49 protein-coding genes and 1 tRNA gene are annotated in these 49,202 nt (G+C 63.8%); 15 read left to right on the top strand and 35 right to left on the bottom strand.

Annotated elements, in window-relative coordinates; genetic code table 11:
* Positions 1-176: 176 nt before the first annotated feature.
* From L5014_RS32005 to L5014_RS31890, 24 genes are all read right to left on the bottom strand, one after another.
* Positions 177-641: a DUF1178 family protein gene (locus L5014_RS32005; RefSeq protein ID WP_238467803.1), complete on the bottom strand. Its 465-nt coding sequence runs from the start codon at positions 639-641 to the stop codon at positions 177-179.
* 264 nt (positions 642-905) lie between these two features.
* On the bottom strand, positions 906-1,499 hold the full coding sequence (locus L5014_RS32000) for an NUDIX domain-containing protein (RefSeq protein WP_238467802.1): 594 nt from the start codon (positions 1,497-1,499) through the stop codon (positions 906-908).
* Between the two features lie 93 nt (positions 1,500-1,592).
* Positions 1,593-1,895, bottom strand: a complete 303-nt coding sequence (locus L5014_RS31995) for a DUF2818 family protein (protein WP_238467801.1) — start codon at positions 1,893-1,895, stop codon at positions 1,593-1,595.
* Between the two features lies 1 nt (position 1,896).
* Positions 1,897-3,369, bottom strand: coding sequence for an NADH-quinone oxidoreductase subunit NuoN (nuoN, locus tag L5014_RS31990; protein ID WP_238467800.1), 1,473 nt, complete (start codon positions 3,367-3,369; stop codon positions 1,897-1,899).
* A gap of 24 nt (positions 3,370-3,393) precedes the next feature.
* The gene (locus L5014_RS31985; protein ID WP_238467799.1) at positions 3,394-4,893 is read right to left on the bottom strand and encodes an NADH-quinone oxidoreductase subunit M; all 1,500 of its coding nucleotides are present in this window, start codon (positions 4,891-4,893) and stop codon (positions 3,394-3,396) included.
* Between the two features lie 20 nt (positions 4,894-4,913).
* Positions 4,914-6,965, bottom strand: coding sequence for an NADH-quinone oxidoreductase subunit L (nuoL, locus tag L5014_RS31980; RefSeq protein WP_238467798.1), 2,052 nt, complete (start codon positions 6,963-6,965; stop codon positions 4,914-4,916).
* Positions 6,966-6,977: 12 nt separating this feature from the next.
* Complete coding sequence (gene nuoK, locus L5014_RS31975; protein WP_238467797.1) at positions 6,978-7,283, bottom strand: NADH-quinone oxidoreductase subunit NuoK; 306 nt, start codon at positions 7,281-7,283, stop codon at positions 6,978-6,980.
* A 17-nt stretch (positions 7,284-7,300) separates the two neighbouring features.
* On the bottom strand, positions 7,301-7,996 hold the full coding sequence (locus L5014_RS31970; protein WP_238467796.1) for an NADH-quinone oxidoreductase subunit J: 696 nt from the start codon (positions 7,994-7,996) through the stop codon (positions 7,301-7,303).
* Positions 7,997-8,170: 174 nt separating this feature from the next.
* Complete coding sequence (nuoI, locus tag L5014_RS31965) at positions 8,171-8,659, bottom strand: NADH-quinone oxidoreductase subunit NuoI (RefSeq protein WP_238467795.1); 489 nt, start codon at positions 8,657-8,659, stop codon at positions 8,171-8,173.
* Positions 8,660-8,671: 12 nt separating this feature from the next.
* The gene (gene nuoH, locus L5014_RS31960) at positions 8,672-9,736 is read right to left on the bottom strand and encodes an NADH-quinone oxidoreductase subunit NuoH (RefSeq protein ID WP_238467794.1); all 1,065 of its coding nucleotides are present in this window, start codon (positions 9,734-9,736) and stop codon (positions 8,672-8,674) included.
* A complete protein-coding gene (gene nuoG, locus L5014_RS31955; RefSeq protein ID WP_238467793.1) occupies positions 9,737-12,070 on the bottom strand; it encodes an NADH-quinone oxidoreductase subunit NuoG in 2,334 nt (777 codons plus the stop codon). It lies immediately after the preceding gene.
* Positions 12,071-12,176: 106 nt separating this feature from the next.
* Positions 12,177-13,505 (bottom strand): NADH-quinone oxidoreductase subunit NuoF, encoded by a 1,329-nt coding sequence (gene nuoF / locus L5014_RS31950; protein WP_238467792.1) that lies wholly within the window; start codon positions 13,503-13,505, stop codon positions 12,177-12,179.
* Entirely contained in the window at positions 13,502-13,987 is a 486-nt protein-coding gene (gene nuoE, locus L5014_RS31945; RefSeq protein ID WP_238467791.1) for an NADH-quinone oxidoreductase subunit NuoE, read from the bottom strand. The genes nuoF and nuoE overlap by 4 nt, the downstream gene beginning before the upstream one ends.
* A 153-nt stretch (positions 13,988-14,140) precedes the next feature.
* Positions 14,141-15,394 carry an NADH-quinone oxidoreductase subunit D gene (locus tag L5014_RS31940; protein ID WP_238467790.1) on the bottom strand — a complete coding sequence of 418 codons (1,254 nt, stop codon included), beginning with the start codon at positions 15,392-15,394 and terminating at the stop codon, positions 14,141-14,143.
* A 9-nt stretch (positions 15,395-15,403) separates the two neighbouring features.
* Positions 15,404-16,009 carry an NADH-quinone oxidoreductase subunit C gene (locus L5014_RS31935; protein ID WP_238467789.1) on the bottom strand — a complete coding sequence of 202 codons (606 nt, stop codon included), beginning with the start codon at positions 16,007-16,009 and terminating at the stop codon, positions 15,404-15,406.
* A 22-nt stretch (positions 16,010-16,031) separates the two neighbouring features.
* A complete protein-coding gene (locus tag L5014_RS31930) occupies positions 16,032-16,511 on the bottom strand; it encodes a NuoB/complex I 20 kDa subunit family protein (protein ID WP_027819582.1) in 480 nt (159 codons plus the stop codon).
* A gap of 72 nt (positions 16,512-16,583) precedes the next feature.
* A complete protein-coding gene (locus tag L5014_RS31925; RefSeq protein WP_238467788.1) occupies positions 16,584-16,943 on the bottom strand; it encodes an NADH-quinone oxidoreductase subunit A in 360 nt (119 codons plus the stop codon).
* 167 nt (positions 16,944-17,110) lie between these two features.
* A tRNA-Leu gene (locus L5014_RS31920) sits at positions 17,111-17,195 on the bottom strand.
* Between the two features lie 110 nt (positions 17,196-17,305).
* Complete coding sequence (secG, locus tag L5014_RS31915; RefSeq protein WP_238467787.1) at positions 17,306-17,707, bottom strand: preprotein translocase subunit SecG; 402 nt, start codon at positions 17,705-17,707, stop codon at positions 17,306-17,308.
* A 100-nt stretch (positions 17,708-17,807) separates the two neighbouring features.
* Positions 17,808-18,590, bottom strand: coding sequence for a triose-phosphate isomerase (gene tpiA, locus L5014_RS31910; RefSeq protein ID WP_238467786.1), 783 nt, complete (start codon positions 18,588-18,590; stop codon positions 17,808-17,810).
* Positions 18,591-18,768: 178 nt separating this feature from the next.
* Entirely contained in the window at positions 18,769-19,785 is a 1,017-nt protein-coding gene (locus L5014_RS31905; RefSeq protein WP_238467785.1) for an NAD(P)H-quinone oxidoreductase, read from the bottom strand.
* A gap of 159 nt (positions 19,786-19,944) precedes the next feature.
* Positions 19,945-22,089 (bottom strand): polyribonucleotide nucleotidyltransferase, encoded by a 2,145-nt coding sequence (gene pnp / locus L5014_RS31900; RefSeq protein WP_238467784.1) that lies wholly within the window; start codon positions 22,087-22,089, stop codon positions 19,945-19,947.
* A 344-nt stretch (positions 22,090-22,433) separates the two neighbouring features.
* Positions 22,434-22,703, bottom strand: a complete 270-nt coding sequence (gene rpsO, locus L5014_RS31895; protein WP_238467783.1) for a 30S ribosomal protein S15 — start codon at positions 22,701-22,703, stop codon at positions 22,434-22,436.
* A gap of 186 nt (positions 22,704-22,889) precedes the next feature.
* Complete coding sequence (locus tag L5014_RS31890; protein ID WP_420800176.1) at positions 22,890-24,206, bottom strand: branched-chain amino acid ABC transporter substrate-binding protein; 1,317 nt, start codon at positions 24,204-24,206, stop codon at positions 22,890-22,892.
* A 260-nt stretch (positions 24,207-24,466) separates the two neighbouring features.
* On the opposite strand from L5014_RS31890, the gene L5014_RS31885 reads away from it, so the two are divergent.
* Positions 24,467-24,937, top strand: coding sequence for a hypothetical protein (locus L5014_RS31885; RefSeq protein ID WP_238467806.1), 471 nt, complete (start codon positions 24,467-24,469; stop codon positions 24,935-24,937).
* A 140-nt stretch (positions 24,938-25,077) separates the two neighbouring features.
* On the opposite strand, the gene L5014_RS31880 is transcribed toward L5014_RS31885, so the two are convergent.
* From L5014_RS31880 to L5014_RS31855, 6 genes are all read right to left on the bottom strand, one after another.
* Positions 25,078-26,622 (bottom strand): 2-isopropylmalate synthase, encoded by a 1,545-nt coding sequence (locus L5014_RS31880; protein WP_238467782.1) that lies wholly within the window; start codon positions 26,620-26,622, stop codon positions 25,078-25,080.
* 344 nt (positions 26,623-26,966) lie between these two features.
* Positions 26,967-27,842: a CDP-diacylglycerol--serine O-phosphatidyltransferase gene (pssA, locus tag L5014_RS31875; RefSeq protein ID WP_238467781.1), complete on the bottom strand. Its 876-nt coding sequence runs from the start codon at positions 27,840-27,842 to the stop codon at positions 26,967-26,969.
* 11 nt (positions 27,843-27,853) lie between these two features.
* On the bottom strand, positions 27,854-28,507 hold the full coding sequence (locus tag L5014_RS31870) for a phosphatidylserine decarboxylase (RefSeq protein WP_238467780.1): 654 nt from the start codon (positions 28,505-28,507) through the stop codon (positions 27,854-27,856).
* A 137-nt stretch (positions 28,508-28,644) separates the two neighbouring features.
* Positions 28,645-29,748, bottom strand: coding sequence for a ketol-acid reductoisomerase (gene ilvC, locus L5014_RS31865; RefSeq protein WP_338019361.1), 1,104 nt, complete (start codon positions 29,746-29,748; stop codon positions 28,645-28,647).
* Positions 29,749-29,797: 49 nt separating this feature from the next.
* On the bottom strand, positions 29,798-30,289 hold the full coding sequence (gene ilvN / locus L5014_RS31860; RefSeq protein ID WP_238467778.1) for an acetolactate synthase small subunit: 492 nt from the start codon (positions 30,287-30,289) through the stop codon (positions 29,798-29,800).
* A 127-nt stretch (positions 30,290-30,416) separates the two neighbouring features.
* Positions 30,417-32,192, bottom strand: coding sequence for an acetolactate synthase 3 catalytic subunit (locus L5014_RS31855; RefSeq protein WP_238467805.1), 1,776 nt, complete (start codon positions 32,190-32,192; stop codon positions 30,417-30,419).
* Between the two features lie 428 nt (positions 32,193-32,620).
* On the opposite strand from L5014_RS31855, the gene L5014_RS31850 reads away from it, so the two are divergent.
* The 10 genes from L5014_RS31850 (at position 32,621) to L5014_RS31805 (ending at position 40,292) form a co-directional block, all read left to right on the top strand.
* Positions 32,621-33,184, top strand: a complete 564-nt coding sequence (locus L5014_RS31850) for an RNA polymerase sigma factor (RefSeq protein WP_238467777.1) — start codon at positions 32,621-32,623, stop codon at positions 33,182-33,184.
* A complete protein-coding gene (locus L5014_RS31845) occupies positions 33,181-33,618 on the top strand; it encodes a DUF3619 family protein (protein WP_238467776.1) in 438 nt (145 codons plus the stop codon). The genes L5014_RS31850 and L5014_RS31845 overlap by 4 nt, the downstream gene beginning before the upstream one ends.
* 18 nt (positions 33,619-33,636) lie before the next feature.
* Complete coding sequence (locus tag L5014_RS31840; protein WP_238467775.1) at positions 33,637-34,449, top strand: DUF3106 domain-containing protein; 813 nt, start codon at positions 33,637-33,639, stop codon at positions 34,447-34,449.
* A 12-nt stretch (positions 34,450-34,461) separates the two neighbouring features.
* On the top strand, positions 34,462-34,989 hold the full coding sequence (locus L5014_RS31835) for an RDD family protein (protein ID WP_238467774.1): 528 nt from the start codon (positions 34,462-34,464) through the stop codon (positions 34,987-34,989).
* A 222-nt stretch (positions 34,990-35,211) separates the two neighbouring features.
* Positions 35,212-36,165 carry a UDP-2,3-diacylglucosamine diphosphatase gene (locus L5014_RS31830; RefSeq protein ID WP_238467773.1) on the top strand — a complete coding sequence of 318 codons (954 nt, stop codon included), beginning with the start codon at positions 35,212-35,214 and terminating at the stop codon, positions 36,163-36,165.
* Positions 36,166-36,205: 40 nt separating this feature from the next.
* Positions 36,206-37,237: a glycosyltransferase family 4 protein gene (locus L5014_RS31825; RefSeq protein ID WP_238467772.1), complete on the top strand. Its 1,032-nt coding sequence runs from the start codon at positions 36,206-36,208 to the stop codon at positions 37,235-37,237.
* A gap of 154 nt (positions 37,238-37,391) precedes the next feature.
* Positions 37,392-37,985 (top strand): diacylglycerol kinase, encoded by a 594-nt coding sequence (locus L5014_RS31820; RefSeq protein ID WP_338019362.1) that lies wholly within the window; start codon positions 37,392-37,394, stop codon positions 37,983-37,985.
* A gap of 172 nt (positions 37,986-38,157) precedes the next feature.
* Positions 38,158-38,898: a TetR/AcrR family transcriptional regulator gene (locus L5014_RS31815; protein WP_238467770.1), complete on the top strand. Its 741-nt coding sequence runs from the start codon at positions 38,158-38,160 to the stop codon at positions 38,896-38,898.
* A gap of 5 nt (positions 38,899-38,903) precedes the next feature.
* On the top strand, positions 38,904-39,488 hold the full coding sequence (locus tag L5014_RS31810; protein WP_238467769.1) for an LOG family protein: 585 nt from the start codon (positions 38,904-38,906) through the stop codon (positions 39,486-39,488).
* A gap of 57 nt (positions 39,489-39,545) precedes the next feature.
* Positions 39,546-40,292 (top strand): SDR family oxidoreductase, encoded by a 747-nt coding sequence (locus L5014_RS31805; RefSeq protein WP_238467768.1) that lies wholly within the window; start codon positions 39,546-39,548, stop codon positions 40,290-40,292.
* 54 nt (positions 40,293-40,346) lie between these two features.
* Here L5014_RS31805 and L5014_RS31800 read toward each other — a convergent pair whose 3' ends face one another.
* The 5 genes from L5014_RS31800 to L5014_RS31780 form a co-directional block, all read right to left on the bottom strand.
* On the bottom strand, positions 40,347-40,967 hold the full coding sequence (locus L5014_RS31800; protein WP_238467767.1) for a DUF924 family protein: 621 nt from the start codon (positions 40,965-40,967) through the stop codon (positions 40,347-40,349).
* Complete coding sequence (locus tag L5014_RS31795) at positions 40,964-41,707, bottom strand: alanyl-tRNA editing protein (RefSeq protein WP_238467766.1); 744 nt, start codon at positions 41,705-41,707, stop codon at positions 40,964-40,966. The genes L5014_RS31800 and L5014_RS31795 overlap by 4 nt, the downstream gene beginning before the upstream one ends.
* 149 nt (positions 41,708-41,856) lie before the next feature.
* On the bottom strand, positions 41,857-42,267 hold the full coding sequence (locus L5014_RS31790; RefSeq protein WP_028218543.1) for a group II truncated hemoglobin: 411 nt from the start codon (positions 42,265-42,267) through the stop codon (positions 41,857-41,859).
* Between the two features lie 183 nt (positions 42,268-42,450).
* Positions 42,451-42,768, bottom strand: a complete 318-nt coding sequence (locus tag L5014_RS31785; RefSeq protein ID WP_238467765.1) for a zinc ribbon domain-containing protein — start codon at positions 42,766-42,768, stop codon at positions 42,451-42,453.
* Complete coding sequence (locus tag L5014_RS31780) at positions 42,765-43,934, bottom strand: thiolase family protein (RefSeq protein WP_238467764.1); 1,170 nt, start codon at positions 43,932-43,934, stop codon at positions 42,765-42,767. The genes L5014_RS31785 and L5014_RS31780 overlap by 4 nt, the downstream gene beginning before the upstream one ends.
* A gap of 402 nt (positions 43,935-44,336) precedes the next feature.
* Here L5014_RS31780 and L5014_RS31775 point away from each other — a divergent pair, with 402 nt between their 5' ends.
* The 4 genes from L5014_RS31775 (at position 44,337) to L5014_RS31760 (ending at position 48,971) form a co-directional block, all read left to right on the top strand.
* Positions 44,337-45,347 carry a PDR/VanB family oxidoreductase gene (locus L5014_RS31775; protein WP_238467763.1) on the top strand — a complete coding sequence of 337 codons (1,011 nt, stop codon included), beginning with the start codon at positions 44,337-44,339 and terminating at the stop codon, positions 45,345-45,347.
* A gap of 89 nt (positions 45,348-45,436) precedes the next feature.
* On the top strand, positions 45,437-46,756 hold the full coding sequence (locus L5014_RS31770; RefSeq protein ID WP_238467762.1) for an aromatic ring-hydroxylating dioxygenase subunit alpha: 1,320 nt from the start codon (positions 45,437-45,439) through the stop codon (positions 46,754-46,756).
* A 17-nt stretch (positions 46,757-46,773) separates the two neighbouring features.
* Positions 46,774-47,286, top strand: coding sequence for an aromatic-ring-hydroxylating dioxygenase subunit beta (locus L5014_RS31765; protein ID WP_238467761.1), 513 nt, complete (start codon positions 46,774-46,776; stop codon positions 47,284-47,286).
* Between the two features lie 38 nt (positions 47,287-47,324).
* On the top strand, positions 47,325-48,971 hold the full coding sequence (locus L5014_RS31760) for an AMP-binding protein (RefSeq protein WP_238467804.1): 1,647 nt from the start codon (positions 47,325-47,327) through the stop codon (positions 48,969-48,971).
* Positions 48,972-49,202 lie beyond the last annotated feature (231 nt).

The following is a 49,202-nucleotide window of genomic DNA, read 5'->3' as shown; positions in this document are numbered from 1 at the left end:
AACTGACCACCCGCGTCACTGCTTAAGTGCTCGCTTCCGTGTGGAACGAGCGCTCGCGTGTTCGTGGAAAACCTGCTCGGCTACGCGTGGAATCCGCGCTCGGGTGTCGTGGAATACGCATCCTGGCCGCGGCCGGTGGGGAGCAAACCCCAAGCCGCGGAGAAGCCCGCATGACGTTATTGCAGCGGACCCTTCAGCGCGGCCGGAACCGGCAGCGGCATCACATCGATGCCTTCTTCGACGAGAGCTTGCGCATCTTCCGCGGATGCAACCCCGCGAATGTTGCGCGCCGGCGCTTCGTTGTAGTGAATGCGCCGCGCCTCCTCGGCGAAACGGTCGCCTACGTTCTCCGTTTTCTCCAGGACCTCGCGTATCACGCGCATGGCATGCGCCTGCCATTGCGCCGCTGCCTGTCCCACCCGAGCTGCGTGTGACGCCTGGCCAGCGGCGGATGCGGACTGTGCCTCGCTCGCCCCCGACAGATTCAGGCGGGGTGCGGACGGCACGCGGCTCACGTTGGTGGCGCCGCACATCGGACATTCGACCAGATTGCGCGAAAGCTGCGACTCGAAGTCGTCAGCGGAAGCGAACCAGCCTTCAAACCGATGGCCGTCTGGGCACTGTAAATCGAGGACCTTCATGGGAATCGTGGCTTGCGTTGAGTGTAGCGCAAAACGGAAATTTGTGAACGACCGTTCGTAAAATTTTCGATGGGGTGTTTCCTACCCTCATCGGTACCGGACGCCCGGTTCGCCGGTGATTGTAGCGCCGTCCGGCACGGTCCGCTCAGCGCAAAAATGTCCGGTTAACGTGAATACGGCGGCCTTCGAAATCGAAGAGCCGCCGTATTCAAAGGTTTGGCGCAGTGACAGCAGCCGGGTCGCCAAGGCCCCCGGCAACGGCATTCAGCCCTGCTCGGCTTGCCCGAGCGGCCAGGCGCCCGACAGCGCCTTTTCGAGCCAGAACGTGCCGATGATCGTCTTCACGTCGGTAATCTTGCCAGTACGCACCCATTCGAGCAGTTCGGGCAGCGTCGCTGTAAACGTCTCGAGGAATTCGCCTTCGTCGAGCTTGGCCTCGCCCGCAGTCAAGCCGCGCGCCAGGTAGATGTCGATGAATTCCGTCGAGTACGAGATCACCGGATGAATCTTCGCGAGATAGACATACTCGCGCGCCGCATAGCCCGTCTCTTCCTTGAGCTCGCGAATCGCACAGGCAAGCGCACCTTCCTGCGGATCGAGCTTGCCCGCGGGAAACTCGGTCATCACGCGCGAGAGCGGGTAGCGATATTGGCGCTCCATCAGCACGCGGCCGTCGTCGAAGAGCGGGATCACCATGACGGCGCCCGGATGCTGGACGTATTCGCGCGTCGCGTGCTTGCCGTCCGGCAAGGCAACCGTGTCGCACTTGAGCGTAAGGAATTTGCCCGCGTGGAGCGTCGTGCTTTCCACGCACGTCTCGGCGAGCGCCGGGTCGTGCTTTTGATGATCAGCAGCCATGTTCAACCTCTGGGAAGCGCCTGTACGGAGGAGTCGCGAAAAACCGCGATGCGATCGAATGGCGTACACCTCGTCGAGGACGAGGTGTACGCATCACGCCGGACGGCGTTTGAAGAGATATTGCCAGGTGAAGCCGGGAAACGCGAACACGACAAAGAGACTGAACGTGATAGCGTAGAACTGCCAGCCCTGGTCAAAGCGGTTGCCGGCGCGCGCCTCCAGCATGAAGCCGAACGCGCCAACCACAAAATACAACACGATCATTTCGGCAATGCGAATCCACACGCTCTTCTTCTGCGCACGCAGCGGCACGATGCCTAACAACCGTTGATTGAGAAACGGCAGGTTGGCGCCCGCGAGCGCCAACAACACGATAAACCACCCTGCTGCCGACATATTACAGGGGCAGCGTATGCGAGACGGCCTGCAGGCAGAGTGACATCAGCGGTCCGGGGATAATGCCGAGCACCAGCACAGCCACGCCATTGACCGTCAGCAGCGCGCGGTTGAATGCGTGGCTCTCGATCGGCGCGGTATCGGTGGGCGCGTCGAAGTACATCAGCTTGACGATACGCAGGTAATAGAACGCGCCGAACAGCGACGTAATGACGGCGAGAACAGCAAGCCACGTGAGACCGGCGTTCATGGTCGCTTCGAGCACGGCGAGCTTCGCGTAGAAGCCGACCGTCGGCGGGATGCCTGCAAGCGAGAACATCATGAGCATCATGACGAACGCGAACACCGGGCTGCGCTGGTTCAGGCCCTTGAAGTCGTCGAGCGTTTCCGCCTCGAAGTCGCGGCGAGCAAGCAGCATGACGATGCCAAACGCGCCGAGCGTCGTGATCAGATAGATGATGCTGTAGAACATCGCCGAGCTGTACGCGCTGGCCGCGCCGGTCGCCTTGTTGTCGACGATGCCGGCCAGCAGGCCGAGCAGCACGAAGCCCATGTTCGAGATGGCCGAGTAAGCCAGCATGCGCTTGACGTTGCGCTGAACGATACCCGTGATGTTGCCGACGATCATCGAGAGCGCCGCGAGGATGATCAGCATTTCCTGCCAGTCCACGGCCAGCGGCAGCAGACCCATGACGAGGAAGCGCACGGCCCACGCAAACGCCGCGACCTTCGGGCCGCCGCCGGTGAGCAGCGTCATGGCCGTAGGCGCGCCTTGATAGACGTCGGGCACCCACATGTGGAAAGGCACCGCGCCCATCTTGAACGCCACGCCCGCGACGATGAACACCACGCCGAACAGCAGGACGATGTCGTTGATATGGCCAGAGGCAACGGCCTTGAACACATCGCCGAGTTCGAGCGAACCCGTCGCGCCGTACAGCATCGAGATGCCATAGAGCAGGAAGCCCGAAGCGAGCGCGCCCAGCACGTAGTACTTCATGGCCGCTTCGTTCGACTGCGTCGCGTTGCGGCGCAGCGCGATGACGGCGTAGAGCGAGAGCGACATCAGCTCGAGGCCGAGGTACAGCGTGAGGAAGTTGTTGCCCGAGATCATCACGATCTGGCCGAGCAGCGAGAACATCCCGAGCAGGAAAAACTCGCCCCGGAACATGTCGCGGTCTTCAAGGTACTTGCGCGAATACACGATCGTGACCGCGTAGCCTAGCGTGACCACCGACTTCATCGCGCTTGCGAACGCGTCGACCACGTACATCCGCGTGAAGTAGTAGTACACGTGCGGATCGAACGCGATCACCGCGAACCAGATACCGGCTACGACCGTGGTCAGCAGCGAGATGAGATAGGTCGTGCGCCGGCCCTCGGGGCCGGTGAACGTGTCGTTAAGCCACGCGACGACGACACCGGCCATAACCAGCGCGTCGGGTAGCAGAGCGTTCATAGGGGCGTTTGGCATGATCTTTTAGTCCTCCGCTCGGTATTACTGTGACAGCGGCAGCTTCGACACTGCGACGTGGGAGAGGAGGTTTTCCACGGAAACGTGCATCACATCGGTAAAGGGCTTCGGGTAGACGCCCATGAAAAGCGTGAGCAGCGCGAGTACCCCAAGGATGAAGTATTCGCGGCAGCTGATGTCCTTCAACTCGCGAACGTGGTCGTTCGCGACAGCGCCGAAGTACACCCGCTTGTACAACCACAACGTATAGGCCGCGCCCAGGATCAGCGTGAACGCCGCCCCGAAAGCGATCCAGAAGTTGAACTTCACCGCCGCCAGAATCACCATGAATTCGCCGACGAATCCCGAGGTGCCCGGCAGGCCGCAGTTGGCCATCGCGAACAGCATGGCCAGCGCCGCGAACTTCGGCATCGTGTTGACGACGCCGCCGTAATCGGCGATGTCGCGCGTGTGCATGCGGTCATACAGCACGCCGATGCAAAGGAACATGGCGCCCGAGACGAAGCCGTGCGAGATCATTTGGACGATCGCGCCTTCCACCGCCAACTGGCTGGACGGACCGAACATAAAGAAGCCCAGCGTGACGAAGCCCATGTGAGCAATCGACGAGTACGCGACCAGCTTCTTCATGTCCGACTGCACGATCGCCACAAGACCGATGTAGATCACGGCGATCAGCGACAGCGTAATGATGACCGGCGCCAGATAGTGACTCGCGTCCGGCGTGACCGGCAGCGAGAAACGCAGGAAACCGTACGCGCCGAGCTTGAGCATGATGGCCGCCAGCACCACCGAGCCGCCCGTGGGCGCTTCGACGTGGGCATCCGGCAACCACGTGTGGACCGGCCACATCGGCACCTTGACCGCGAACGCGAAGAAGAACGCGATAAACAGCAAAATCTGCGGCGTCATCGCCAGCTTGGCGTCCTGCCAGGTGGCGAGGTCGAAAGTACCCGTCACGCGGTAGAGGTACAGCAACGCGATCAGCATCAGCAGCGAGCCGGCCAGCGTATAGAGAAAGAACTTGAATGCCGCGTACACGCGGTTCGGGCCGCCCCACACGCCGATGATGATGTACATCGGGATGAGCGTGGCCTCGAAGAACACGTAGAACAGCAGGCCGTCGGCGGCGCAAAAGACGCCTACCATCAGGCCCGACAGGATAAGGAACGCCGCGTAATACTGCGCAACGTTCTTCTGGATCACCTGCCAGCCCGCGATCACGACGATTACCGTGATGAGCGCAGTGAGCACCACGAGCCACAACGAAATGCCGTCGACGCCCAGGTGATACGCAATATTGAACCGCTCGATCCAGACCGACTTCTCCTCGAACTGGAGCGCAGCCGTGGTCGTGTCGAAACCCGAAACGAGCGGAAGGGTGACGAGGAAACTAAGCACCGAACCGATGAGCGCGATCCAGCGGTCCGCGCTCGAGCTCCGAAAGGAACCCACTACAAGAACGATGATGCCGAAAACGATCGGCATCCAGATCGCAATACTGAGAATCGGAGTTGCGTGCATGCGTTTTTTTCCTCGCCTTCTTATTTGCCGCTGAGCGTTACAAACAGGGTAAGGAGGCCAAGCATGCCAATGATCATGGCAAATGCGTAGTGGTAGATATAGCCGGATTGCAGGAAACGAATCACAGTTGCAAACCAGCCGATAAACTTGGCGCTCCCGTTGACGACGCCGTCGATCACGACGACATCACCCTCCTTCCAAAGACCACGACCGATAGCGACCGCTCCGCGAGCGAAGACGATTTCGTTGATCTTGTCGAGGTAATACGCATTGGCCAGCAGCTTGTAGACCGGTGAGAACGTGCGCGACACGACGGCCGGCAGGTCCGGGCGCTTCATGTAGAAGAACCACGCCACGATCACACCTGCGAGTGCAAGCCACACCGGCACACCCGAGAACGCATGGGTGGCCATCGCGGCCCAGCCATGGAACTCTTCGCCGATCTCGGCAAGCGCCGGATGGTTCTGGCCAATAAAGATGACATTCTGGAACGCCACGCCGTGCGAGAAGAAACCACCGTACAGCAACGGCTGGATCGCGTAGGCACCAGCGATCACCGAAGGAATCGCGAGCAGGACGAGCGGCACCCAGATCACCCACGGCGACTCATGCGGCACGTGGACATGGTGTTCGTCGTGGCCGTGACCGTTGCCGTGACCATGCGCTGCGGCTTCTGCGCCCATCGGCGAATCCGGATGCTTCGGATCGCGGAAGCGCTCTTCACCATGGAACACGAGGAAGTACATGCGGAACGAGTACAGCGCCGTCACGAACACGCTCGCGACCACGGCGAAATAGGCGAAGCCCGAACCCGCGAGATGCGAGGCCTTCACCGCCTCGATGATCGAGTCCTTCGAGTAGAAGCCCGAGAAGAACGGCGTACCGATCAGCGCGAGCGAGCCGATCAGCGAAGTGATCCACGTGATGGGCATGTACTTGCGCAGGCCGCCCATGTTGCGCATGTCCTGGTCGTGGTGCATGCCGATGATGACCGAGCCCGCGCCGAGGAACAGCAGCGCCTTGAAGAACGCGTGCGTCATCAGGTGGAACATCGCGACCGGATACGCCGAGACGCCGAGCGCCACGGTCATATAGCCGAGTTGCGAGAGCGTGGAGTACGCGACCACACGCTTGATGTCGTTCTGCACGACACCGAGGAAACCCATGAAGAGCGCGGTGATAGCCCCGATCACGACGATGAACGACAGCGCTGCATCCGAAAGCTCGAACAGCGGCGACATGCGCGCGACCATGAAGATGCCGGCCGTCACCATGGTGGCGGCGTGGATCAGTGCCGAGATCGGCGTCGGGCCTTCCATCGAATCCGGCAGCCAGACGTGCAGCGGGAACTGGGCCGACTTGCCCATTGCGCCGACGAACAGGCAGATGCACGCGACGGTGAGCAGGTTCCACGAGGTGCCCGGGAACGTCAGCGCGGCGATTTCGTGGCCCTTCGCGAACACGTCGTTGTAGTTGAGCGAGCCGCCGTATGCGAGCAGCAGGCCAATACCCAGCAGGAAGCCGAAGTCGCCCACGCGGTTCACGAGGAACGCCTTCATGTTCGCGTAGATGGCGCTTTCACGCTTGAAGTAGAAGCCGATCAGCAGGTACGAGACGAGACCCACCGCTTCCCAGCCGAAGAACAGCTGCAGGAAGTTGTTGCTCATCACGAGCATCAGCATCGAGAACGTGAACAGCGCGATGTACGAGAAGAAGCGCTGGTAGCCCTCTTCTTCCGCCATATAGCCGATCGTGTAGATGTGCACCATCAGCGACACGAAAGTCACGACGATCATCATGAGCGCCGTCAACGAGTCGATCAGGAAGCCGACTTCGAACTTCAGGCCTCCCACCGACATCCATTCGTAGACTGTCGTGTTGAAGCTCGCGCCGTTCACCACGTCGAAGAACGTGATGCACGAGAGCACGAACGCAATCGCGACGCCGAGAATGGTGACCGTATGCGCGCCCGCGCGCCCCACCGTTTTGCCGAATAAACCGGCAATCAGAGAACCGGCGAGAGGCGCCAGCGGGATCGCCAGCAATAGGGTTTCGTTGAGTGTCGTTGCCATATACAGCCTGCCTTAGCCTTTGAGCTGATCGAGGTCCTCGACATTGATCGTGTCGAGGCTGCGGAACAAGGTCACAAGAATAGCCAGACCAATCGCGGCTTCCGCGGCCGCTACAGTTAGCACGAAGAACACGAAAATCTGTCCGTGAACGTCACCGAGATAATGCGAGAACGCGACGAAATTCGTGTTCACCGCCAACAACATCAGCTCGATCGCCATCAAGATGATGATGACGTTGCGCCGATTGAGAAAAATGCCAACGATCGAGATCGCAAAGAGGATCGCGCCGAGGACGAGGTAATGGGCCAGAGTTATCAAGTTGCTCTCCTCTACGCTTAGCTCTTGGTGCCGGAGCCAGACGGCACTGGTGCCGCCACGCCAGTCGCAACCGCAGCAGCCTGGTCGGTTTCGGCCACTTCGGGCAGTTCCTTGACGGCCGGCATCTTCACCAGGCGCACGCGGTCCTGGCGACGCACGCTGACCTGCTTCGAAATGTTCTGGCGCTTGGCGTTCTTGGGCTCGCGCACCGTCAGCGAAACGGCCGCGACGATCGCCACGAGCAGCACGAGGCCGGCAATTTCGAATGCGAAGATGTAGTCGGTATAGATGATCTTGCCGATCAGGTGCGTATTCGACACCGACGCGGCGGCCGCAGCCGAGGTATCCGGCACCGGCGAGGTGGTCGCGCCGTAGCCGTGCCACAGGATCAGCGCGGTCTCGATCACAATGATCGCGCCCACGATGGTCGCTACCGGCACGAAGCGCTTGAAGTCGCGGCTCAGCACGTCGATGTTGATGTCCAGCATCATCACCACGAACAGGAACAGCACCATCACCGCGCCCACGTAGACGAGCACCAGCAGGATCGCGAGGAATTCGGCCTCGAGCAGCATCCACACCGCAGCCGCGTTGAAGAACGCGAGCACGAGGAAGAGCGCGGACGAGACAGGATTGCGCGAGGTGATCACCTTCAGCCCTGATAGCGTGAGCAGCAGCGCGAAGATGTAGAACAGGACGGTCGTGAATTCCATGATTACTGGTTCATCGTTGAGGCCATCGTGAGGCGGATTGCGCGGCGCAGACTGGCGGCCAGACCAGGGAGCGTCGCGCCGCGGTTCCCGGACTGCGGCTTCGCGGCGTTTTCAGGCACACGCGTTCCCCGCAGCCAGCCCGAACCGCGGGCCGATACAGCGTCAAACTGAAGATCAACGGTACGGTGCATCTGCTGCCTTGTTCGCCGCGATTTGCGCTTCGTAGCGGTCGCCGACTGCCAGCAGCATGTCCTTCGTGAAATACAGATCGCCGCGCTTCTCGCCGTGATACTCGAGAATGTGCGTCTCGACGATCGAGTCGACCGGGCAGCTCTCTTCGCAGAAACCGCAGAAGATGCACTTGGTCAGGTCGATGTCGTAGCGCGTCGTGCGGCGCGTATTGTCTTCGCGCACTTCCGACTCGATCGTGATTGCGAGCGCGGGACACACGGCCTCGCACAGCTTGCACGCGATGCAGCGCTCTTCGCCATTTTCATAGCGGCGCAGCGCGTGCAGGCCACGAAAGCGCGGCGAGATCGGCGTTTTCTCTTCCGGGAACTGCACCGTGAACTTGCGCTTGAAGGTGTAACGCCCCGTCAGCGCGAGCCCCTTGAGCAGCTCAGTCAGGAAAAACGTCTTGAAGAAGTTTTGGATAGCGGTCATTTCGTCGCCCCCTTATTTCCAGATGCTCAGCGGCGACATATACCAGAAGCCGATCACAATCAGCCACACCACGCACACCGGAATGAACACCTTCCAGCCAAGACGCATGATCTGGTCATAGCGGTAGCGCGGGAACGTCGCGCGCGCCCAGATGAACACCGACAGGAGGAAGAAAACCTTCAGCACCAGCCAGAACACACCCGGGATGAAATCGAGGAAGCCGAACGGCGCGCTCCAGCCACCGAGAAACAGCACCGAACAGAGCGCCGAAATCGCGATCATGTTGATGTACTCGGCGAGGAAGAAGAGCGCGAAGCCCATGCCCGAGTACTCGATCATGTGACCGGCGACGATTTCCGACTCCCCTTCCACCACGTCGAACGGGTGACGGTTCGTTTCCGCAATGCCCGAGATGAAGTAGACGACGAACATCGGCAGGAGCGGCAGCCAGTTCCACGAGAGGAACGTGATGCCCCAGCTCGCGAACATGCCGCGCATCTGGCCCTGGACGATCTCCGAGAGATTCAGGCTGCCCGACACCATCAGCACCACGACAAGCGCGAAGCCCATCGCGATTTCATACGAGACCATCTGCGCCGCGGCGCGCATCGCGCCGAGGAACGCGTACTTCGAGTTCGAGGCCCAGCCCGCGAGAATCACACCGTAGACGCCGAACGACGAGATCGCCATCACGTAGAGCAGACCCGCGTTGATGTCGCCCAGCACTGCGCCCGCCTGGAACGGAATCACCGCCCAGACCGCGAAGGCTGGCACCACCACCATGATCGGCGCGACCATATAGGTCCAGCGGCTCGCCTGCGCCGGCTGAATGACTTCCTTGAGCAGCAGCTTCAGCACGTCGGCGATCGGCTGCAACAGGCCTGCCGGGCCCACGCGGTTCGGGCCGAGACGCACGTGCATCCAGCCGATCAGCTTGCGCTCCCACAGAATCAGGTATGCCACGCACAGCAGAATCACCACCGCGACGACGAGAATGCGCACCAGTGCCCAGACAGTGGGCCATGCCACGCCGAGCAGCTGGCTGCCGCCTGCATTGATCGTATCGAACAAGCTCATTTACGCCTTCTCCACCAGCAGTTCACCGAACAGGCTGCCGAGCTGCGCGGCGGCCGGCGTTGCCGCCGACACGCGCACCGCCGTCGGCGCAAGATTCGCATCGCACGTCGCTGGCGCGGTCACCGAGAGCTCGCCCTGGCGCACGCGCACGGCATCGCCTTCCTTCAAGCCAAGCTGGTCGAAGAGCGCAGCCGGCAGGCCGATGGTGTTCGCCACGCGGGCCGCCATCGTGAGCTGCAGCGCTTCGCCGCGACGCACGAGTTGATCGGCGCGATAGATGGGCACATCGGAGATGCGCTCGAAGCGGCCAGTGGCAGCCTTCGCGAGGCTGCCGCGCGCCACCTGAGCCGCGGCCTTGTTCGACAGACGCGCTTCGAAGCTGCCGTCGCCGAGCGCCTTGCGGCGCACGTCTTCCGACGTCTCGTATTCGAAGCCTTGCGCGCCGAGCAGCGTGCCGAGCACGCGCAGCACCTTCCAGGCCGGACGCGTATCGCCGAGCGGGCGCACGACGCCGTTGAATACCTGAACCGTGCCTTCGGCGTTGACGAACGTACCCGAGGTCTCCGTGAACGGCGCGATGGGCAGCAGCACATCGGCGTAGTCGAGACCCGTCTTGAACGGCGAGAACACGGCGACCATCTCGGCCTGCGCGAGCGCGGCGCGCGCGGCGGCCGGGTTGGCCGTGTCGAACTCGGGTTCGAAATTGAACAGCAGATAGCCCTTGCGCGGCTGCTCGAACACTTCGCGAGCATTCAGGCCGCCTTGCCCCGGCAGCGCGCCAACGAGGTGCGCGCCAACCGTGTTGGTGGCTTCGGTGAGGAAGCCGAGCGTTGCGCCCGTCGTTTCGGCGATGAACTGCGCGGCGGCGTGCAGGCGCGAGAATTCCGGATGCTGGACGGCGGCGTTGCCGAGCAGCACGAAGCGGCGCTCACCATTCGCGAGCGACGCGGCAACCAGCTTCGCGGCGTCGTTGGCCTGCGCACCGGCAAAACCTTCGGGCAGCGCGACACCCTTCGCCTCGGCCGCAGCGGCGGCAATCGAAGCAAGCTCGTCGAGCCATGCCGAAGGCGCTGCGACGATGCGCTGCGCGCCCGGAATCAGCGAGCCGTCGGCCGAGGCCTGCAGGAACGAGACTTTCGCGCCACCCTTCGCTGCCTGGCGCAGACGCGCGGCGAACAGCGCATGGTCGCGGCGCAGGAACGAGCCGATCACGAACGCCGAGTCGGCATACGAAAGATCGGCAATCTTGGCACCGAGCCAAGGCGTGCCTTCGAGCGGCGCCGAGAAGTCGCTCTGGCGCAGGCGGAAGTCGACGTTCGGCGTGCCGATCGCGTCCGCGAACTGCTTCGCGAGATAGAGTTCCTCGGTCGTGCTGTGCGGGCTCGCGAGCAGCGCGAGCTGGTTCTCGCCGTGCTCGTCGCTGATGCCCTTGATGCCCTTCACCACGTATTCGAGCGCGGTCTGCCAGTCGGTCTCGACCCACTGGCCACCCTGCTTGATCATCGGACGCGTGAGGCGGTCTTCGGCGTTCAGGCCTTCATACGAGAAGCGGTCCTTGTCCGAGATCCAGCACTCGTTGACGGCTTCGTTCTCGAACGGCAGCACGCGCATCACGCGGTTGTTCTTCACCTGCACGACGAGGTTGGCACCCGTCGAGTCGTGCGGGCTCACCGACTTGCGGCGCGACAGCTCCCACGTCCGCGCGGAGAAGCGGAACGGCTTGCTCGTGAGCGCGCCGACCGGGCACAGGTCGATCATGTTGCCCGAGAGCTCCGAGTCCACCGTCTTGCCGACGAAGGTGCTGATTTCGGCATGCATGCTACGCCCCAGCATGCCGAGCTCCATCACACCGGCGATTTCCTCGCCAAAGCGCACACAGCGCGTGCAGTGGATGCAACGCGTCATCTCTTCCATCGAGATGAGCGGACCGACGTTCTTGTGGAACACGACGCGCTTTTCTTCGCTGTAGCGCGAAGCGGACTTGCCATAGCCGACCGCCAGATCCTGAAGCTGGCATTCGCCACCCTGATCACAGATCGGGCAATCGAGCGGGTGGTTGATCAGCAGGAATTCCATCACGGCTTGCTGACCCTGCACGGCCTTGTCCGACATCGTGCGCACGATCATGCCTTGCGACACCGGCGTCGCGCATGCGGGCACCGCCTTCGGCATCTTCTCGACATCGACGAGACACATCCGGCAGTTGGCCGCGATGGAGAGCTTCTTGTGATAGCAGAAGTGCGGAATGTACGTGTCGACCCGTTGCGCAGCCTGGATCACCATGCTGCCCTCGGGCACCTGCACCTTCTTGCCGTCTATTTCAAGTTCAACCATGATGGTTAATCGTCCCTAACCTGTTACCGCTCACTCACAGCGGTCTACCCCGTTGCGTTCCGCCACGCGGTTCGCGCCCAACACGCCGTTACCCTCAACTCGCCCTTCAGGCGGCCACGGTCTCCGAGGCCGCGCGCGAGCCGGCATGTCCGCCGACGAGGCAACGCTTGTTGTGCACGTGATATTCGAATTCGTCCCAGTAGTGCTTGAGCATGCCGCGCACCGGCATGGCCGCTGCATCGCCGAGCGCGCAGATCGTACGGCCCATGATGTTGCCCGCGACCGAGTTCAGCAGGTCCAGATCTTCCTGGCGGCCCTGGCCGTGCTCGATGCGGTTCACAACGCGATACAGCCAGCCCGTGCCCTCGCGGCACGGCGTGCACTGGCCGCACGACTCTTCATAGTAGAAGTACGACAGACGCAGCAGCGAGCGCACCATGCAGCGCGTCTCGTCCATGACGATGACCGCGCCCGAGCCGAGCATCGAGCCCTGCTTGGCGATGGAGTCATAGTCCATGTCCGTCTGCATCATCAGATCGCCCGGAATAACCGGCGCCGACGAACCGCCCGGAATCACGGCCTTGAGCTTCTTGCCGCCGCGCACGCCGCCGGCGAGCTCCATGAGTGTCGCGAACGGCGTACCGAGCGGAATCTCATAGTTGCCCGGACGCTCCACGTCGCCTGCGATCGAGAAGATCTTGGTGCCGCCGTTGTTCGGCTTGCCAAGCTCCATGTATGCCTGCGGACCGACGGTCAGCAAGAAAGGCACGGCTGCGAACGTCTCGGTGTTGTTGATCGTGGTGGGCTTGCCGTACACGCCGAAGCTCGCCGGGAACGGCGGCTTGAAACGCGGCTGGCCCTTCTTGCCCTCGAGCGACTCGAGCAGCGCCGTTTCTTCGCCGCAGATGTACGCGCCATAACCGTGGTGTGCGTGCAGCTGGAACGAGAAGTCCGTGCCGAGGATGTTGTCACCGAGATAGCCCGCCTGGCGCGCTTCTTCAAGCGCAGCCTCGAAGCGGCGGTAGACCTCGAAGATCTCGCCGTGGATGTAGTTGTAGCCCACGGTGATGCCCATCGCGTACGCGCCGATGGCCATGCCTTCGATCACGGAATGCGGATTCCAGCGCAGGATGTCGCGGTCCTTGAACGTACCCGGCTCGCCTTCGTCGGAGTTGCAGACGAGGTACTTCTGCCCCGGGAACTGACGCGGCATGAAGCTCCACTTCAGACCCGTCGGGAAGCCAGCGCCCCCACGGCCACGCAGACCGCTTGCCTTCACGTCGGCAATGACCTGCTCGGGCGGAATTTTCTCTTCGAGGATGCGGCGCAGTTGCTTGTAGCCACCACGCGCAACGTAGTCTTCAAGATGCCAGTTCTCGCCGTTCAGACCCGCGAGAATCAAAGGTTTGATGTGACGGTCGTGCAAGGAAGTCATTTCGAAAGCTCCTCGAGCAGCTGGTCGACCTTCTCGCGGCTCATGAAGCTGCACATGCGGTGGTTGTTCACGAGCAGCACCGGCGCATCGCCGCACGCGCCCATGCACTCACCTTCTTTCAAGGTGAACTTGCCATCGGGCGTGGTTTCGCCGAAGTCGATTCCGAGCTTCTGCTTCAGATAGTCGGCCGTGCTTTCCGCACCGCCATCCGGGCCGAGCTGGCACGGCAGATTCGTGCAGAGCGTGATCTTGTGCTTGCCGACCGGCCTGGTCTCGAACATCGTGTAGAAGGTGGCGACTTCCTGGACCGCGACAGGCGGCATGCCGAGGTAGTCGGCCACGAACTGCATGAGTTCGGGCGACAGCCAACGATGCTCTTCTTGAGCAACGGCCAAAGCCGCCATCACGGCGGACTGCTTCTGATCGGCGGGATACTTCGTCAACGCGCGATCGATTTCTTTCAGGCCTTCAGCTGAGATCATTTTCAGACACGACTCTTTCAATTCCTACCGTTTCAATTCCCGCCAGACAAACACCTGCCGCGCGTGAAGCGTACCTGCTCGCTGCGACAGACGTGGCGTTCCCGGTATTTCGCCATGCGCCCTTCTTGACAGGGCGTACTGGCAGTTTGCTGCTTAGCGGTCGATTTCACCGAACACGATGTCCTGCGTACCGATGATCGTGACCGCGTCGGCAATCATGTGACCGCGCGCCATTTCGTCCAGCGCGGACAGGTGGGCATAACCCGGCGCACGGATCTTCAGACGATACGGCTTGTTTGCGCCATCCGACACCAGGTAGATGCCGAATTCACCCTTCGGATGCTCCACGGCTGCGTAGGCCTCGCCTTCCGGTACGTGGAAGCCTTCGGTGAAGAGCTTGAAGTGGTGAATCAGCTCTTCCATGTTCGACTTCATGTTGACTCGCGACGGCGGCGCAACCTTGTGATTGTCGACCATCACGGGGCCGGGATTCTTGCGCAGCCACTCAATGCACTGTTTCGCGATACGAGTCGATTGACGCATTTCCTCGACACGCACGAGATAGCGGTCGTAGCAGTCGCCATTCACGCCCACGGGGATGTCGAAATCCAGCTGGTCGTAAACCTCATAGGGCTGCTTCTTGCGCAGATCCCACTCGATGCCCGAGCCACGCAGCATCGCGCCGGTCAGGCCCAATTGCATCGCGCGCTCGGGGCTCACCACGCCAATGCCCACGAGACGCTGCTTCCAGATGCGGTTGTCGGTGAGGAGCGTTTCATACTCGTCGACACAACCGGGGAAGCGCGTGAAGAAGTCGTCGATGAAGTCCAGCACCGAACCCTGGCGCGCCTCGTTCATGCGGGCGAGCGCCTTTTCGTTGTGGATCTTCGAAGCCTTGAATTGCGGCATCGCGTCGGGCAGATCACGGTACACGCCGCCCGGACGATAGTACGCCGCGTGCATGCGCGCGCCCGAGACCGCCTCATAGACGTCCATCAGGTCTTCACGCTCGCGGAACGCGTAGAGGAACACCGCCATCGCGCCCACGTCGAGCCCGTGCGAACCAATCCACATCAGGTGATTGAGGACGCGCGTGATTTCATCGAACAGCACGCGGATGTACTTCGCGCGAATCGGCACCTCGATGCCGAGCAGCTTTTCGATCGCGAGCACATAGCCGTGCTCGTTGACCATCATCGACACGTAGTCGAGACGGTCCATGTACGGGACCGACTGGATGAAGGTCTTGCTCTCGGCGAGTTTTTCCGTCGCACGATGCAGCAGACCGATGTGCGGATCGGCGCGCTGGATCACTTCGCCGTCGAGCTCGAGCACGAGGCGCAGCACACCGTGCGCTGCCGGGTGCTGCGGGCCGAAGTTGAGCGTGTAGTTCTTGATCTCTGACATGCGACCCTCTTAGTGTTTCCTCAGACCACCGTAGCGATCCTCGCGGATCACGCGCGGCGTGATTTCGCGCGGTTCGATCGTGACCGGCTGGTAGACCACGCGCTTCTGATCCGGGTCGTAACGCATTTCGACATAGCCGGAGACCGGGAAGTCCTTGCGGAACGGGTGGCCGATGAAACCGTAGTCGGTCAGGATGCGGCGCAAGTCGGGGTGACCTTCGAAGACGATGCCGTACAGGTCGAACGCCTCGCGCTCATACCAGTTGGCCGAACTCCAGATCTCGACGAGCGAGGAGACGATGGGCACCTCGTCGTCCGGCGCGAATACGCGCAGGCGCAGACGCCAGTTGTTCGTGATGGAGAGCAGATGCGACACCGCCGCAAAGCGCTGACCTTCCCACGCGCCGTCGCCGTATGTCTGATAGTCGACGCCACACAGGTCAACCAACTGCTCGAAGCGAAGCGACGGATTGTCGCGAAGCTCCTGCGCCACGCTGAGGTAATCTGCTGATTTGATGACCAAGGTCAACTCACCGAGCGCTTCGGTGAGGCTGACGACGCGCGCACCAAGGGCCGCTTCGAGGTTCGCTTTCAGGGTCTCGAGTTTGCTTGCCATATTCCGGGGAGGCGCTTGGCCTTTATTGACGGGCGATGGTACTGGTACGTCGGATCTTCGCCTGTAGCTGGATCACCCCGTACACGAGGGCTTCCGCTGTCGGCGGGCAACCCGGCACATAGACGTCGACCGGCACGATGCGATCGCACCCGCGCACAACCGAATACGAATAGTGGTAGTAGCCGCCGCCGTTGGCGCAAGATCCCATCGAGATCACCCAGCGCGGCTCGGCCATCTGGTCGTAGACCTTGCGCAGCGCAGGCGCCATCTTGTTGCACAGCGTGCCGGCAACGATCATCACGTCGGACTGACGCGGGCTCGGACGGAACACCACGCCGAAGCGGTCGAGGTCGTAACGGGCCGCGCCCGCGTGCATCATCTCGACCGCGCAACACGCAAGACCGAACGTCATCGGCCACAGCGAGCCAGTGCGCGTCCAGTTGATCAGTTTGTCAGCCGTGGTGGTGACAAACCCTTCCTTCAAGACCCCTTCGATACTCATGTGCTTTCCACTCCAGACGGACGGCCCGCGGCGTATCCGCAGCACCGCCCATGCTATCCGGCGATTAACCCCTTACTCCCAATCGAGACCACCCTTCTTCCAGATGTAGGCAAAGCCCAGCAGGAATTCGAGCAGAAACAGCATCATCGACAGAAAGCCCGGCCAGCCGATGTCGCGCAGAGCAACACCCCACGGAAACAGGAACGCCGTTTCAAGGTCGAAGATGATGAAGAGAATGGCCACGAGGTAATACCGTACATCGAACTTCATGCGCGCGTCTTCGAACGCTTCGAAGCCACACTCGTACGGTGAGATTTTTTCGCTGTCGGGCCGGTTGGGACCGAGGATCTTGCCGATACTCACCAACGCCACGCCCAGACCAATACCTACGAGAAGGAACAACAGGACGGGGTAATAGGGAGCGAGATTCAAGGCAATCCTCTATCGGTTGGTTCTGAGGTTCCGCAGGAACTTCAAGTCGCTCTGCGGGAATCACTTTTTACGTACTTCGCGCTGCACTCGAAACAAACACGACGTATAAAGCAAAAAAAAATGCCAGCCGAAGCTGAAGCAAGCGGCTGGCATTTTTTAGATAACATTGGTGCCGACGGCGAGACTCGAACTCGCACAGCTTTCGCCACTACCCCCTCAAGATAGCGTGTCTACCAATTTCACCACGTCGGCACTACATGCAATCCGGGACAACAATTTATGCAACCCGCGAATCGCTTCAAGACTTAAATTCTAACTTGTTCCCGCCGTTTGTTCAATGCACAAAAACAAGTTTTTCAGAATTATTTCGGAACGTCGTTGCCCGCGTTCGATGCCGCTGCTGCCGGCGACGCCGCAGCCGGAGCGCTCGCAGCCGACACAGCAGAACCACTTGCAGCAACCGGGGCTGAAGCAACAACCGGAGCCGTTGCAGCAGCGCCAAGCAAGCCCGCCGAAGGCTTCGAATGATACGACCCCAAGTAGGTTAATGCAAGCGTCGAGACGAAAAAGACCGTTGCGAGAATAGCCGTCGTGCGTGACAGAAAGTTCGCTGCGCCAGTCGCGCCGAACAGGCTGCCCGACGCCCCGCTGCCGAACGCGGCGCCCATGTCGGCGCCCTTGCCGTGTTGCAGCAGAACGAGGCCGATCACCCCGAGCGCCGACAGAATCTGGACGACGATAATCAACGTTTTCAAATACAGCATCACACTCACCTGAGTCCTTGTTGAGCGCAGCCTCCCGAGAGGCATGCGCATGTGCAGCCGGCACGGACCTCACTGGAGGCACCGCGCCCAGGCCTTATTTTTATCCCGCGACGTTCGCGCCCGCCGCAGCGGCCGCGCAAATCGCGAGGAAATCCCCCGCCTTCAGCGCCGCACCGCCGATCAGGCCACCATCGATATCGGCCTGACGGAAGAGCTCCGCCGCATTCTCCGGCTTCACGCTGCCGCCGTACAGGAGCGGCACGTCCGCCACCTGCGCGCCCTTCGCGGCAAGCCGCGCGCGCAGAAAGGCGTGCACCTGCTGCGCCTGCTCCGAAGTCGCGCTCTTGCCGGTGCCGATGGCCCAGACCGGCTCGTACGCGACGACGATGCGCGCCGCCTCTTCAACCGACAACGCTCCCAGCACCGCGTCGAGCTGCGCGCCGACCACTTGCTCGGTCGTGCCGCCTTCGCGCTCTTCCAGCGTTTCGCCCACGCAGACGATCGGCGTGAGACCTGCCGCGAGTGCGCGCTGCGCCTTCTGCGCGACGAGTTCGGAGCTTTCGCCGTGGTAAGCGCGGCGCTCCGAGTGACCAACGATCGCAAATCCTGCCTCGAAGTCGGCGACCATGCCCGCAGCGACTTCGCCCGTAAAGGCGCCCTGCTCGTGTGCGGACACATCCTGTGCACCCCAGACTACGCGGCTACCGCCGAGCAGCGCCTGAGCCTGCGCAAGATAGGGAAACGGCACGCACACGCCGACGCGCACATCCGAGGCCAGCGACTGCGCGCCCTGCGCGACGCCTTCGAGCAATGCCGCATTGGCCGCGAGGCGGCCATGCATCTTCCAGTTACCGACTACGAGCTTCGATCGTTGATTCGTCATTGTTCCGGTTGCTGTTAAAAGCGGACGCAAAACGCAGAATTTTACTGCGTGAAATCGAGGCCGGTCAAACCGGCCTGCTCCGGACACGCGAAAAAAGCGTCAAAAAAAGCCCGAAAAATCAAGCATGAACCCGCCAGCGAGCCGTGCAGAGGGCGCGCAGCGGTCCCTGGCCGCGCAATCAGGCCGTCCGCGTCCAATCGAGCATGATCTTGCCGATATGTTCGCTGCTCTCCATGAGCGCGTGGGCCTCGCCCGCCTGCGCGGCGGAAAAGACGCGAAATACGACGGGCTTGATCCTGCCCTCTTCGAGCAGCGGCCATACATTCGCCTTCAATTCCTGCGCGATCTGCGCCTTGAATTCGACCGAACGCGCACGCAGCGTCGAGCCGGTAATCGTCAGGCGGCGACGCAGGATCTCGCCCATATTGACTTCGGCCTTCGAGCCGCCGAGCGTCGCGATCAGCACGATGCGGCCGCCATTGGCGAGCGCGGAAAGCTCGCGCGACACGTAGCCGCCCGCCACCATGTCGAGGACCACGTCCACGCCGCGGTCGTTCGTGAGTGCCTTCACGACCTCGACGAAGTCTTCGTTGCGATAGTTGATCGCGCGCTCGGCGCCCAGTTGCTCACAGGCCCGGCACTTGTCGTCCGACCCCGCGGTCGCGAAGACGCGAAAACCGAGGGCATGCGCGATCTGGATCGCGGTGACGCCGATCCCGCTCGAGCCGCCCTGCACCAGCAGCGTCTCGTTCTCGCCGCCCTCGCCCTTGCCGAGCAAGGCGCGCTGGAACACGTTGCTCCACACCGTGAAATAGGTCTCGGGCAACGAAGCCGCTTCAATATCCGTGAGCCCCTTCGGCACCGGCAGACACTGGCCGAGCGGCGCGACGACGTACTCGGCGTAGCCGCCGCCCGCGATCAGCGCGCACACGCGGTCGCCGAGTTTGAGGCCAAACGGATTGTTCTTTTCGTCGATCGTCCCGCCGACGATCTCGCCCGCAACCTCGAGCCCAGGCAGGTCGGAAATGCCCGGCGGCGGCGCGTACGAGCCCTTGCGCTGAAACACGTCGGGACGATTCACGCCCGACGCGCTCACCTTGATCAGCACCTCGCCGGCCTTTGGCTCGGGCGTCGGGCGCTCGGTCAGCTTGAGCACGTCCGGCGCACCGAATTCGGTAATCTCAACAGCCTTCATCTCGCGTCTCCGTAGGGCTCCGCGCCCTCTCTGGATGGCATTGAACACGCGGCGCGAACACAATGCGATCCGGCCTCGATCAGATACAGCCCAACTTCACATTCTCATAAAAAAACGGCCGGCGCGCTCATCGCGTGCCGGCCGTTTTTGTGAACCGCCTTACTGCTGCGGCTCGCCCTGCGGTGCGTTAGCTGCTGCTTCGTTGAGCAGCGCCTTGGCGGACAGGCGCACGCGGCCCTTCTCGTCCGTCTGGATAACCTTGACCTTCACGACCTGGCCTTCCTTCAGGTAATCGTTGATGTCCTTGATGCGCTCGTTGGCGATTTCGGAGATGTGCAGCAGGCCGTCCTTGCCCGGCAGCAGGTTCACGATCGCGCCGAAGTCGAGCAGCTTGAGGACCGCGCCTTCGTACACCTGACCGACTTCGATTTCGGCCGTGATGTTCTCGATGCGCTTCTTTGCCTCTGCCATACCTTCGCTCGACGTCGAAGCGATGGTCACGACGCCGTCGTCAGAGATGTCGATCGTGGTGCCCGTTTCTTCGGTCAGCGCGCGGATCACCGAACCACCCTTGCCGATCACGTCGCGGATCTTCTCCGGGTTGATCTTGATGGTGATCATGCGCGGTGCGTACGCCGACAGCTCGGTGTTCACGCCCGAAACCGCCGAAGTCATCTTGCCGAGGATGTGCATGCGGCCTTCCTTCGCCTGCGCGAGCGCGACCTGCATGATTTCCTTGGTGATGCCCTGGATCTTGATGTCCATCTGCAGCGCGGTCACGCCAGCTTCCGTGCCCGCGACCTTGAAGTCCATGTCGCCGAGGTGATCTTCGTCGCCGAGGATGTCGGTCAGCACAGCGAACTTGTTGCCTTCGAGGATCAGGCCCATCGCGATGCCCGCGACGTGCGCCTTCATCGGCACGCCGGCGTCCATCAGCGCGAGGCAGCCGCCGCAGACCGAAGCCATCGACGACGAACCGTTCGACTCGGTGATTTCCGAGACCACGCGGATCGAGTAGCCGAATTCTTCGGCGCTCGGCAGGCACGCGACGAGCGCGCGCTTGGCCAGACGGCCGTGACCGATTTCACGGCGCTTGGGCGAACCCACGCGGCCCGTTTCGCCGGTCGCGAACGGAGGCATGTTGTAGTGGAGCATGAAGCGGTCGCGGTACTCGCCTTCGAGCGCGTCGATGATCTGCTCGTCGCCCTTGGTGCCGAGCGTCGCCACGACCAGCGCCTGCGTCTCGCCGCGCGTGAAGAGCGCCGAGCCGTGGGTACGCGGCAGCACACCCGTGCGGATCTCGATCGGGCGCACGGTGCGCGTGTCGCGGCCGTCGATACGCGGCTCGCCGTTCAGGATCTGCGAGCGCACGATCTTCGCTTCGAGATCGAACACGATGTTGCCGACCGTGGCCTTGTCGGCCGCCGTCGTGCCGGCCGCAGCCGCTTCTTCTTCGAGCTTCGCCGAGGTCGCCGCGTAGACTTCCTTCAGCTTGGCCGAACGCTGCTGCTTGTCGCGCAACTGGTACGCAGCGAGCAGGTTGTTATAGGCGATATCGGTGACGCGCGCGATGAGCGCTTCGTCCTTCGGCGCCGGCTGCCAGTCCCACTCGGGCTTGCCGCCGTCACGCACGAGTTCGTGGATCGCGTCGATGGCCGTTTGCATCTGCTCGTGGCCGAACACGACCGCGCCGAGCATTACGTCTTCGGGCAGCTGGTCGGCTTCCGACTCCACCATCAGCACAGCGCGCTCGGTACCGGCCACGACGAGGTCGAGGCGCGATTCCTTGATCTGTGCGCGCGTCGGGTTCAGCACGTACTCGTTGTTGATGTAGGCAACGCGTGCCGCGCCCACCGGGCCATTGAACGGCAGACCCGAAATAGCCAGCGCAGCTGAGGCGCCGATCAGCGCGGGGATGTCAGCCGGGACTTCCGGGTTGATCGACAGGACGTGGATCACGACCTGGACTTCGTTGTAGTAGCCTTCCGGGAACAGCGGACGCAGCGGACGATCGATCAGGCGCGAGATCAGCGTCTCGCCTTCCGACGGACGGCCTTCGCGGCGGAAGAAACCGCCCGGAATCTTGCCGGCCGAATAGGTCTTCTCGATGTAGTCGACGGTGAGCGGGAAGAAGTCCTGACCCGGCTTGGCGGTCTTCGCGCCAACGACGGTCGCGAGCACGACGGTGTCTTCGACGTCGACGATGACGGCGCCGCTCGCCTGGCGGGCGATCTCACCGGTTTCGAGGCGCACATTGTGCTGGCCCCATTTGAATTCCTTCACGACTTTATTGAACATGGTCATGGTCACTCACTCCTTACTCATTTGTTATGCGACGCCCGCACATACGGGCGACACGGCAAGACAGAATCCGGCACCACGCAGGTAGAGGAGTGTTATGCCATTCCAGCGGACCGCGCGGATGCGACGATGACGCGACGCGCATGTGGTTTGTTGCCGCACACGATTCGATGGAATGACACAAAGCTCTGCCCCGAGGCCCGGCCCTGCTGCTTTTACTGCATGTTTGCTACCTGTTTGCTGCTGTGTACTGCCCTGCGGCACGCATCGCGTGAAGCGTACCGTTCAAAAACAAAATGCCTGCATCAGTGGAACTGACACAGGCATCTTTCTGCAAGACCTTGCGATTACTTGCGCAGACCCAGCTTCTCGATCAGTGCGCGGTAACGATCTGCGTCCTTACCCTTCAGGTAGTCGAGCAGCTTGCGGCGGCGGCTCACCATGCGCAGCAGACCGCGGCGGCTGTGGTGATCCTTCGCGTGCGACTTGAAGTGCGAGGTCAGTTCGTTGATACGCGACGTCAGGAGTGCAACCTGAACTTCGGGCGAACCCGTGTCACCGGTGCCACGCGCGAATTGCGCGACGACGTCGGACTTCTTGATATCTGCTACGGACATTTGCTTTTCCTTTGAAACGAACTAGCGGTCACGGAAGAATGGCCGTGCCGTGATTAGTTGTTGCTTGCTTGCCGTGGATTACGACAAGGGGCGTATTGTAGCACAGGCGAAATTCGCCGCGAACCCGGCCTGCTTGCACCGGTTCGCGGATAGCCACCGGGCGCCGCGCCCCCGCTCAGCCCATGCTCAAGGCCGCTTCATCTTGCAGACCGTCGCCGGCGCAGTGCGCTCCGCCGGCAGCGCCAGCACCGTGCGAAACCCATAGCCCGAACCCTCGTTGTCGTAGCGCACACCGGGCATGCCCTGCTTGTCCATCTGCATCACGTAAAGGGGCTGGATCGCCTGGTGGTCGTCGGCACGCATCCACATCGGGTGGAAACCGGCTGCGTCACCGTTGAAGCGCATGCCCTCGAGCGCCTTCGCGACCGCCTCCGGTTGCGCCGAGCCCGCCTTCGTCATGGCCTGGGCGAGCATCTCGACCATCATCTCCATGCGCAGCACCGGGTAGTCGTCCTGCGCCGCCGGGTAGCGGGCGCGAAACGCCGCATACCAGGCGTCGGAGGCCGCCCCGCCCGCGTTCGGATGCCAGTCGGCCACGGCGATCACGCGCTTGACGCCCGCCTCACCTAGTGCCGCCGGCGCGCCCAGACTGTTGCCGTAGAACGTGTAGAACCTGGTGTCGAGCCCCTGCTCGCGCGCGGCCTTCACGAGCAGCGTTAGATCGCTGCCCCAGTTGCCGGTGATAACGGCGTCCGCGCCCGACGCGCGGATCTTCGCGATATAAGGCGCGAAATCCTTCACCCTGCCGATCGGATGAAACTCGTCGCCCACCACGGCGATGTCCGGGCGCTGCTTCGCCAGCGCCGCTCGCGCGAGCGTGCTCACGTCGTGTCCGAAGCTGTAATCCTGATTCAGCAGCCAGACCTTCTTGACCGACTTGTCGGCGGCGATCACGTCGGCGAGTGCGTCCATGCGCATGCCCGCGTGCGCGTCGAAACGAAAATGCCAGAAGCTGCAGTTCGCGTTGGTGAGCGCGGGATCGTCCGCCGAATAATTGAGGAACAACTCGCGATTTTCCGGCTCGCGCGCATTCTGACGATCGATGGCCGCGACGAGCGCCGCCGCCACCGCCGAGCTGTTGCCCTGCAAAACGAAGCCGATATGGCGGTCCGCCGCCGCGCGCAGCTGCATCAGCGCCGCCTCGGTGCTGCCCTTGCTGTCGAGCACCACCAGTTCGAGCGGATGGCGCCCGTCTGCCAGTGTGACGCCGCCGCGTGCGTTCACGCGCTCCACGCCAAAACGCAGATTGCGCTCGACAGCGGCGCCCGCGTCGGCGAACGGCCCGGACATGCCCTCGATCAGCGCGAGCTGGACCGGCTTGCCCGCAGGCGCTTGCGCGCTCGCCGCGTGCGCGCCCGCAGCCGCCAGTGCCGCGCTCAACCCCAACGCCGCCAGCAGGGCCGCCGCCAGGCGCGTCCATCGTGCCTCCATGCGTGCCTTCATGCGCTCTCCCCTCTTCCTGTAATGAGCCTCGTCGTATGAAGCGCGGATCATAGGACGCGTGCGCACACGGCTGCAAGCCGTCGCGATCCCGACGTGTCAAAATAACGGTTCCAGAAAGGGTTCCGGACAGACCGAACCCAGTTCGAATCTGCACGGCGTCCATCGCCTACGTGCCATCGGGGGACTTCATGCTCAAGCGTCTTTCATCCGCCATCGCGACGCGCCTGCCGCGCACCACGCGCCGTGCGCTCGTCGCCGGGATGGGCGCGCTCGCACTCGCCGGCTGCGTGCCGCCGTGGCAGCAATTTCACGCTGGCGACGACGCCCAGGCCGTGATTGCACGCTTCGGCCCGCCGCGCGAGGTCTACGACCTGCCCAACGGCGGCAAGCGCCTGATGTGGCCCACGCAGCCGATGGGCGAGACCACCGTGGCCGCCGACATCGACGGCAGCGGCAAGGTGCTCAGCGTGCGCCAGGTGCTGCAACCCAACGAGTTCTATAAGGCCGAGATCGGCAAATGGACGCGCACCGACGTGCTCGTGAACTTCGGCCGTCCAGAAGAAACCGCCTATTTCCCGCTGATGAAGCGCGAGGCCTGGACCTATCGCTATCTCGAAGACGGCGTCTGGTACATGCTCTACAGCTTCTATTTCGACGACCAGGGCATCCTTCGCCTCACGCAAAAGACGCCTGACCCACTGCACGACCCTGATCGGCGCAGCCTGTTCTGAGCCCGTCGCCCGCCGCGAAAAGACCAAAACAAAGCCCCCGCGCTCTCGCGAGCACGGGGGCTTTTCATTTGATCCACTTATTTGATCGGCTCACTTGAGCGGCTCACGCGGGGTGAAAGCCCCCCGCCGCTCGCCGCTGCTTACGAGCGCTGCGGATTGAGCTTGTCGCCCGAGTAGAGCTTGTTGAGCGCCGAGATATACGCCTTCGCCGAAGCGGCGACGATATCCGGATCGGTGCCCACGCCGTTGACGATGCGGCCAGCCTTCGACAGACGCACCGTCACCTCGCCCTGCGCCTGGGTGCCCGTCGTGATCGCATTGACCGAGTACAGCAGCAGTTCCGAGCCGCTGCCGACTTCGGTTTCGATAGCGTTCAGCGTGGCGTCCACCGGGCCGTTGCCCGCTGCTTCGCCGGTCACTTCCTTGCCGTCGGCCGAGAACACGACGCGCGCGTGCGGACGCTCGCCCGTCTCCGAATGCTGCGCGAGCGAGACGAACTTGAAGTGCTCCTTCTCCTGCGCCTCCGCCGATTCTTCAGTCACGATGGCGATGATGTCTTCGTCGAAGATTTCGGCCTTGCGGTCGGCCAGCTCCTTGAAGCGGGCGAACGCCGTGTTGAGTTCCGCTTCGCTGTCGAGCGCAATGCCGAGTTCCTGCAGGCGCTGCTTGAACGCGTTGCGGCCCGAGAGCTTGCCGAGCACGATCTTGTTGGCGGTCCAGCCCACGTCTTCTGCGCGCATGATCTCGTAGGTGTCGCGCGCCTTGAGCACGCCGTCCTGGTGGATGCCCGACGCGTGCGCGAACGCGTTCGCGCCCACCACCGCCTTGTTCGGCTGCACGACGAAGCCGGTGATCTGCGAAACGAGCTTCGATGCCGGCACGATCTGCGAAGTGTCGATACCGAGGTCGAGGCCGAAGTAGTCCTTGCGCGTCTTCACGGCCATGACGATTTCTTCGAGCGAGGTATTCCCCGCACGCTCGCCCAGACCATTGATCGTGCACTCCACCTGACGCGCGCCGCCGATCTGCACGCCGGCGAGCGAATTCGCGACGGCCATGCCGAGGTCGTTGTGGCAGTGCACCGAGAACACCGCCTTGTCCGAATTCGGAATGCGCTCGCGCAGGGTTTTGACGAGGTTGCCGTAGAGCTCAGGAACGCCATAGCCCACGGTATCCGCGATGTTGATCGTGGTCGCGCCTTCGTTGATGACGGCTTCGAGCACGCGGCACAGGAAATCCATGTCCGAACGGCTGCCGTCTTCGGGCGAGAACTCCACATCGTTCGTGAACTTGCGCGCGAAGCGCACAGCCAGCTTCGCCTGCTCGAGCACCTGCTCGGGCGACATGCGCAGCTTCTTCTCCATGTGCAGCGCCGAAGTGGCGATGAACGTGTGGATACGGAAATGGTCGGCGGGCTTGAGCGCGTCGGCGGCGCGCTGGATGTCCTTGTCGTTCGCGCGTGCGAGCGAGCAGATCGTGCTGTCCTTCACCATGCCGGCGATCGTATGGATCGCGTCGAAGTCGCCGTTCGAGCTGGCCGCGAAGCCCGCTTCGATGACATCGACCTTCATGCGTTCGAGTTGCTTCGCGATGCGGATCTTCTCTTCTTTCGTCATCGACGCACCGGGCGATTGCTCGCCGTCACGCAACGTCGTATCGAAAATGATGAGCTTGTCTGCTGCCATTTCGGGTCTCCAGGGGGACTTGTTCAGTGTCTAAAAACGGATTTTGGGTGTTCGCGCCACCGTTGGCGACGCTGACAATGAACGAAGCAGACGGAGGGCGAGCGAGATCAGCGCGGCAGGCGCGCTAGCGCTAGCGTGCTTAGCAGCGCGCCGGCTTGAAGAGAAGAGAGGGGGAACTGGATGGTGTCCATGCCGCCGACTATAGCGGGAATCCGTCGATAGCGCAATTGGCGGCAGCCGGCGGCCCGTGGCACAAATAAAAAGGGCCGCGCATCTGCGCAGCCCTTCATACGTTTGCCCGCTATTGCGCTGCGGCGGCGGTGCGGCGGCGCCGAGCCTTGGCCCTAGCGCTCGCGCGGCAACGAGCGCGCCGGGTTCGTGCGCCCGCGAATGCTCTGCCAGGCCCAGAACACATAGCCCGAAAGGCCATAGAGCACGAACAGGCCGAACAGCATCAACGGCGGATCGGACGACACGAGCACGAACGCCACCACCACGAGCAGCGTGGCCGCAAACGGCACGCGGTGCCGCACATCGAGCGCCTTGCCGCTGTAGAACGGCGCGTTCGAAACCATCGTCACGCCCGCGTAGATCGTCAGCACGAAGGCGGTCCAGGGTAGCCACGAAAGCTTCACAGGCACGCGGTTGTCGGTGGCGAGCCAGACGAAGCCGGCGATCAGCGCCGCTGCGGCCGGGCTCGGCAAGCCCTGGAAGAAGCGCTTGTCCACCACGGCGATATTGGTGTTGAACCGCGCGAGACGCAGCGCGGCGCCCGAGCAGTAGACGAAGGCCGCCAGCCAGCCCCAGCGCCCGAGGTCCTTGAGCACCCACTCATACATCACGAGCGCGGGCGCAACGCCGAACGAGACCATGTCCGAGAGGCTGTCGAACTGCTCGCCGAACGCGCTCTGCGAGTGCGTCATGCGCGCGACGCGCCCGTCCATGCCGTCGAGCACCATTGCCACGAAAATGGCGATGGCCGCCACTTCGAAGCGCACGTTCATGGCCTGCACGACCGCGAAGAAGCCGCAGAACAGCGCCGCGGTGGTGAACGCATTGGGCAACAGGTAGATGCCGCGCTTTTTCAGGAAATCCTGACGCGCGGCGCGTCGGCTCGCGGCGACGCCCACGGGATCCTGAACCGCCTTGTTACGGCGAAACGGGCGCGGTAGCGGCGCACCGGCGGAATTACGGGGTCGACGCGGTTTGAGTCCGGCCATCGCTGCCCTCCTTATACCGATTGCGTAGGCAATTCGGCGAGGATCGTCGACGAAGCGGACACCTTTTCGCCGATCGACACGCGCGGACGGCTGCCCACCGGCAAATAGACGTCCACACGCGAGCCGAAGCGGATGAAGCCGTAACGCTGGCCGCGCGAGAGCGGCTCGCCGGCGCGCACGTAGCAGAGAATGCGGCGCGCGATGAGACCGGCGATCTGCACCGAGGTGACGGTCGTGCCGTCGGCCATCGTGAGCACGACGGCGTTGCGCTCGTTCTCGGTCGAGGCCTTGTCGATGGCGGCGTTCAGGTACGCGCCCGGGAAGTATTCGACCTTCGCGACGGCGCCGTCCACGGGCGAGCGCTGCGAGTGCACGTTGAACACGTTCATGAACACGCTGATCTTGAGCGCTTCACGGTTGGCATACGGGTCGTGTGCGGTTTCAACCGCAACGATGCGGCCGTCGGCGGGGGACAGCACGGCGTTGGCCTGGGTGGGAATCGGGCGCGGAGGATCGCGGAAGAACTGGACGACGAAGATCAGGATCAGCCAGAACGGCCATGCGAGTCCGAAGCCCGCGACCGCATGGATCAGCAGCGCGACGACGGCCGCAATGGCGATGAACGGCCAGCCTTCGCGCGCAATGATCGGATGAGGGTAATTCATGGTGGCTTCGCTATTATTTTGAAAACCGTAGGATAGCAAAAGCCGCCCAGGGTTCATCCCACCTGGGCGGCTTTCTTTGATGCTGTGTGTCGTGCGACGGGCAAACCCGTACGCACGACCCGAACTGCGCTGTCAGATTAGTTCTTCGACTGGTCGACGAGCTTGTTCGCAGCGATCCACGGCATCATCGCGCGCAGCTTCGCACCGACCACTTCGATCTGGTGCTCGGCGCCGAGACGGCGGCGCGACTGCAGCGTCGGAGCACCGGCCTTGTTCTCGAGAATGAAGCTCTTCGCGTACTCGCCAGTCTGGATGTCCTTCAGGACGTCCTTCATGACCTTCTTCGTCTCTTCCGTGACGACGCGCGGGCCCGTCACGTACTCGCCGTACTCGGCGTTGTTCGAGATCGAGTAGTTCATGTTCGCGATGCCGCCTTCGTAGATCAGGTCGACGATCAGCTTCAGTTCGTGCAGGCACTCGAAGTACGCCATTTCCGGCGCGTAGCCTGCCTCGACCAGCGTCTCGAAGCCAGCCTTGATCAGCTCGACGGTACCGCCGCACAGCACGGCTTGTTCGCCGAACAGGTCGGTTTCGGTTTCTTCGCGGAAGTTCGTTTCGATGATGCCGGCGCGGCCGCCGCCGTTCGCTGCTGCGTACGACAGCGCGATGTCACGCGCCGCGCCCGACTTGTCCTGGTGGACAGCGATCAGGTGGGGCACGCCGCCGCCTTGCGAGTAGGTGCCGCGAACCGTGTGGCCCGGCGCCTTCGGGGCGATCATGATGACGTCCAGATCCGCGCGCGGGATCACCTGGCCGTAGTGAACGTTGAAGCCGTGCGCGAACGCAAGCGCTGCGCCGTTCTTGATGTTCGCGTGGACTTCCTTCGCGTAGACATCGGCGATCTGCTCGTCGGGCAGCAGCATCATGACGACGTCGGCGTTCTTCACCGCTTCGGCCACTTCCTTGACCTGCAGGCCGGCGTTCTCAGCCTTGCTCCACGATGCGCCGTTCTTGCGCAGACCGACCGTGATGTTCACGCCGCTTTCCTTCAGGTTCAGCGCGTGGGCGTGGCCTTGCGAGCCGTAACCGATGATCGTGACCTGCTTGCCCTTGATGAGGGAGAGATCGGCGTCCTTGTCGTAGAAAACTTTCATGATGGTTCCTTGGCGAGATACTTTGGTGAATTTCGATACTGCTTTTAGCTTGTGCTGCGCCGGATGCTTCGCTCGTGGGCTCGGCATCCGGTCAAGTTCCGGTGCTTGACCGGGTCGACCCGCTACTGTGGTCGGGTCACACCTTCAGAATGCGCTCTCCGCGCCCGATGCCCGAACTGCCCGTGCGAACGGTTTCGAGAATCGCGGCGGCGTCGATCGCTTCGATGAACGCGTCGAGCTTGTCGCTCGCACCCGTCAGTTCGATCGTGTAGGTCTTTTCGGTGACGTCGATGATGCGGCCGCGGAAAATGTCCGCCATCCGCTTCATCTCTTCGCGTTCCTTGCCGACCGCCCTTACCTTGATCAGCATCAGCTCGCGCTCAATGTGGGCGCCCTCGGTCAGGTCGACCACCTTTACCACCTCGATCAGGCGGTTCAGATGCTTCGTGATCTGTTCGATCACGTCGTCCGAGCCAATGGAAACGATGGTCATGCGCGACAGCGAACGGTCTTCGGTCGGCGCCACCGTCAAGGTTTCAATGTTGTAACCGCGTGCGGAGAAGAGGCCGACCACGCGCGAGAGTGCGCCCGGCTCGTTTTCCAGCAGAACGGAAATAATGTGTCTCATGATGTGATCCGCGATTTATCCAGGGTTCGTATTGGGCAGACGGGGCTACCGCCCTTCCCCGCGAACCCGCGCGCCCGTTGTGTGGGCGCGCGCTGCGCGAAGTCGGAACGGCGCCGTGCAACTGCCGTTACAGGTCTTCCGAGCCGAGCAGCATCTCAGTGATGCCCTTGCCGGCCTGAACCATCGGCCAGACATTCTCGGAAGGGTCGGTCTGGAAATCGAGGAACACCGTGCGGTCCTTCAGGCGCAGCGCTTCCTTGAGCGCCGGCTCCACATCAGCCGTCTTTTCGATCCGCATGCCGACGTGGCCGTACGCTTCGGCAAGCTTCACGAAGTCAGGCAGCGCATCCATGTACGAATGCGAATAGCGCTTGCTGTATTCGATCTGCTGCCACTGGCGGACCATGCCGAGGTAGCGGTTGTTCAGCGAAATGATCTTCACGGGCGTGTCGTACTGCTTGCAGGTCGACAGCTCCTGAATGCACATCTGGATCGAGCCTTCGCCCGTGATGCACAGCACGTCGTCGTCGGGGTGCGCCATCTTCACGCCCATCGCCGCCGGCAGGCCGAAGCCCATGGTGCCGAGGCCACCCGAGTTGATCCAGCGGCGCGGCTCGTTGAAGCGATAGAACTGCGCGGCCCACATCTGGTGCTGGCCCACGTCCGAGCACACGAACGCGTTGCCGCCCGTGAGCTCCCACGCCTTTTCCACCACGTATTGCGGCTTGATGATCTCGCTGCTGCGGTCGAACTTCAGGCAGTTCTTCTCGCGCCAGCCTTCGATGTCCTTCCACCAGTCGGCAAGCGCGGCCGTATCCGGGCCATGCTCGGCGTGCTGAAGCTGCTCGATGAGTTCCTTGAGCACTTCCTTGACGTCGCCGACGATGGGGATATCGACCTTCACGCGCTTCGAGATCGACGACGGGTCGATGTCGATATGAATGATCTTGCGCGGACGCGAAGCGAAGTGCGCCGGGTCGCCGATCACGCGGTCGTCGAAGCGTGCGCCGATTGCGATCAGCACGTCGCAGTGCTGCATCGCCATATTGGCTTCGTAAGTGCCGTGCATGCCGAGCATGCCGAGGAACTTGCGGTCGCTCGCGCGGTAGCCGCCCAGGCCCATCAGCGTGTTCGTGACCGGGTAGCCGAGCAGGTCGGCGAACTGGTTCAGCTCGCGCGACGCATCCGCGAGGATGATGCCGCCGCCGGTGTAGATGTACGGGCGCTTGGCCGAGAGGAGCAGCGACACCGCCTTGCGGATCTGCCCCGAGTGGCCCTTGGTGACCGGGTTGTACGAGCGCAGCGCGACGTTTTTGACCGGTTCGTACGCGCACGGCGTTCTGGACACATCCTTGGGAATGTCGATCAGCACGGGGCCGGGACGGCCGGTGCGCGCAATGTAGAAAGCTTTCTTGACGGTAGCGGCGAGTTCGCGCACGTCCTTCACGAGGAAGTTGTGCTTCACGCAGGGACGCGTGATGCCGACCGTATCGCACTCCTGGAAGGCGTCCTGACCAATCGCGGCGGTAGGCACCTGGCCGCTGATGATCACCATCGGGATCGAGTCCATATAGGCCGTCGCGATGCCGGTCACCGCATTGGTGACGCCAGGCCCCGAGGTCACGAGGCACACGCCGACCTTGCCGGTCGAACGCGAATAGGCATCGGCCGCATGCACGGCTGCCTGTTCGTGGCGCACGAGGACGTGCTGGATTTTGTCCTGCTTGTACAGCTCGTCGTAAATGTAAAGTACCGAGCCGCCGGGATAACCCCAAATGAATTCGACCTGCTCGTCGGCAAGCGCCTTCATCAGCACGGTTCCGCCGATGGAGGGATGAGCCTGGGAGTCAGATTCTTGCGAAGGGGGGACCGACGTGGAGAATTCCGCGCTGGGCATATTCATCATTGACCTTTCGAATTTTCGGCAAAAAATTGATCGGGTGCTCTCTGCCGGGCTTGTGGCTCGGGTTCAAGCGGCGCGTCCAGTTGACAGATGAGCCTCATGGGCCACACCTGAATTGAGACAAGTCACTTATGTTGCGAACCATCGAAGATATCGTTTAGTCATTGTTCGGTCAAGCAATTCTTGCCATTTCCGGCCATATCAGGCACAAACGTTGCGCACAGGCCCAACCCCACTCGCGGGCCGACGCGCGGCGAGCCCTGCAAGACCCTATCCCCGCGGCACCTGAGCGGCAAGCGGTCGCCGCGGCTTTATCCAGCGCACGTGCCACCGGCTAGCCGGATCGCGTGAAAATTTGCTAGGATCCGCGAGTTTTACGACATTTTTCGAACGATTACGCGTACGCTGGTGGCGGCGCCCTGCAACGGATGGCATCAGACAAGGAACTCGCCGACTTCCTGGCGGGCGTCGAAAGACGCGCGTTCAAGCAAACGGTCTACGCCGTGCGCGACGACGACGCCTCGCTCGATATCGTGCAGGACGCGATGATCAAGCTCGCGGAAAAATACGGAGACCGCCCCCCCGCCGAACTGCCGCTGCTCTTTCAGCGCATCTTGCAGAACACGATGCACGACTATTTTCGTCGGCAGAAGGTACGCAATACGTGGGTGAGCCTCTTTTCGTCGCTCGGCAACGCCGAGGACGAGGATTTCGACATTCTCGAAACCTTCGAGGCCGAGTCGGGTTCAGCGGGCGCGGAAAGCAGCGAGCAGCAGATCGAGCGCGCTCAGGTTCTCAATCTGATCGACGAAGAGATCCAGAAATTGCCGGCACGTCAACGGGAAGCGTTTCTGATGCGTTACTGGGAAGATATGGATGTCGCCGAAACCGCCGCCGCCATGGGCTGTTCCGAAGGGAGCGTGAAAACGCACTGTTCGCGGGCCACCCACACGCTGGCCCAAGCGCTCAAGGCCAAAGGAATCACGCTATGAGCTCCGCCCTTGACAATAAAGAAACAGAATTTGTGCAGGCAATGCGCCGCGCGCTCGACGAGAGCGCTGCGGGCTTGCCCACTGCCACCACTACCCGTCTCGCCGCTGCCCGCAAGGCGGCGCTAAGCCGCAAGAAGGCCGAGCAGCCCGTGTTCGTGCGCGTGCCGGCGTTCGCCGCCGCGGGGGCGGGCACGCTCTCCGGCGCCGTGAAGAGCGAGCTCAAGGCGCCGCGCCGCCGCGCCGCACTCGCGCGCGTCGCGCTCGCCTGGCCGCTCGCGGCGCTCGTCGCGGGCCTGTTCGCCATTGCGTACTTCGAAGACCAACAACGCACCGCGGAACTCGCCGATATCGACGCGGCCATGCTGAGCGACGACCTGCCGCTCACGGCCTACCTCGACCACGGGTTCAACGCGTACCTGTCACGCGCGCACTGAAGCGGGGGATTCACGAAGGTGAGTTACAAGCGCGGCCTGGCCGTTGTCATTGGATCTGCGGTCGCGGCACTCGTGTCGTATGCAGCGACGTATCCGCGCTTTCATCCCGCGCCTGCCGCCGAGCCTCCCGCAGCGGCGGCGGTGCAATCCCCGGCCTCCGGCGCCGAGGCCACGGCTGCTGTGCCATACACCCCGCCGACCGAAAACACCGGCCCGCTCTCTTGGGCACGTCTCTCGGACGCACAACGCGTCGCGCTCGCGCCCTTTGCCAGCGAATGGGACAAATTCAGCGACGCGCGTAAGCGGAAATGGCTAAGGATCGCCGCGCGTTACCCGAAAATGTCGCCTGAAGCGCAAAAGCACCTGCAGGAACGCATGACCGAATGGGTGCGCATGACGCCGGAGCAACGCCGGGTGGCGCGCGAAAACTATCAGGTGTCCAAGGAGATGACCGCGCAGGCGCGTCAGCGCGCGTGGAAGGCGTACCAGCAACTCTCCGAAGAACAAAAAGAGCGTCTCGCCGCCAGCGAGCGCAAGCGCCGCACCGTGGTCAGCGCGCCGCCGAGCGGCAACAAGAGCGAGATTCGCGATATCGAACGGCTCGTGAACGAGCGCGAACACCGCGTGCGGGCGCGCACGGCGTCCGGCGCCTCGGGTGCACACGGCGCGTCCTCGCCAGTGCTGCCGGATCAGCCGGGCAAGTCCGGGCAGCTACCCACGCCGCCTGCTTCCGCGCTTGCGGCCAGCATTCCTGCGGCAGGCAGCTTCGTGCCGGCCATTCCCGTGCCCGTGTCGCCCGCCGAGGCGCCCGCGGCGTTCAAGGGGTCCTAAGCCCGCGTTTAAATGCCAAACCAAGCGCCAAACGCAACGCCAACCCGCACAGCCGCACCACCCTTGCCGCCCGTCACCGTGCGCCGCCGGCTCGCCGCGCTCCTTTATGAGGGTGTGCTGCTCTTTGGCGTGATCTTCGTCGCCGGTCTCGCGTTGAGCCTCGTTCTGCAGCAGCGCAACGGCTACACCCACCATCGCCTGATGGCCGCGTGGATCATCCTCGTGGCGGGTGTCTATTTCGTCGGTTTGTGGCATCGCGGCGGGCAGACGCTGCCGATGAAAACCTGGCGCCTGCGCGTGACCGGCCCCGACGGCGCCCCGCCCTCACTCGCCCGCGCCACGCTGCGCTACCTCGCTGCCTGGCTGTGGTTCCTGCCGCCGCTCGTGCTGCATCCGCTCCTGAATCTCACGGTGCCGCACACGCTCGTGCTCGAGGTCGCCTGGTTCGCGTTGTGGGCCGCGAGCGCGCGCTTCGCGCCCGGGCGCCAGTTCCTGCACGACCGGATTGCCGGAACGCGCATCGTGGCCGTGCCGAGATAAGCAGGAAGCCGCCACGTCATCAAAGCGTCACGGCACGGTGCGCGGGCGCCGCCGTTCGCACAAGCCACCACGCAGCAAAGGACCTCGCCCCTCTCCCCGCGCGGCTTCGCGCGCGCCCGCGCCCATCTCACATGGACTGCGTAACAAGACTTTCTCGTGACTGTCATGGCAACGTCATGGCTCCATGGCGCAATGCGCGTATTGCAACCTGCCGCGTGAGCCATGGCCCAGAAGACGTCCGCGACCCCACTATTCCGGCAGACCACCGGGCCCAGCGCCGATCCCGCCGCCTTCCATCCCGGTCCGGACGCCACGGTGCCCACGCTGCCCCTGCCATTGCCCTTGAAGAGCGCGCCGTCCCCCGCCGCCCACGACGACGATCACCCCGCCGCGCATCGCTATCGCACGATCTGGCTCTCCGACATTCATCTCGGCACCAACGGCTGCCAGGCGAACTATCTGCTCGACTTCCTGCGCCATAACGATTCGGAGTACCTGTATCTCGTCGGCGACATCATCGACGGCTGGCAACTGCGCAAAGGCTGGTACTGGCCGCAGGCGCACAACGACGTCGTGCAAAAGGTCCTGCGCAAGGCGCGCAAGGGCACCCAGGTGGTCTACATCCCGGGCAATCATGACGAAGGCGCGCGCCAGTTCTGCGACCTAGCGTTCGGCGACATCCAGGTGCGCGAGGAAGCGTTCCATACGACGCTTGCCGGCAAGCGCCTGTGGGTCGTGCACGGCGATCTCTTCGACGGCGTGATCCAGCATGCCAAATGGCTCGCCTATCTCGGCGACTCGGCCTACACGCTGATCCTGGTGCTGAACCGCTGGTTCAACCGTATCCGCGCGAAGCTCGGATTCCAGTACTGGTCGCTCTCGCAGTACCTCAAGCATCAGGTCAAGAACGCGGTGAACTTCATCTCGTCGTTCGAGCGCGTGATGACCGACGAAGCGCGCCGGCGCGGTTGCGACGGGGTGGTCTGCGGACACATCCACAAGGCCGAGATCCGCGAGATTGACGAAATGCTCTACTGCAACGACGGCGACTGGGTGGAAAGCCTCTCGGCGCTCGTCGAAACCTTCGAGGGTGAGTTGCGCATCGTCTACTGGACGGTGATGCAGGCGCCCCAGGCGCAGGGCGCGACGCGCAAGGCTCGCGTGAGTGCCGCCTGAGCCACCACTCCAACACACGAAAACCGAGGGCCGACGACCGATGAAAGTAATGATCGTGACCGATGCATGGGAGCCGCAAGTCAACGGCGTGGTACGGACACTCAAGAACACGACGCGCGAGCTCATCGCACTCGGACATCAGGTCGACTTGCTTACGCCGCTCGAGTTCCGCACGGTGCCGTGCCCGACGTACCCGGAAATCCGGCTCTCGCTGCTGCCCAAGCGCCACCTGCACAAGCGCATCGACGCGTTTGGGCCCGACGCGATCCACATCGCCACCGAAGGCCCGCTCGGGCTCGCCGCGCGCCGCTACGCGATCGACCACGACCTGCCGTTCACGACCGCCTATCACACGCGCTTTCCCGAGTACGTGCAGGCACGCTTCGGCATTCCGCTCGACGTCACCTATCGCTTCCTGCGCTGGTTCCACAAGCCCTCGCTCGCGGTAATGGCGCCCACGCCCGTCGTGAAAACCGACCTCGAGAAGTTCGGCTTCACGAACGTCGTGCTGTGGACGCGCGGCGTCGATCTCGACATCTTCCAGCCGATGGAGTCGAAGGTGCTCAACACCGCGCGCCCGATCTTTCTGTACGTGGGGCGCGTCGCCGTGGAGAAGAACGTCGAAGCCTTCCTCAAGCTCGATCTGCCGGGTTCGAAGTGGGTCTGCGGCGAAGGCCCGGCGCTCGCCGAGCTCAAGTCGCGCTATCCCCAGGCCAACTATCTGGGCGTGCTGAGCCAGCCCGAACTCGCCAAGGTTTATGCCGCCGCCGACGTGTTCGTGTTCCCGAGCCGCACCGACACGTTCGGCCTCGTACTGCTCGAGGCGCTCGCGTGCGGCACGCCGGTGGCCGCCTACCCCGTCACGGGTCCGATCGACGTGCTCGGCACGGGTAGCGCGGGCGCGATGAACGAGGATCTGCGCGAGGCCTGTCTGGAGGCGCTCAAGATCGACCGCGCCACGGCGCGCGCGTGGGCCGAGCGCTTCTCGTGGATGGCCGCGTCCGAGCAATTCGCCTCGCACCTGAAGCCGCGCCCGCGCACGGCGATGCAGGAATCGGGCGCGGCGGCCTGAGCGCCGCTTTGAGCACAGCCCGCGGCCCGCAACGAAGCCGATGACCCGCGCCTCCACCGCACCCGGCGCCGACGACGGCGGCCAGACGCTTGCCGCCACGCCCCGCGCAGCGGCGGAGGACGCGTGCGATACTGCGGCATCGATTCCGTTTGTTATGGCCCCACGTCCTTCCTCACCGCCCAAAGTGACCAACGCGTCCGCCGCAAACACGCCGCGCGCGGGCGAGCGCGCCTCGCATCGCGAACCGCCACGGCCATCCAGCCGGCCCGAACCGCCCGAGCCACCGGAGCCCGCGCATCTGCACGAGCCGCTCGGCCCGGACGACCCGCTGGCCCCGCTACCGTTCAACCCCTATAAGGGCAACCGCGGCGTCATGCGCGCCTGGAACGCGCTCAAATATTCGATCAAGGGCTTTCGCGTCGCCATCCGCGAAGAAAGCGCGTTTCGCCAGGAGCTCACGCTCGCGGCCATCCTCGTGCCCATCGGCATATTCGTGCCGGTCGAGCCGGTCGAACGCGTGCTGCTGCTGGGCTCGGTGATGCTGGTGCTGATCGTCGAACTGCTCAATTCGAGCATCGAAAACGCCGTCGATCGCATCGGCCTCGAACGCAACGAGCTTTCGGGCCGCGCCAAGGATCTCGGCAGCGCCGCCGTGACGGTCGCGCTCCTCACCTGCGTGATGGCCTGGGGTTTGATCCTCGTGCCGCGCTTCGGCCCCGCGCTGCTGCACTGGCTCGGCATACGCTGAACCCCAGGCCCGTTCATACCCCGCTTGCCGGACGCGCTGGCTTTGTGCCAGGATCGTCGGTTTATAATCGACCGACAGTCTTAAAAAACGACCACCCGCGTCCGGGCAGACGGCGCTTCGCACAAGCGCGCAGCGTTGCAGGCCCGACGCCGCACATCCAAGGCCGGACGACATGGATTCCAAACCTCCCCGCCGTACACGCGAACGGATTCTTGAGCTGTCGTTGAAGCTGTTCAACGAGATCGGCGAGCCCAACGTCACCACGACGACCATCGCCGAGGAAATGGAGATCAGTCCAGGCAACCTGTACTACCACTTCCGCAACAAAGACGACATCATCAACAGCATCTTCAGCCAGTTCGAGCAGGAGATCGAAAAGCGTCTGCGTTTCCCCGACGACCATCGCGCCACCATCGACGAGATGTGGGCGTATCTGCAATACATGGTCGATTTCACGTGGCGCTACCGCTTCCTCTACCGCGACCTGAACGATCTGCTCGCGCGCAATCGCACGCTGGAGATGCATTTCAAGCAGATCATCAGCCACAAGGTGCACTTCGCGAAGCAGTTCTGCGAGCAACTCGTGGAAGACGGCGAGATGGTGGCCACGCACAACGAGATCGACGTGATCTCGACCAATATCGGCGTGATTGCCACGTACTGGCTCTCGTACCAGTTCGTGATGAATCCGCGCAAGTACAACGACCAGGAAGCGATCCAGGATGAACTGCACCAGGTGAGCGTGCAGATCGTCTCGATGATGGCGCCGTATCTGCGCGGCCGCGCGCGCCAGCTCTTCGACGACCTCGTCTCGGGCAAGCTGCCCAAGCGCGAGTTCTACGATTACCTGCCGCCGCGCGAGGGCACGACGGGCGCGACGGGCGTTGCAGGCGCCAAGGACAACAAGGATTGACGCGAATGAAAGCAGTCTGCGTATATTGCGGCTCCTCGATGGGAGCCCGACCGGTCTACGACGAGGCGGCGCAGGCGTTCGGCCGCGCGCTCGTCGATGCGAATCTCGCGCTCGTCTACGGCGGCGGCAAGGTGGGCCTGATGGGCGTGATCGCCGACACCGTGATGGCGCATGGTGGCCGCGCGATTGGCGTCATCCCCGAGCTGCTGGTGGACAAGGAAGTGGGCCACAACGGCCTCACGGAGCTGCACGTCGTGCCCGACATGCATCAGCGCAAGAAGATGATGGCCGACCTCTCCGATGGCTTCGTCGCGATGCCCGGCGGCGCGGGCACGCTCGAAGAACTGTTCGAGGTCTACACGTGGGCGCAGCTCGGCTATCACCACAAGCCGGTGGGCGTGCTCAATATCGACGGCTTCTACAACCCGCTCATGGCGCTGCTCGAACACACCGTGCGCGAAGGCTTCATGCGCCAGACCTATCTCGAGCTGCTGCAAGTCGACAGCGACCCCGCCGCGCTGATCGGCAAGCTCAAGCACTACCACGCGCCCGCCAAGGACAAGTGGGCCGATCTGCGCGAAAGCGTTTGAGCCGCATGTGAGCCCTGGCCGAAGCGCCGGGTCCGGTCGACAGGAGGTCACATACAGATGGGCAAGGTCGTTCTGATTACCGGCGCGAGTCGAGGCATCGGCCGCGCGTGCGCGCGGCTGCTCGGCGCGCACGGCTGGACCGTGGGCGTGAATTATCTGCACAACGAACCAGCCGCCGAAGAAACCGCGGCCGAGGTGGGCCGCGCGGGCGGCCACGCGCGCGTGCTGCGCGGCGACGTGGCGAGCGAAGCCGATGTGGTCGCGATGTTCGACACGCTCGAATCGGCCTACGGCCGCATCGATGCGCTCGTGAACAACGCGGGCATCGTCGCGCCCTCGTCGCGCGTCGCCGACATGGACGCCGCGCGTCTCAAACGCATGTTCGACGTGAACGTCTACGGCGCATTCCTGTGCGCGCGCGAAGCGGCGCGGCGCATGTCGAAGGATCGCGGCGGCGATGGCGGCTCGATCGTGAATGTGTCGTCGGCGGCGTCGCGCCTCGGTTCGCCCAACGAGTACGTCGACTATGCGTCGTCCAAGGGCGCCATCGACACGATGACGATCGGCCTCGCCAAGGAGCTCGGCCCCCAGGGCGTGCGCGTGAATGCGGTGCGGCCCGGCCTCATCGACACGGAAATTCACGCGAGCGGCGGCCGGCCCGAACGCGCGGCCGTGCTCGGCGCGCAAACGCCGCTCGGGCGTCCGGGCAGTGCCGACGAAGTGGCGCAAACGATCGTGTGGCTCCTGAGCGATGCGGCGTCGTACGTGACAGGCGCCCTGCTCGACGTGAGCGGCGGGCGCTGAGCGACAAGCCGGGCTTTTCGCAAGAACGGGCGCACGGCGCGCCCGCCCTGCCCGCTAGAACGCAGAGCCCGGCTCGCGCAAAAACGCGGCTTCGGCGTCGCTGGCCGGGCGCCCGAGCTGCGCATTGCGGTGCGGGAAGCGCCCGAAGCGTTCGATGACTGCCGCGTGGCGCAGCGCGAAATCGTAGTATCCCTTACCTTCTGGATCTTTCGCGAGCTCGCCGAAGAGCCGCAGTGACTCGCGCTGCGCATCGGCCGATTCCGCATGCTCGAACGGCAGATACGCGAACACGCGATGCTGCAGGCTCGGCAGGCGCTGATCGGCGCCGCTCGCCACCATCGCGCGCGCGATACCGAGCGCCTTGTCGTCGGCGGAAAACGCGCGCGGCGTGCCGCGATGGCAGTTGCGCGAGAACTGATCGAGCAGAATCACGAGGGCCAGCGCGCCTTCGGGCGTCGCGCACCAGGCGTCGAGCTCGTCCGCGCACGCGGCGTCGAGCAGCGCGCCAAAGCGTTCGAGCAAGTGCGCATCGAACGCCTCGTCCTTGTGAAACCACATCTTGCGTGCGCGGCCAAATTCTTCCGAGCCGGGCGAGCCGAACCAGAAGTCGAGCACCTCGCGAGCGCGCGGATCAACCTCGTCCCGAGCGCGAGCAGGGTTCGGCGCGACGCTCATTCGGTCAGCTCCAGCACGAGCCGGCGCGTGCGCGCGCTCTTCTTTTCGAGCTTCGCCACGCGCAGCCGGCCGATCTCTTCGGTGTTGCGCACGTGCGTGCCACCACACGGCTGAAGGTCGACGTTCTCGATGCGCAGGAGACGCACGCGCCCGAGCCCCATCGGCGGCTTCACGCTCATCGTGCGCACGAGCTCGGGGCGTTGCTGCATTTCGTCGTCGGTGATCCATTCGGTGGCCACGGGATGCGCCCCCGCCACCAGTTCGGCAAGACGCGCCTCGACCATCTCGCGCTCGATCGGCTCTACGGTCGCGAAATCCAGACGCGCGTACTCCGTCGTGATGCTGCAGCCGTCCACCGCATAGGGCAAGACCGCGCACATCAGGTGGCTTGCCGTATGCAAGCGCATATGCCGATGACGGCGTGCCCAATCGATCTCCGCGCGCACGCGCTCGCCGGCGGCGAGACGCGCAAGCAGCGCCTCCTGGCCCGGCGCGGGGACGTGCAGCGCGTCGTCGGGCGTCGCGCCTTCGAACTTGGCCTTGCGCGTATCGGCGATCTCGATGCGCGTGCCGTCGGCGAGTACGAGCGCGCCGGCGTCGCCGGCCTGGCCGCCGCCGAGCGGATAGAACACAGTCTGGTCGAGCCGCACGCCGTCCTCGCCAACGGCGATCACCGTGGCGTCGCACTGCGTGAGGTAGGCGTCTTCGCGAAACAGCGCGCGAGTGGGAAGTGTCGTCATGGGATCAATCGTCTCGCTTGGGTGCCGGATCCTGCATTATGGTGACGCGCGCATCAGCCCAAAATACAGACTGTGCGCGCGCCGCCGCCGGACTGTACCGGTGCGCTCACCGGGCCAGTCGGTTCTCAGCCGGGTTCTCAGGCGCCGCCTCAACCCGGACGATTGCGCATCCAGTCGGCGGTATCGAAAAACGAATGCAGCAGGCGCTCGCGCAGCGCCTCGGGCAGCCCGACATCATCCATCGCCCACGCCATGCAGCGCAGCCACTGGTCGCGCTCGGACGAGGCGATGGCGAACGGCAGATGACGCGCGCGCAGGCGCGGATGGCCGAAGCGCTCGATGTAGTGGTCCGGTCCGCCAAGCCAGCCGCACAGGAACCAGAACAGCTTGTCGCGCGAGCCGTCCAGCGTCTGCGGGTGCATCGCGCGGATGCCGGCAAACTCGGGCTCGAGGTCCATCAGGTCATAAAAACGGTCGACGAGCTCGCGCACGCGCGCCTCGCCGCCGACGAGTTCGAAGGCCGTGGGCTGCTGCGGCGCTTCGTCGGCTGGATCGGTCATACAGTTCAATCGTTGCGGAAACAGTTGCGAAAACGAAAGTCGGCAAGGTGTGCATGGCGCCAGGCCGGGAAAGCTCGCATTTTCGCATGGCCGCGCAGGCTGCGCGCGCGCCGCTCCTGCCTGCGCCGTGCTCGCCGCTATGCCTGCCGCCGCGCCCGCCGAAGGACTCTCGATGATGAGCGTCTAGCGCGCTCGCGCCCACACCCGCATGGCCTCGTCGATGGTGAGCGCCACCCTTTCGCCCTCACGCAGCGCCGTGTCGCTGCGCGCGATCACCACCGGTCCCGCCTGCGTGCGCACGCTTGAGAGATACACGTCGCCCGCGCCCTGCGCGCCCACGCGATGCCGCACCACCGTAGTCTCCTCCACGGCGCCGCCCGCCGCGGGCTCGCTCGTCCAGTCCGCCGCGCCACAACGCGGGCGCGGGCAGCGGTAGCGCGCCGGAAAAAGGGCCTCGCCGCACGCATTGCAGCGCGGGATCACCAGAACCGTCTCGCTCATGCCTGCCTCCTTTCGAGCACCACGGCGTTCGCGCACATGCCGTAGCGATACTGCACCATGCCGTAGCCGCTCACGAGCGCGAGCCGCGCCTCGCGCACCTGACGCGCGCCCGCCGCGCCCTGCAATTGCCGGATCGCTTCCACGAGCCCGTGCATGCCGCCCGCCGCGCCCGCCTGCCCGGCCGAGAGCTGTCCGCCCGAGGTGTTCACCGGCAGCTCGCGTGACGCGATACGCGCAATCAGCGCGCGCAGGTCGCCGTCTGGCGCAAAACCGAGATCGGCGAGCTGGATCAGCGACATCACCGGATAGTCGTCGTAGACCGAGATCACGTCGATGTCGGCTGGCGCGGCCTCGGCTTGGGTCCAGAGCGTGCCCGCAAGCGCCGCGAGGCCGGTCTCCAGACCGTCGCCCATCTGATGATCGGGGTTGTAGCGGCATTGCAGCGCGCGCACGTGGAGCGGCGCGTTCGCCGCTTCGCTCCGCGTTTTCACGAGATCCGCGCGCGCCACCACGATGGCATTCGCGCCGCACACCACGGGCACGCAATCGAAGCGCCCGAGCGGGTCGGCAACGCGCGGCGCCGCGAGGTACTCGTCGAGCGTGAGCGGCGTGCGATACACCGCGTCCGGATTGAGCCCGGCCCACTCGCGCTGCGCCACGCACAACGCGCTGTAATCGCGCGCCTGCAGCCCGTAGCGCCGCGCGTGGCGCTGCGTGAGCATCGCGAAGAGGCTGTTCGGCCCGCCGTTCTCGAGCGGCCGCAGATACGTGCGCGTCGTGAGGTTGTAGTGCTCGATCAGTTGCCGGAAATCGGCGGCCTCGAAGCGGTCGCCGGACAGCAGCACGATCACCGAGGCGTCGCCGTGCTGCACCGCGCGAATCGCGTGCTGCAGCATGTTGATCGCGCTTGCGCCGCCGTGGCAGTCGTCCATGCACCAGCGCGGGCTGATGCCCAGCCGCCAGGCCATGTCGATCGCATGATCGGGCGCGAGCGTGAACGACGCCACGCCAACACCGTCCACTTCGCGCGCATCGAACCCCGATTGCTCGAGCGCGAGCGCAAACGCCTGGGCGAGCAAATCGCCCGTCGTGTGCTCCGGCGCCTGGCGGCGGTACGGCACTTCCACGCCGCAGACAACGGCAGCGCCATCGAAATCAGATTGCATGTCCCCTCCTCGCACGGCATGCCGCCGCGCGTGTCCTGTCCGTATTCATCTTGCCTCGACCCCTTCGCAGTTTCCCGCCGTGCTCACCTGCATCTCCGCCTGCTCCGATGGTTCACGGTGCACCGCCTCGGGCGCACCCGCCTTGACAGCCGGTTTTTTTCATTATCCAATAAAACACATGAATTTTCATATTTTCGAATCTAAAGGGTTTACGCGCAGGTTTGCACACAGACAGCCTTCCCGACGCGTCAATCCCGCCGATCGAGACATGTAGCCCCACATCGCCATGCACGCCAGACACCGCAGCGTCCGGTCCCGTGAATCGCTCAGGAGACACCTCATGACAGCTTTCATGACACCCCGGACATCGCTCGGCCGCGCCGCCGCCCAAGGAGCCTCGCGATGAGCGCCGCGCCCGTCACCGATGCCTTCGACGTTATCGTCGAGGCCATGGAGCCGCTCACGTCGCACGTCACGGCCTTTCGTCTGCGCGCCGCCGATGGCCGCGCCCTGCCCGGCTTCACCGCAGGCGCGCATATTCGCGTGCAAGTGGGCGGCGACGGCAATGATTGGCGCGCCTATTCGCTCGTCAATCTCGCGTCCGATGCCTGCACCGCATGCGAGCAGGCTCCCGATTGCTATCTGATCGCCGTGCGCCGCGAAGACACGGGCGCGGGCGGTTCGCTGTGGATGCACACGCAAGTGCGCGCCGGCGATACGCTGCGCATCGCCCCGCCGGTCAACGCGTTCGCACTCGAAGCGGATGCCGCCAGCGCCGACGCCGTGCTGATCGCGGGCGGCATCGGCATCACGCCGATCGCCTCGATGGCCGCCGCGCTCGCCGCGCGCGCGTCCCGCTACGCGTTGCACTACACCGGGCGCTCGATCTCGCAACTTGCCTTCGTCGACGCATTGCGCGCGCTCGCGGGCGAGCACCTGCACCTCTATGGCGACGACGAAGCCAGCGAAGCCCAGCGCTTCGATCTCGCACGCCTGTTCACCACGCTCACGCCGGGCCAGCCGCTCTATGTGTGCGGCCCGCAAGGCCTGATCGACGCGGTCATCGCGCTCGCCACCGAACGCGGCTGGCCGCGCGAGCGCATCCGCTCCGAGCTGTTCGCGACCGCGGCGCCCCAGGCTGGCGACGCCGCGTTCGAAGTCGAGCTACGCCAGAGCGGCGTGACGCTCACCGTGGCCCCCGCGCAGACGATCCTCGACGCCATGCTCGACGCCGGACTCGATCCGCTCTACGACTGCAAGCGCGGCGAATGCGGCGTGTGCCAGGTAGGCGTGATTGAAGGCGATGTCGATCATCGCGATTACTGCCTCAGCGTTGCCGAAAAGTGCTCGGGCAACGTGATGCATATCTGCGTGTCGCGCGCCCGTGCGGGTCGCCTCGTGATCGACGCATAGGCACGCGCCCCAACACAACGCACCGCACCGCACCGCACGCCAACGTATAAACATACAAACGCACCAAGCCCCAGCCAAGGAGCCCCGTCATGCCCCGCTATCGCGAAGACGCCGCAGCACTCGCCGCGCTCGTCGAGCCGGACCAGGTTCACCGCGACGTCTATCTGGATCAGGAAGTATTCGACCTCGAAATGGAGCGGCTCTTTCACCGCACCTGGGTCTATCTCGGCCACACGAGCCAGGTGCCCAACACCGGCGACTATCTCACCGTCGACATCGCCAAAGAGCCGCTCGTAATGGTGCGCCAGGCCGATGGCAGCGTGCGCGTGCTGAAGAACCGCTGCGCGCACAAAGGCGCGAAGCTCGTGAGCGCGCCCAACGGCAACACCGGCAAATTCTTCCGCTGTCCTTATCATGCGTGGACCTACAAGACCGATGGCAAGCCGCTCGCAATCCCGCTGAAGAACGGCTATGAAGGTACGCGCATGAGCGAGTGCCCCTCGGGACAGGGCCTCACCGCCGTCGCCAACGTTCAGACGTATCGCGGCTTCGTGTTCGTGCGGCTGTCCGACGAAGGCCCGTCGTTCAGCGAATATTTCGGCGACTCGCTCTCGTCCATCGACAACATGGCCGACCGCTCGCCCGAAGGCGAGCTGGAGATCGCGGGCGGCTGCCTGCGCTACGTGCACAACTGCAACTGGAAGATGTTCGTCGAGAACCTCAACGACACGATGCATCCGATGGTGGCGCACGAGTCGTCGGCAGGCACGGCGAAAAAGCTCTGGGACGGCAAGAGCGCCGACGAACCGAAACCCATGGCGATCGAGCAGTTCGTGCCGTTCGTGTCCGACTACGCGTTCTTCGACGGCATGGGCGTGCGCGTCTTCGAGAACGGGCACAGCTACACGGGCGTGAACTTCTCGATCCATTCGAGCTATTCGGCGCTGCCCGAATACGAGCAGCAACTGGCCGCCGCCTGGGGCGAGGAGAAGGCCAGGCAGGTGCTCGGCACCGCGCGCCACAACACGGTCTACTACCCGAGCCTCACGATCAAGGGCGCGATTCAGGCGATTCGCGTGGTGCGCCCCATCGCGCCGGACAAGACCGTAATCGAGTCGTGGACCTTCCGCCTGAAGGGCGCGCCCGAGGTGCTGCTGCAACGCACGCTCACGTATTCGCGCCTCATCAACTCGCCGATGTCGGTGGTGGGTCACGACGACCTGCACGCCTACCGCGCGATCCAGGAAGGGCTCGCCGCGAACGGCAACGCATGGGTGAGCCTGCACCGCGACTATCGCGCCGACGAGGCGCAAGCACCGGAGCTCACCGTCAACGGCACGAGCGAGATCTCGATGCGCAACCAGTTCCGTGCATGGGCGCGCTACATGGCGCCGCAAGCGTTGAAATGATCCCGAGGACACAAGTGATGACCCCAGTGATGACCCCTGCGATGCCTCCATCGATCGACAATGCCCTGCGAGAGACGCTGATCGACTTCGTCTACCGCGAGGCGCGCCTCATCGACGAAAAGCAGCTCGACGCATGGTACGAGCTGTTCACCGAAGACGGCCTCTACTGGATTCCGCTCGCGCCCGATCAGCGCGACGGACTCAATCACGCCTCGCTGATGTACGAGGACCGCCTGCTGCTCCAGTTGCGCATCGAGCGCCTGAAGCAGCCGCGCGCCTTCTCGCAGCAGCCCGAGAGCCGCTGCCAGCACGTGCTGCAACGCCCCGAGATCGAGTCGGCCGGCGCCGATGGCTATCGCACGCGCACACCGTTCTTCTACGCCGAGGTACGCGGCGACGAGCAACTCGTCTTCACGGGCGTCGTGCGCCATCACCTCGTCGAGGAAGACGGCGCGCTGCGCATTCGCGAAAAGCGCATCGACCTGCTCAATTGCGAAGCGGCGCTGCCGTCGGTCCAGCTCTTCATGTGAGGCACGCGGTGAACCACGAACAACGCCATTCCGCTCCGTTGCCTTACGCGTCCGTTTACGCGGCTTTTGCAGCAAGCGCCGAGCGCTATCCAGATCACGACTTTCTCGTCGTTCTGCCGGAGACCGCGCAGATCTACGGCATCGACGCGCAAACGCTGCGTTACGGCGAGGCGCTCGCACGCGTGGACGCGCTCGCCGCACGCTACCGCGCTGCGGGCTTCGGGCCGGGCCATCGCGCGGGCCTGATGCTGGAGAACCGGCCCGCGTTCTTCCTGCACTGGCTCGCGCTGAACGCACTCGGCGCCTCGGTCGTGCCGCTCTCCACCGAACTGCGCGCCGCCGAGCTCGAATACATCACGGGCCATAGCGAGCTCGATCTCGCCATTGCGCCCGCCGCGCGTCACGCCGATCTGCACGCGGCAGCGCTTGCCGCGCAACGCAGCGTCGCGATCTGCGATGCAGATGCCGATGCCGATGCCGATGCCGATAGGCAAGCGATCCCGCGCGCCGCCAACGCACCGCACGCGCGCACGCCCGATGCCGATACCGAATGCGCCCTGCTCTACACCTCGGGCACGACGGGCCGCCCGAAGGCCTGCGTGCTGCCCAACGAATACTTTCTGCTCGCGGGCCTCTGGTACAACCGCATCGGTGGCCTGTGCACATTGCGCCCCGGCGTCGAGCGCCTCATCACGCCGCTGCCGATGACGCACATGAACGCGATGGCGTACTCGACCATGGCGATGATCCTCGCGGGCGGCGCCATCGTCGCGCTCGACCGCTTTCATCCGCGTAGCTGGTGGGACAGCGTGCGCGCCTCGCGCGCGACCGTGATCCACTATCTCGGCGTGATGCCGGCCATGCTGCTCGGGGCGCCGGAAAGCGCGAACGACGGCGACCACGCGGTGCGCTTCGGCTTTGGCGCCGGCGTCGACAAGACCTTGCACGCGCCCTTCGAAACGCGCTTCGGCATCCCGCTGCTCGAAGCCTGGGCGATGACCGAAACCGGCGCGGGCGCCGTGGTGATCGCCAACCGCGAGCCGCGCAACATCGGCCGGTCGTGCTTCGGCAAGCCCGAGGCGGCGCTGGAGGTGCGCATCGTCGGCGACAATGGCCAGCCGGCGCCGACGGGCGAACCTGGCGAGTTGCTCGTGCGCGTGAGCGGCGACTATCCGCGCCGGGGTTTCTTCCGCGAATATCTCAAGGATGCCGAAGCAACGGCGTCGGCGTGGGAAGGCGGCTGGTTCCATACCGGCGACATCGTGAAGCAAGACGCCGACGGCCAGATGTACTTCATCGACCGCAAGAAGAACGTGATTCGCCGCAGCGGCGAGAACATCTCGGCAGTCGAGGTCGAGAGCGTGCTGCGCAAGCATCCGTGCGTAGCCGACGTGGCCGTCGCGGCCACCCCCGATGCGGTGCGCGGCGACGAAGTGCTCGCCTGCATCGTCTTGCGCGAGCCGCTGCGCGGCGCCGAACGTGCCGAACGTGCCGCCGAGCTCGTGCAGCTCTGCCTCGCGCAACTCGCTTATTTCAAGGCGCCCGGCTATGTCGCGTTCGTCGATGCGCTGCCGCTGACCGGCACGCAGAAGGTCCAGCGCGCCGCGCTCAAGGACCTCGCGCGCACGCTGCCCGGCATGCCGTGTTGTATCGATACGCGCGCTATGAAGAAACGGCAGGATTGAGAGAATTGATGTTGGTTTTTTTGTTGTGGTTCCTTCGCGTTTCCTTGTGTTCGTGTCGGTCTATTAGCGTTGCCCCTGTGCGGGGCGGCCCCTACTTTTCTTTGCAGCCGCAAAGAAAAGCAACCGTATTGGAAGTCAAGCGTCGCGGGTGTTCCAGGGAGTTGAATTGTGGATCATGGCGTTAAGCATGGTGAGCAGTTTGCGCATGCAGGCGGTGATGGCGACCTTGAA

Source organism: Paraburkholderia tagetis (assembly GCF_022213065.1).
GTDB classification, from domain to species: Bacteria; Pseudomonadota; Gammaproteobacteria; order Burkholderiales; family Burkholderiaceae; genus Paraburkholderia; species Paraburkholderia tagetis.
Note: the sequence above shows the minus strand (reverse complement) of the source record. Positions and strands in the feature narration are given on the sequence as shown.

Bases quoted from the DNA above. Each gene is read 5' to 3' on its own strand.
- L5014_RS31835 (WP_238467774.1), top strand. From the start codon at position 34,462: ATGCCAAACCAAGCGCCAAACGCAACGCCAACCCGCACAGCCGCACCA.
- ilvN (WP_238467778.1), bottom strand. From the start codon at position 30,289: ATGAGACACATTATTTCCGTTCTGCTGGAAAACGAGCCGGGCGCACTC.
- nuoI (WP_238467795.1), bottom strand. From the start codon at position 8,659: ATGACCGCTATCCAAAACTTCTTCAAGACGTTTTTCCTGACTGAGCTG.
- nuoF (WP_238467792.1), bottom strand. From the start codon at position 13,505: ATGACTTCCTTGCACGACCGTCACATCAAACCTTTGATTCTCGCGGGT.
- nuoL (WP_238467798.1), bottom strand. From the start codon at position 6,965: ATGGCAACGACACTCAACGAAACCCTATTGCTGGCGATCCCGCTGGCG.
- L5014_RS31795 (WP_238467766.1), bottom strand. From the start codon at position 41,707: ATGACGACACTTCCCACTCGCGCGCTGTTTCGCGAAGACGCCTACCTC.
- L5014_RS31790 (WP_028218543.1), bottom strand. From the start codon at position 42,267: ATGACCGATCCAGCCGACGAAGCGCCGCAGCAGCCCACGGCCTTCGAA.
- tpiA (WP_238467786.1), bottom strand. From the start codon at position 18,590: ATGACGAATCAACGATCGAAGCTCGTAGTCGGTAACTGGAAGATGCAT.
- L5014_RS31805 (WP_238467768.1), top strand. From the start codon at position 39,546: ATGGGCAAGGTCGTTCTGATTACCGGCGCGAGTCGAGGCATCGGCCGC.
- L5014_RS31935 (WP_238467789.1), bottom strand. From the start codon at position 16,009: ATGGCAAGCAAACTCGAGACCCTGAAAGCGAACCTCGAAGCGGCCCTT.
- L5014_RS31765 (WP_238467761.1), top strand. From the start codon at position 46,774: ATGACCCCAGTGATGACCCCTGCGATGCCTCCATCGATCGACAATGCC.
- L5014_RS31845 (WP_238467776.1), top strand. From the start codon at position 33,181: ATGAGCTCCGCCCTTGACAATAAAGAAACAGAATTTGTGCAGGCAATG.
- L5014_RS31930 (WP_027819582.1), bottom strand. From the start codon at position 16,511: ATGAGTATCGAAGGGGTCTTGAAGGAAGGGTTTGTCACCACCACGGCT.
- L5014_RS31995 (WP_238467801.1), bottom strand. From the start codon at position 1,895: ATGTCGGCAGCAGGGTGGTTTATCGTGTTGTTGGCGCTCGCGGGCGCC.
- L5014_RS31905 (WP_238467785.1), bottom strand. From the start codon at position 19,785: ATGAAGGCTGTTGAGATTACCGAATTCGGTGCGCCGGACGTGCTCAAG.
- L5014_RS31810 (WP_238467769.1), top strand. From the start codon at position 38,904: ATGAAAGCAGTCTGCGTATATTGCGGCTCCTCGATGGGAGCCCGACCG.
- nuoE (WP_238467791.1), bottom strand. From the start codon at position 13,987: ATGATCTCAGCTGAAGGCCTGAAAGAAATCGATCGCGCGTTGACGAAG.
- nuoH (WP_238467794.1), bottom strand. From the start codon at position 9,736: ATGAGCTTGTTCGATACGATCAATGCAGGCGGCAGCCAGCTGCTCGGC.
- L5014_RS31855 (WP_238467805.1), bottom strand. From the start codon at position 32,192: ATGAATATGCCCAGCGCGGAATTCTCCACGTCGGTCCCCCCTTCGCAA.
- nuoN (WP_238467800.1), bottom strand. From the start codon at position 3,369: ATGCCAAACGCCCCTATGAACGCTCTGCTACCCGACGCGCTGGTTATG.
- pssA (WP_238467781.1), bottom strand. From the start codon at position 27,842: ATGGCCGGACTCAAACCGCGTCGACCCCGTAATTCCGCCGGTGCGCCG.
- L5014_RS31785 (WP_238467765.1), bottom strand. From the start codon at position 42,768: ATGAGCGAGACGGTTCTGGTGATCCCGCGCTGCAATGCGTGCGGCGAG.
- L5014_RS31985 (WP_238467799.1), bottom strand. From the start codon at position 4,893: ATGCACGCAACTCCGATTCTCAGTATTGCGATCTGGATGCCGATCGTT.
- ilvC (WP_338019361.1), bottom strand. From the start codon at position 29,748: ATGCCGAGCCCACGAGCGAAGCATCCGGCGCAGCACAAGCTAAAAGCA.
- L5014_RS31770 (WP_238467762.1), top strand. From the start codon at position 45,437: ATGCCCCGCTATCGCGAAGACGCCGCAGCACTCGCCGCGCTCGTCGAG.
- secG (WP_238467787.1), bottom strand. From the start codon at position 17,707: ATGCTGTATTTGAAAACGTTGATTATCGTCGTCCAGATTCTGTCGGCG.
- L5014_RS31880 (WP_238467782.1), bottom strand. From the start codon at position 26,622: ATGGCAGCAGACAAGCTCATCATTTTCGATACGACGTTGCGTGACGGC.
- rpsO (WP_238467783.1), bottom strand. From the start codon at position 22,703: ATGTCCGTAGCAGATATCAAGAAGTCCGACGTCGTCGCGCAATTCGCG.
- L5014_RS32005 (WP_238467803.1), bottom strand. From the start codon at position 641: ATGAAGGTCCTCGATTTACAGTGCCCAGACGGCCATCGGTTTGAAGGC.
- L5014_RS31815 (WP_238467770.1), top strand. From the start codon at position 38,158: ATGGATTCCAAACCTCCCCGCCGTACACGCGAACGGATTCTTGAGCTG.
- L5014_RS31830 (WP_238467773.1), top strand. From the start codon at position 35,212: ATGGCCCAGAAGACGTCCGCGACCCCACTATTCCGGCAGACCACCGGG.
- L5014_RS31890 (WP_420800176.1), bottom strand. From the start codon at position 24,206: ATGAAGGCACGCATGGAGGCACGATGGACGCGCCTGGCGGCGGCCCTG.
- L5014_RS31825 (WP_238467772.1), top strand. From the start codon at position 36,206: ATGAAAGTAATGATCGTGACCGATGCATGGGAGCCGCAAGTCAACGGC.
- L5014_RS31775 (WP_238467763.1), top strand. From the start codon at position 44,337: ATGAGCGCCGCGCCCGTCACCGATGCCTTCGACGTTATCGTCGAGGCC.
- L5014_RS31970 (WP_238467796.1), bottom strand. From the start codon at position 7,996: ATGGAATTCACGACCGTCCTGTTCTACATCTTCGCGCTGCTGCTCACG.
- L5014_RS31820 (WP_338019362.1), top strand. From the start codon at position 37,392: ATGGCCCCACGTCCTTCCTCACCGCCCAAAGTGACCAACGCGTCCGCC.
- nuoG (WP_238467793.1), bottom strand. From the start codon at position 12,070: ATGGTTGAACTTGAAATAGACGGCAAGAAGGTGCAGGTGCCCGAGGGC.
- L5014_RS31940 (WP_238467790.1), bottom strand. From the start codon at position 15,394: ATGTCAGAGATCAAGAACTACACGCTCAACTTCGGCCCGCAGCACCCG.
- L5014_RS31850 (WP_238467777.1), top strand. From the start codon at position 32,621: ATGGCATCAGACAAGGAACTCGCCGACTTCCTGGCGGGCGTCGAAAGA.
- L5014_RS31800 (WP_238467767.1), bottom strand. From the start codon at position 40,967: ATGAGCGTCGCGCCGAACCCTGCTCGCGCTCGGGACGAGGTTGATCCG.
- L5014_RS31885 (WP_238467806.1), top strand. From the start codon at position 24,467: ATGGGCGCGCTCGCACTCGCCGGCTGCGTGCCGCCGTGGCAGCAATTT.
- pnp (WP_238467784.1), bottom strand. From the start codon at position 22,089: ATGACCATGTTCAATAAAGTCGTGAAGGAATTCAAATGGGGCCAGCAC.
- L5014_RS31780 (WP_238467764.1), bottom strand. From the start codon at position 43,934: ATGCAATCTGATTTCGATGGCGCTGCCGTTGTCTGCGGCGTGGAAGTG.
- L5014_RS31870 (WP_238467780.1), bottom strand. From the start codon at position 28,507: ATGAATTACCCTCATCCGATCATTGCGCGCGAAGGCTGGCCGTTCATC.
- L5014_RS32000 (WP_238467802.1), bottom strand. From the start codon at position 1,499: ATGGCTGCTGATCATCAAAAGCACGACCCGGCGCTCGCCGAGACGTGC.